A 56,517-nucleotide genomic window follows, 5' to 3' on the forward strand; every position below is an offset into this window, starting at 1 on the left:
GTGGCCGCCACGCTCGGCGCGGACCACGCCGCAGAGATCAGGCTGGTCCGCGGCGGCAAGTACGGGGTGCTGATCAAGGCCGCCGCCGGTGCCGACCTGCTGGTGGTCGACGCCCCGCGGCAGCTGCTCGCCGGGCCGATGTTCGCTCATCGGCTGGTCTACGCCGCGAGCTGTCCGGTGGTGGTGATGCCGCCCCGCGTCTCCGGCGAACCGCCTTCGGTCCTGAACCGGGTGGCCGGAGCGATCGGTCGCAGCGTGGTCACCGCCGCCGGTACGGCCGGTCGCCCGGGCTACCGGCCGCCGCTCGCCCGCTGACCGGCCCGACCTTGTCGGCATAGCCACAGCTGCGCGAACAGTCCTACACTGAGCCACCCTCCCGCCCCAGGGAGCGGCCCCCTTCACGGGCTCCTGGAGTGTCGATGACCCCGAGCTGGACCAGCGGCGTCTCGACATCGCCGACCGGTCGAGCCGCGGGGGGTGTTCGCGGAGGACCTGCGACGGACGTATCAGCGGGTGCCGGCCGCTCCTCTACCCCGTGATGGACATCCACGCCAGCGGGGAGGACCCGCCATGGACCCCGTGATCTTCCTCGAGAAGGTGCGGCGTCCCGACCTGCGCGGGCTGGTCCGCAGCCGGCTGGGCCACGGCGTGGCCGATGGGCCCACCACCGCCTCGCTGGGGCTGGTGCTGGCTCCCCCCGGATCGGGCAAGACCACCTTCCTCAGCCACCTCGCGGCCGCCTCGACCGAGCGGGTCGCCTGGTACCGGATGGGGGCCGAGGACGACGACGAGGTGGCCCTCACCCGTCACCTCGGCCACACCCTCGGGGCCGCGCTGGGCCTGCCCGGGGTGATCGAGTCCGCCGCCGCGGGTCGGGTGGCCGGGCTGCTCGCCGCCCTCGAGGACCCGGCCGTACGCCCGGTCCAGCTGATCCTGGACGACCTGCAGGAGATCGCCAACAGCGAGGCGGAGCGGGCCCTGGAACGGTTCCTGGCTCTGCGGCCGCGCAAGGTCCGGGTGCTGCTGGGCAGCCGGCGTCCGCCGCAGGTCAACATCCCCCGGCTGCTGGTCTCCGGCGAGCTGCAACAGCTGGACGGCAACGACCTGCGCTTTCGCTCGTGGGAGGTCGAGGAGCTGTTCCAGACCGTCTATGAGAAGCCCCTCTCGCCAGAGGCCGCGGCGGCGCTGACCCGGCGGACGGGCGGCTGGGCGGCGGGTCTGCAGCTGTTCCACCTGGCCACGTCGACGTTGAGCCGGGCCGACCGGGAGCGGTCGGTCGAGCAGCTGGGCGGGCGTTCCCGGCTGATCCGCTCCTACCTGGCCCGCAACGTGCTGGCCGGCCTGAGCGCTCGGCGCCGGGACTTCCTGCTCCGCACCTGCACCCTGGGCGTGCTCACCGGCGACCTGGCCGACGCGCTGCTCGGCACCTCCGGCTCGGCTGCGGAGCTGGCCGACCTCGAGGCGGAGCAGTTCTTCACCACCAGCGCGGACGGTGGCCTGACCTTCCGTTTCCACCAGGTGCTGCAGACCCACCTGGAGGTGGTGCTGGTCGACGAGCTCGGTGGCGAGGCGGCGCGCGCCCTCTACTCGCGCAGCGGGGAACTGCTCGAGCAGGCCGGTCGGCCGGCGGCCGCCGTCCGCGCACACGCCCGAGCCGAGGACTGGGGCGCCGTGGCCCGGTTGCTCCAGCCGGACGCCCTGCCCGTCCGCGGCGACGAGGCGCTCTGGGGAATGCTGGCTCTGCCCGGCGCGCCCACCGACGACCCCGGACTGGTGCTCGCCGGCGCCCGCCGACTGCTGCGGAACGGGTTGGTGACGGAGTCGGTGGCCGCGTTCCGCCAGGCCGAGCTGTTGCTGGACGACCGGGAGTTCAGCCGCCGGTGCGCCGCGGAACGGGCCGCGGCGGCCGTCTGGCTCCCGCAGCCGACGGGCGAGCCGCTGCCGGGCGCCGGTCGGGGGCTGCGGCTCTCGGCCGAGCTGCGCCAGATCACCCGCGAGGTCCGCGACCCCGGCGCCGCCGAGCACGACCTGACCCGCGGCCTGGCCACCATGCTGGCCGGTGACCTCCCAGGGGCCGTCGCGATCCTGCGTTCCGCCGAGCCCGGGGCCGGCGCCGCGGCCTGGGAGCCGTTGGCCCTGCGGCTGGCCGGCCACCTCGTCGAGATGCTGATCGCCCCGGACCTCACCGGCGCCGGCAGCTTCGAGGAGATCGTGCTCAGCGCCGACGTGGACGGCTGGCCGTGGCTCTCCCGCATCGCCCACGGGCTGCAGGCCGCGATGCTGCTCGGGCTGGACCCGGCCCCGTGGCGGGTCTCGGCCTGCACCGACCTGCTCGCCGACCTCGACCGCGGTGGCGATCCCTGGGCGGTCTGCCTGACCTCGCTGGCCGTCGGCTACGCGTACGCGGCGATCTACCGGGACCACCAGGCCGAGGCGCCGCTGCGGCGGGCCGAGGAGGTGGCGGCCGAGCTGGGCGCCAGCGTGCTCCAGGCCTGGGCGACCGCGCTCCGGAACGCCCTCGCCCAGCGGCGGGGCTCCGCCGGGGCCCACGAGGAGGCGGCCGCGATCCGGCCGTGGGCGGAGGGGTTGGGGCTCGGCGGCCTGCCCGACCTGCTGCGCCGTCGCCGCGGCGCTAGCTACGTCGACCCGACCCGCCGCCAGCTCGAGCCGGCCGCGCCGCGGACGGCGGCACCCGCGTCGGTGGAGCTGCGCGGCCTGGGCGGGTTCTCGCTCCGGGTGGGCGGCACCGAGGCGGGCTGGTCGGTGCTGCGGCCCCGGGTCCGGGCGCTGCTGCTGCGGCTGGCGCTGCAGCACGGTCGTCCGATCCACCGGGAGCAGCTGGTCGACGAGCTGTGGCCCGACGCCTCGCTGGCCTCCGGGATCCGCAGCCTGCAGGTGGCCGTGTCGGCGGTCCGCCAGTGCCTGGTCGCGGCCGGGCTCGGCGAGGACTGCCTGCCGCGGCACGGCGATGCGTACGCCCTCGAGCTGACCGGGGTCGACGACCAGGTGGCCACCTTCGAGCGGCTGGCCCGGCAGGCGGCGCGCGAGCAGGCGGCGGGCCGGGGGGTCCAGGCCCTGAGCACCGGGTTGGCGGCCGTCGACCGCTACACCGGCGACCTGCTGCCCGAGGTCGGACCGGCCGAGTGGGTGGTGGCCGAGCGCGACCGGCTCCGGCTGCTGGCCGCGACCACCGCGGCCGCGGCCGCGCAGGAGGCGCTGGAGCTCGGCGAGCTGGCGGCCGGCGTCGGGGCGGCGCAGCGCTCGGTGGCCCTCGACCCGTACCACGACTCGTCCTGGACCCTGCTGGTCGAGCTGTGCCAGCGCAGCGGCGACGACAGCGCCGCCGCGGTTGCGCGTCGGGCTCACGCCCGCGTCCGCGCTGACCTCGGGGTGGTGCTGCCGCGGTCCGCGGTGCTGCCAGGTGCCGGCGCCCGCCCCGCCGCGCTGATGCCGAGCCACCGGTCGTAGCCGGCCGGCCGGAGCCGTCAGCGGTAGGTTCGGCGCGTGTTCACCACAGCGGCCCGCGAGCGTCTGCTCGTCGATCTCGTGGCCCGAGCGCGCGCTGAGCCCTCGGTGACCGCAGCCGCGCTGGTCGGGTCTGCCGCCCGGGACGAGACCGACCGCTGGTCCGACATCGACCTGGCGCTGCGGCTGGAACCCGGTAGCGATCCGTCGGTGGCCGCGGACGCGTGGACGACGCAGCTCGGTGAGCTCGCCGAGGTAGCAGACCACCTCGACGTGTGGGCGGGTCCGGTCCTCTACCGCGTCTTCCTGCTGCGCGACTCACTGCAGGTCGACCTCTCCTTTGCCCCGGCGGGACGCTTCGCCTCCACCGGCGAGCCCTTCGCCCTGCTCTTCGGCTCGGCGGACCCGGCCCCACCGATCGTCGGTCCTGACCCCGGTCAACTCATCGGCTGGGCCTGGCTCTACGCGCTCCACACCCGCTCGGCACTGGCTCGTGGCCGGAGCTGGCAGGCGCTGCAGATGCTCGACGGCCTCCGGGCTCAGCTCGTCAGCCTGGCCTGCCTGCGTCACGGTCTGCCGAGCCATCGAGGTCGTGGGGTCGACCAGCTGCCCGCGTCCGTGCTGGCCGGGCTTGCGCCCACCCTGGCCGCCCGGCCCGACCACGCCGTGCTGGCCGAGGCGTTCGCCGCGGCGACCGCGCTGCTACTGGCCGAGGCCGCGCACCTCGACCGGCCGCTCGCCGCTCGGCTGGAGGCGCCCCTGGCCGCCCTGCACGAGTCCCCGGGGGTAGTGGCCTAGACCGGATCGTCGGTGAGCGGGGACCGGGTAGACAACGACCGCAACTACCAGGCTCAGGTCTACCCGATCGCTTCGCAGGACGCCTTCGCGGGCCGGGCCGTCGCCGGTTCAGGCGTCCGGCGGCCAGCGGAGAGCCTCGAGCTGGCGCCGCAGCCGAGCGCCGCGGACCGGGTTCACGGCTTCGACCCAGCCGACGCGGCCCTCGAGATGGGCGCGGAAGTCCTGGCGATGCTCGCGGTTGGCCGCTTCGGGGCCGGAACGGCGGGCGTCGTGCAGGACGGCCCGCAGCCGGTCCTCGTCCTCCCGCGGGACGCCGAGCTGCCGGTTGACCACGATCCCGGTGACCAGCTGCCGCTCGACCGAGCGCCGGACCCGGGTCTTGGCCGGATTCAGGGTGAACGCCTCCTCGCCGACGATGGCCGCGACGGCCGAGACCAGTCGGTCCGGACGCAGCGACCCCGGTCCGGAGAAGGTCAGGTCGTCGGCGTACCGGCTGTAGGTCGCGCCGGCCGCGGCGGCGTAGCCCGCGAGGCGGCGGTCGAGGGTGAAGCAGGCGAGGTTGGCCAGGCCGGGCGAGGTCGGGGCGCCCTGGGGCAGGTGCGGCGCCCGCAGCCGGGAGCGGAGCAGGGCGCGGGCGCTGACGTCGCCGCCGGCCGGCATCCCCGAGAGCACCCGGACCGGCGTCCGGTGGCTGACCAGCCCGGTGAGCGTGGGCACGACACCGTCCGGGTAGCCCATTCGGCGGAACAACCCGGCCACCCGGTCGGCCGTGACGGCCGCGAAGAAGTGCCGCAGGTCGAGGCAGACCACGACCTCGGCCCCCACGTGCAGGCGGGCGTGGTCGAGCGCGTTCCGGCCGCGGACGAAGCCGTAGGCGCACCGGTGCAGCGGCACCCAGACCAGGACGTCGGCCAGCAGCCGTCGGAGCACCGCCCGCAGCAGCGGCGTCGGCGCCTCCAGCAGCCGGGGCACGGCGCCGGGCCGGGAGACCCAGTGATAGCGGTACAGGTGCAGCGGGCCGTCCCGCACCCGGCGCTGCCGGCCCTGGACGTCGGCCAGCCAGGGCAGCTGCTCCGAAGGCACCTCCAGCAGCGATGCGAGCGCCGGCAGGTCCGGCACCGGGGGGACGGGCCACGGCCGGTGCGCGGCCATCGTCCCGGGCACGGTCGGGATCCGGTGCACCCGGACCGGTGCGCCCGCCGCCCGGGCGGTGCCCAGACCGTCCTGCAGCGCGGGGCGCGCAGCCACCAGTTCGGCCAGGGCGTCCGGCTGGTCCCGCGGAGCCCGGGGGTAGGCGGTCAGGACCGCCCGTACCACCGACGAGGTCCACGGGTAGTCGCGGCCGAGGGTCTCTCGTGCCGCCTCGACCAGCCCCGCCGAGGTCCAGTCCGGCGCCGCGAGGAACGCCCAGCCGAGCGCCCGCGCCACCGCGCGGACCGGATCCTGGCTCACGTGCGGAGGTGAGGTGGCGCCGCGCGACCTGTCGTGCTCCTGCGGGTGGGCTCCTGCGCGGAGCGCAGCGACCCACCTGCGTGCCTGCTGCAGGGATGACGAGCTGTCGCCGGAGGGAACCTCGGGCGCCGGTCCGCGCACGGACCGCGTTCTCGCTGTCGGCGCCACCTCACCGCGCCATTGTGGCAGGCGGCCGCCCGCCGACGAGCCCAGCCGACGGGCCCGCCCACCCCTAGCGATTGTTCCAGAACGGGGTGGTCACCAGCTCGGCCTTCAGGCCCATCGAGCGCAGCACCCGCCCGTCCTTGACCCGGGTCAGCCACATGTCCCAGGTCTTGCCGGCCTCACCCACGGCCGAGTCGCGGTTGGAGATCACCAGCAGCTGCTTGCCGTCGGGGGACCAGCTCGGCTTCACGTCCGACGCCGGCGTCTCGGCGACCGGCTCGGGGCTCGAGCCGTCGAAGTTCATCACGTAGACGTCGAGGTTGCCCTCGGACGTGCCGTTGGGCACCCGCCGGCGGAAGGCGATCTGGCTGCCGTCGGGCGACCAGACGGGGTCGGCGTCGGTACCCGCGTCCTCCTTGGTCAGCCGGGTCGGCTGCTCGCTGCCATCCACGGGGATGCTGTAGATCGAGCCTCCGTCGAGGTCGTGGTTGTTGCTGGCCCAGTAGAGGAGGTTGAGGCCGTCGCTGGAGATCGAGACGTCGTGGATCTCGTCCTTCGCGATGCTCAGCCGCTTCACCAGCGTCCCGTCGAGGCGGGTCTCCTGCAGCGAGGACACCTCCTTGTCGGACTGGCACTGCAGCACCAGCAGGCTGGTGTCCGTCGGGCTCCAGGCGAGGTGCTCGATGGTGTCGCAGCCCTTGGGCAGCGAGTCGGTCAGCAGCCGGTCGCCGGTGCCGTCCGCCGCCATCACCCGCAGCTGCCCTTCGTTGAGGTAGATGATCGTGTTCCGCTGCGGTGGCATCACCGGACTGCCGTCGCTCCCGTCGGGGGTGGGTAGCCGGACCGGCTTGACCCGCTTGGTGGTGTCCACGAGGTAGAGGTCGCGCTCGCCGTCGATCTTCATCGGCACCACCGCGGTGGTCAGGGGCAGCGCGGCCGAGGTCGGCAGCGAGGTGGGCGCCGCGGGGGTCTGGCCGGGCGTCGAGGGAGTGCCAGAGCTGGCCGGACCGCTCGGCGTGGCCGTGGCGGACGGACCACCTGGGGTCGGTGAGCCGCTGACGGGGACGGGCACCGGGACCGGGACGGGCTGGGGCGCGGGCGCGGCCGACTGCTCGGGCTGGCGGATCGCCCGCACCACGAGGACGCCGATGCCCGCGAGCAGGGCGAGCGCCACCACGACCGCTCCGATGATCACCAGCAGGCGGCGGCCCGAGCCGCCCCCGGGACCTGAGGGTGGCGGTCCGGCCGGGCGTCGGGGCCCGCCGGGGGTTCGCGGCGGCTGGCCGCCGGGTGCGGTGGCGGGTCCGGGCGACCCGGGGGGCGGTCCACCGCTGTACCCGGGCGGCGGGCCGCCGGTGTAGCCGGAGGCCGGCGGGGGCTGACCGCCCGGCGGGGTCGCCGACCAGGACGGCCCGCTCGCGGAGTCGGCCAGCACCGAGTTGAGCCAGGAGTCCGGCGCGGTCGGCGCGCTCGTGGCCGTCGGGATGCTGTGCTCGGGCACGAGAACCGGGACGGGCGGGTCCACCGCCACGGGTCGGGTGACCGCCGCCGACGAGACGACGGTCGGCACCTCCTCGGGCGGCCGCTCGGGCCGGGGCTCGGCCAGGGGTACCGGTGGGGGTGCGGACTGGGGCTCGGGATCGGGCGCGGGCGCGGGCGCGGGCACCGGATCGGGAGCGGCGGCGACCGTCGGCTTCGGCGGGGCGGCTACGGGCATGGGGGTTCCTTCCGGCGCGATCGGCTGGCCGGCGAGCAGCGAGCCGAGAACGAGGTCGTGCGTGGGGTGGACGTCGGGGGCGATCCCGAGCTCGCGCTCGAGCAGCGGGGCGACCAGCGGGATCTGCGCACTGCCGCCCACCAGCAGCACCGCGGCCAGGTCGGCGGCCCCGACCGACGCGGACGTCAGCACCCGGTCGAGCACGGCGGCGCCGTCCCGCAGGGCCGGCCGGATCAGCGGGACCAGCTCCGGGCGGGTCAGCCCTACGGTCGTGCTGAGGTCCGGCAGCTCGACGGGGATGCCGGTCGCGGTCTCGGTGGACAGCGCCTCCTTGGCCCGGACGCACGCGCGGCGGAGCCGGGCGAGGCCGGCCGCGGCCCCGGGATCGGTCGGATCGAGTCCCCGAGCGCGCTCACCCAGGCCGCCGAGGACGAAGCGGTAGACCGCCTCGTCGAAGGCCGCGCCGCCGATCCCGTCCGCGTGCTCGGGCACCCCCCGGACGGCGAAGCCGGCGTCGGTCCGCTCGACCAGGGTGACGTCCAGGGTGCCGCCGAGGTCGTACACCAGCAGCCGGGCACCCGGCGCCAGCGGGTGCCGGGCTGCGTACGCCGCCGCGATCCCCTCACTCTCCTGGCACAGCGTGACCGGGCCGACGCCGGACCCCGTGACGGCGTCGTCGACGAGCTGGCGGCGGTGGTCGTCCCAGCCGGCCGGGTGGGGCAGCAGGAGCTCGGCCGGCGGACCCCCGTAGCGGCTGCTGGCGAGGGTGAGGACGTGCTGCAGCAGGACCACCAGCAGCGACTCCGCGGAGAAGGGCTGACCGGCCACCACGACGGGGGTCCCCTCGCCGAGCCGCGGCCGGAACTCGCGGGCGACGCGGGCCGGGTCGGCGTCACCGAGCCGTTCGGCCTCCTCGCCGACCAGGAATCGGCCGTCCTCGCCCAGGTAGACGACCGACGGCATCGCGGGCGTGCCGACGCCGAGCTCGAGCAGCTGCGGAGCGCCGGAGTCCACGGCCACCGCCGCCGCCGTGCTGCTGGTCCCCAGGTCGACCGCGAGGCGGTAGGTCACGCCGGCTCCACCCGGACCACGTGCCGGACGTGGGCGGGCGTCACGGACCGGACCAGCGCGTCCAGCCGGTCGACGTCGACCGGCTGGTCGGCCGCCGGGTGCACGACGACGGTCAAGGACGGCTCCGGCTCGCCGGGCAGCTCACCGCCCGGGCTGGGCGACCAGCGGGAGCCGCCCGACTCGACGACCTCCACGGCCAGCCCGAGCGCCGCGCCGACCACCAGCTCGACGCTGCGCCGGGTGCCGCGCGCCGCGTTCACCTCACTCGAGGTCTGGAGCTCCTGCCGCTGCCGGGCCAGCTCGGTCCGCGGGTCGACGGCCAGCCCGAGCCACTGGGCCAGCCAGGGCACCATGTCCGAGGGCGTCGTGGCCGGGTCGAGGTAGGTCGCGTAGGTGTCCAGGGTCAGCAGCACCGGCGCCAGCACCTCGTCCACCCCGGAGCACAGGCCACGCGCGAACGCGTCCTCGCGCAGCATCGACGGCAGCAGCCCGGCCAGCGGGTGCGGGCTGACCAGGCCGTCGACGCCGCCCCTCACCCCGCCCCCCCGGGCAGCGTCACCCGGGTCATGGGGTCACCCGGACCTGGTGCTCGAAGGAGTAGACCAGCCCGGTCGCGGGCAGGTCCATCCGCTCTGCGGCCGCGCTGCGGCGGCCGGTGTCGGCCTCGGCCGGGTAGAGCGCGACCGTCACCTCCCGGGCCATGTCCACCCCGGCGATCCGGGCCAGCGCCGCGTGCACCTCGTGCGACTGTACCGAACGGCCGAACGGCCAGCCGGTGCCGTCGGGGCCGCCGACGATCGGGTCGTACAGCCGGTACAGCGCCTGCAGCACCTCGGTCCGCACCTCGGCCGGGTCGAAGCGGGGCCGCGAGCTGACGCTGACCACCGCGGTCAGCCAGAGGAAGTCCGGCGGCTGCACCAGCAACCGGGTGCCGACCAGGCGCCGGGCGTCCAGGTTGGTGCTGATCCGCTCCAGGGTCTGCCACGGCGGGTCGAGATCGGCACGGTCGATCCGGCCGACCTCGTCGGCGGCCACGTAGGGCACCACCAGCAGCCGGACGCCCGAGATCGTCCCCTCCTCGGGCACGCAATGGACCCGTGCGGCGTCGGGCGCGACGTCACGGGCGAGCTCCTCGAAGTCCTCGGCGGTCACCGCGCGGCCCCGCGACCGCAGCAGCAGCGGCCCGCGGGCCTTGGCGTCGTCGAGAGACTCCGCCTCGGCCCCGCCCACCGCCGGCGAGCGGTTCTCCACCCGGGAGACGTAAGGGATGCTCGTCTTCAGCACCCGGACCTGGCCGCGGGCGACGTTCCCGGCCTGGCCGCCGCCGGTCCGGTACGGGCCCATCAGCACCGTGGCCCCGGCCGCCGGGGTGGCGCCGTAGTGCTGCAGCCCGCCGCCGGGGTTGCGCACCGCGGGACCGCGCTGCACCTCACCGGCGTGGTGGTCGATGCGGAAGTGCTGGTCTTGGGGCCCCGACTGGGCGAAGTGCGGCACCTCCGTCCAGACCGTCTCGTCCTCCCCGCTGCGGAGGGTCAGCTCGGCGGGGGCGGGCGAGGCGACGACCGGTCGGCGCTGCAGCAGGAACCGCTGCCCGGGGGTGCCGTCGGAGCGGCCGAGCAGCTCCCCGTGCACGACCTCCGCGTGCACGGTCGGGGCCGTGCCCCCGATGGTGGACGCGGTCACGCCGAGCACGGTCGGGGGCTCGGTGTAGGTCGGCTGGTCGGGCTGGGCCTGGACCAGCCGGCAGCGCAGCCAGCCGGCCCGCTCGCGGGCGACGACCGAGGTGGTGTGCCCCTCCGGCACGTGCAGGATGACGTCGCCCGGCTTGTTCAGGCCGCCCGTCTCGTCCGCGCCGACCTCGCAGGCCGTCCAACCCGACCCGGTCCACGCCTCCCAGACCACCGGTGGCCGGCGGGGGTCGACGCCGCGGCCGGAGACCTGGCAGTCCATCCGCAGCAGCACCGCGCAGCAGGGGACGGCGTCCGACAGCCCGACCAGGAGGGCGTCGCCGACGGCCGGGTGGGCGCTGAAGACCTTGAAGCCGCCCCGGCCGAGGGTGGCGGTGGTGTCGACCGGGGCCGCACCGCTGGCCTGCGCCGCGGTCGAGCCGAGGACGCACGGGATGATGTCCAGCTCGCGCGTGGTGGTGAACACGACGGGGTCGTGGATGTCGGTCCGCGGTGTGGCGACCGCGCTCTCGGCGCGTACCCGGACCACCTGGGGCTGGGGCGCGGCGAGCCAGAACGTGACCTCACCGCGGGCGGCCGCCGGTGAACGCAGCTCGACGCCGATCAGCTCGAGGAACTTGACGTAGTGCAGGTCGGGCACCCGGTTGAGCCGGTAGATCAGCTGGTCGACCATCTGCGCCATCGCCTCGATCAGGGTGACGCCGGGATCGGAGACGTTGTGGTCGGTCCAGGTGGGACACCGCTGCTGGACGAGTCGCTTGGCGTCGTCGACGAGGTCCTGGAAGGTCCGGTCGTCGAGGTTGGGTGCGGGCAGCATGTCAGCGCCTTCCGAGAGGTCTGGCGGCAGGGCCGACCTCGACGGGCCGGTCCTCGTCGTGGGAGGGGATGACGTAGAAGGGGAAGACGAGGTTGCGCGGGTCGTTGCTGCCGCGGGCCAGGTAGGTGATGTCGACGTAGAGGCTGCCGGACTCGATGGCGTGGAAGCCGACGGTCACGTCGCGGACCTCGATCCGCGGCTCCCAGCGCTCCAGCGCCTGCCGGACGTCGTAGGCGATCTGGCCGGCCGTGGCCGAGTTGGCGGCGCCGAAGACGTGGTCGTGGATCCGGCAGCCGAACTCCGGCCGCATCGGACGCTCGCCGCAGGCCGTGCCGAGGATCAGCCGGATCGCCTGCTCGATCTCGCGCTCGCGGTTGACCAGCGCGACGCCGCCGGTCGCGTCGGTGCCCAGCGGGTAGGACCAGCCCGCCCCGATGAAGTCCCCGCCCGCCCCGTCCGCCGGGCCCAGCGCCGTGGCCACCTCAACCGCCGATCAGCACGGTCGGGGCGCCGAGCACGATCGGAGCACCGCAGGCGGCCAGGTCGCCCATCCGCGCGGCCGGCAGGCCGCCGATGAGCACCGTCGGGCAGCCCGGCGGCACGATCGCGGTCGGCGGGTGCACCGCCGGGGGCGGGAACGAGCAGATGTGGGGGGTCCCCACCGTCGCCACAGGCATCCCGCCGATCAGCACCGTCGGCACCCCGGGCGGCGCGATCACCCCCGGATGCCCCGTCGGGTCACCGACCCTCGCTGCTGGTGGCATCAGGTCTCCTTCCGGACGGACCGCTGATCTTGCTCGAGTTGATCTTGGGATAGCCGGTCCTGAGCTAGTTGATCTTGACGAGTGCGGCAGAGACCGAGCACAGAGCGCCTCCCTTGACCTCGGTGGTGCCGCTGCCCTCGAGCTTGGCGCTGACGCCGGTCAAGGTCAGCTGGCTGCCGGACTTCACGTCCACGGCCCCGCCCCCGCCGTCGACGCTGACGCCCTGGGTGGCGAGCAGCGAGATCTTCGACCCCTTGAGCTCCATCGCCGAGCCGGCCGAGTCGATGGTGACCCCCTGAGAGCCCTCGATCAGCACCTTGCCGTCGGCGTGCACGGTGATCGTGGTGCCTTTGGCGTCCATGACCAGCTTCAGCTGGTCGTCGCCGGTGACCACCTGGACGCCTTCGTGACCGCCGGAGTCCACCAGGTCGAGCCGGTGGCCCTCGCGCGAGACGAAGGAGCGCCGGTTGATCTGGCCGTTGCCGCCGTCCACCACCTCCACGGGTCCGACGGGCATCGTGTCGACCCCGTTGTAGAGCCCGCCCAGGACGGTCGGGAAGTTGACGTCGCCCTGCTCGAACGCGACCAGCACCTCATCGCCCACCTCGGGCAGGATCTGCAGGCCGCGGTCCTTACCCGCCCCGGCCTGCACCGTCCGGGCCCAGTCGCTGACGTAGTCCGGGGACAGCCAGGGAAAGGTGAGCCGGACCCGTCCCGCCTGCTCCGGGTCGGCGGCGTCGCTGACCTGCCCGACCACCACGCCCGCCTGCCCCGACAGCCGCGTACCCCCCGTGGCCGCCGGTCCGCCCGAGGTCAGCCCCAGCAGCGTCCGGTCCTGCCGACCGGTCACCGAGAACGCCGTCGTGTAGCCGGTGGTCGGGTCGAACCGGTGCCGGGAGGTGGTGATCGTGTACTTGCCGTCGAAGGGGATGCCCAGACCGTCGACGCTGACCGGGGCGCCGGCCCGCAGCTGCGGGTTCCCACGGGCCACCCCCTCGAACGCCGCAAAGGCGCTGGCCACCTCGTCGGCCAGGGCCTTCGCGGCCGTGTCCACCTCGGCCTGGGTCCGGTAGGGCACGTCGGTGGCCACGTGGACCGGGCTCCCGAAGGCCGACGCCAGGTCCTGCGGGGTGACGGTGGGAAGGCTGATCCGCTCGGTGGCGGCGGACTCGGTCGCGGTCAGCGCCTGTTTGGTCGCGACGTCCCAGCCGCGGACCTCCACCGAGCTGACCTGCTGCGCCGAGGTCACGACCGAGCGGAAGCGCAGCAGGTCCTGCCCGAGCCGCAGCACCAGCGGGTCCGACGTCGCGGGCCCACCCGGAGCCGGAGCCCCGGAGGCGGCGGCGGGCGGCGACAGCGAGAAGGAGCCCTCCCGGACGGTGACCTCGAGGTTGTTGTCGCGGGCCAGCCGGGAGAGGACCTCCCAGTCGGTCTGGCCGGCCTGGCCGAGGTGCGGGAAGACGGTGGTGGTCGCCGTGACCGCCCCGACCTTCAGGCCGGCCCGCTGCGCGATGGCGCTGGCGATGTCGGAGGCGGTCATCTGCTGGTAGCTGGCGGTCCGGCGGCCGCGGAAGAAGCGGTGCGTCTGGTCGTAGCCGCGGATCACGGTGAACGTGCCGGCAGTGTCGTACTCGGCCTCCAGCGCGGTCACCTCGCCCGAGATGAGCAGCTCGGGCGGGCCCGTCTCGGCGGTCTGCACGCTCAGCTTGACCAGCGAGCCGACCTTGGCCGAGGTCTTGCTCAGCACCAGCCGCGCCGGGTCGCGGAAGCGGAGAGCGAACATGTCCGGCAGCTGCTGGCTGTCGTCGACGAAGGCGGTGGTCAGCAGCGGGACGAGGTCCACCGGCAGCGCGGTGCCGTCGATCTCGACCAGGCAGGTCGCGGAGATGCTCACCGGTTCCCCTTCGACAGGCTCAGGGAGCGGGACGACAGGCTCAGGGAGCGGGACGACAGGCTCAGGGAGCGGGGCGACAGGCTCAGGGAGCGGGGCGACAGGCTCAGGGAGCGGGACGGTGGAGCGGAGCGGACCGGGACGGCGGCGGCCAGCTCCTCGGCCGTCGGCAGCAGCAGCACCCGGCCGGTGCCGACCCGCAGCGGGTCGTCGATGTCGTTGAACGCGGCGAGCGCGCGCCAGGCGTTCGGGTCGCCGTACTCGGCGTAGGCGACCGAGGCCAGGGTGTCGCCCGCGATGGTGCGGTGCACCCGCCGGACCTCCTGGCTGCCCGAGGTCGGGTTCTGCCGGGGCGCCTCGCCGGGCATCTCCTCCAGGCTGACGCTGCAGAGCGCCCGGATCGGGGTCCCGTCGGAGTTGAAGAGCGTGTACTTCGCGCTGACGGAGGTGACGAAGGCGGGAAAGCTCGAGACCGCACCCCAGTGCAGCACCACCAGCGGCGGCGAGGGCTTCTTCGAGCCGGCGCTCTCCTCGGTGGCGACGCAGCAGGCCAGCAGGGCCTCGACCGCCTGCACGACCGAGCCGTCCCGCGCGCTGGTGGCGTCGAAGAACATCTCCAGCGTCATCTTGCTGGGCTCGGGGCCGCTGAACTCGGGCGGACCCGCCTTCTTCGAGCCCTTGCTGGTCTGGCGGGCCCACTTCGCCGACTTGGTGATCGTCACCTCCTTCGGGTTGAACTGGAACGGCACCGAGCCCCGCTTGGCCCCGGGCGCGGCACTGCCGTTGGCCGACGGGGCGCAGTCGTAGAGCGTCAGCGCGGCCCTGTCCAGCTGCGGCCGGCCCTGGCCGCCACCCGACGCTCCACCGGGCGCACCCAGGTCGGCACCGGCGGCCGCCGTGTGCAGCGCGAGCGGGCCGCTCACGTGCCGGCCCGGCCGGGGAGAAAGCCGTGGTGAGCCAGCTCGACGGTCTCCATCGCCACCTTGGCCGTGTCCGGGTTCAGGCTCGGGCCGGACCACCGGACGGGGATGACGCCGTCCAGGTTCCAGGTGGCGACCACGTCCCGGTCGCCGGTCATCGCGCAGATCGTGGCGGTCTGCCGCGCCACCCCGTTGGCGAAGCTGCACAGCCAGGCCGTCAGCTTGGCGCTGTCCTTGCCCACCGGGCGGCTGAGCTTGACGTTGCCGTACTTGATCCGGGTCGGCAGCTGCCAGACGAAGCCGTTGTTACCGCCCTCCTCGCGAGACTCGAGGACGACCTCGAGGCCGAGGCCCTCACAGGTGTTGAACCACCCCAGGTCGTTGTCGTCGATCCGGACGGTGAAGCAGACGCTGACCGCCGGGTCCTGGTTCTCCGCCACGCTCACACACCTGCCCTTTCACGGTCGATCCAGAGCTCGGCCCGCAGCCGGGCGGAGAGCGGCTCGTACAGCCGGTGCGCGAGCTCCTCCAGGTCGGCGCCGGAGGCTCCCGCTCCCGCCCCGGCGCCGGTCGGGGCAGCCGACGCCGCCCCCGGGGACGGGTTGCTGTTCGTCGCGGCGACCGGGTCGCCGGGCGGATCGGCGGCTGCCGGCCCAGCCGGGTCGGGCTGGCCGACCACCTGCACCTCGTCCACGTCGACGCGCCGCTGCAACGGCACGCTCATGGGTCCGGTGCGACCCGCCTCGGCGGCCGGAGTACCGGCCGAGAACATCTGGGCGAAGGAGGCGGACGACCCGACCACGGGCCGCGGTGGCACCACCGCAGGCGCGACGCTCGACGCGAGCTCATTGAAGGCTGCGGTCCGCACCGCGGGCGGCGGTGTGCCCGGGCCGGGGGGAGACGACGCGAGCCCGGGATCCGGCCCGACCACCGTCGGTGCTGCCGCGACGCGTTGGACCACCGCTGTCGGACGGACGCTGCCGGCCGACGCCGGGGCGCCGACGGGTACGAACCGCAGCGGCTGCACGGCGGCGGCCTCGAGCCGACGCGCACCCCCGGGCGACCCGGTCACCGGCGGTGCGATGGCGAGGGGACGGCTGGTCGGGGTCCCGAGCGTGGGGGTGCTGGAGGCGGCGACGGCTCGGGCCACCGTCAGCGGTCGGGCCGCGCCCCGGTCGACCGACCGCGACACCACGGTCAGCTTCGGCTCGGCGGCTCCAGGAGCGAGCGGGTCGGGCACGGCGCTCGGCGCAGCAGCAAGGCTCGGGTCGGTCCGGGCGGCTCCGAGGAGAGGCTGGTCGTCCAACGCGCCAGCGAGGTCATCCGAGGCATGGTCCGGGGTTGCCGGAGTCGCATCGACGGACTCCCGGCTGGTCGGCCGAAGGCTCGGCGGCTCCACCCCCGTGTCGGTCCTGGTCGGGTCGGTTCTGGTCGGGCCGGTTCTGGTCGGGCCGGTTCTGGTCGGGGTGGGGTTCATCGATCCGGGGTCGATCGGGTCCGGGCCCACCCGTCGCATGACGACCGGCCCCGGCATCGCCAGCGCCGGCACGACCGACTCTGCACCACCCGGCGCAGCAAGGACAGGGCCGGAGGTCAACGACGCGCGTGAAGCCGGCACCGACGAGAACGGCGCGTCGTGCCCGGACTCCGTCGAGAGCGCGTGCGCCGTGGCGGCGGGCTGCTCCTCACCGCCGATCGCGGCGATGGCTGCGGCGAAACCGCTGAGCGGAGCACTCTCCGTCGCGGGCTCCCGGGACGCGGCCGGCGCGACCACCCCGGCCGATGGCGCAGGTCGGGACGGGAGCGGCTCGCTCGCCCGCCGGCCGACCACGGGCAGCTCGGCCAGCGGCAGCGCCGGCCGTTCGCGGGCCGGCGCCGGGGGCTCGGCCACCGCGGCCAGGACGCGTGTCGGTGCCGCGACGCGCTGAGGATCGGGCTCGGCTGCCGCCGCGGAGACCGCCTCGGGTGCAGGCTCTGAAGCCGTTCCAGCGGCGGTCATCGCCTTCGTCGGGGTCGCCCCAGCCGCGGTCGACCCACCGGCGATCCGACGCTGCACCCGGGCGGGCGGGACGGAGGGACGCGGCGGCACGGCCAGCTCCGGACCGACGGGACGGGTCCGGGGCGGGACAGCCCCGGCGATCCCCTCGGCCAGCCCGCCGGCCGACGGGTCGACCGCGTGGCCGAGCGGGGCGAGAAAGCTCGGGTCGCGGCTGGTCGCCAGGCCGGCGCGGAAGGCGTCGAGCGGGGCCACGGGGGCGACGGGCTGCTCGAGGACGCGCTGGACCGGGGCCAGCTCGGCCCAGTCGCACCCGTACGCCTCCGTGGCCGCCGCGGGTGCCACCTCGTGCGGCGCGCCGGCCGCGGGTGTCGGCTCGCCACCGAGGCCCCGCCACGGCCACCAGGCCATTCCGCCTACCTCTCGTTCGACGGCCGAGCCGGGCTCAGCCGGACTGGATCCGGGTGTTCAGGGCGCCGATCTGGGCGACGAACTGCTGCCGCTCGGCGTGTTCGAGGTCGAGGATCGCGTCCCGCGACCAGTGCAGGTAGTAGGCGACGTACGCCACCTCGGCGTAGAGGCGGTCGGCGGCGTACGTCTCTATTCCCCCAGGCGGCCTCCGGCGACGTCGACGGCGAAGCGGTGCTCGCACGCCGGGCAGGTGACCGCCGCCCGGGTGTGGCCCTCGGTGTTGACCCGGCGGTACAGGTCCTGCAGGAAAGCGAGGTCGGCGGCGAAGAGGTTCTCGACCAGCCCGGCGTGCACGTCCTCGATGCTGCCGATCCGCACCAGCACGCGGGCCAGCAGCACGACGGTGAGGTACGCCGGGTTCTCGCGCACCCGGTCGTCGCGCAACGGCACCAGCTCGTCGCGGGCCGTGGCCAGCCGCATCACCCCGTCGCGGTGCAGCGTGCCCGCGCCGTCGACGTAGCCGCGCGGCAGGACGAAGGAGAACTCCGTCTGCAGCTCGTTCCGGGGCGCCTCCGGCGGACGGTTCGACGTCGACTCCCCCGGCCAGCCCTCGAGCGGGTCGGCGAGCGTGTCCGACAGCGAGCCGCGTCGCATCACTCGACCTCGATGCTCTCGCAGGTGAGGACGAGCTTCTCGGTGAGGTAGGAGGTGTCGCCGGCCTTCAGGCTGCCGATCTCCAGGCTCTTCGGCCAGGCGTTGGTCAGCTTGTAGCGCTTGACCGCGTTGCCCTCGTAGTCGAAGACGATGATCGCCCCGCCCTTGCGGACGTCGGCCATCTTGCCGAAGCGGCTGTCCTTGACCCACTTCTCGAAGCTCTGGTCCTGGGTGAGGCCGCGGGTCAAGGTGATGTCGGGCGCCTTCGGACGGCCCGGCAGCCGGCGGATCTGGTACTTGCCGTCCGGTCCGTTCTCCTTGTACTCGACGACGTCCTGCTCCATCTTGAGCCCGGAGACCTCGGTGATCGCCTTGATGGTGATGCCGTCGAACTCGAGTCCGAACGAGTGGCCGACTGAGCTGTCGCCCTCGGGAAGTGCCATCGGTGGTGCCTTTCTGCTGGTGGTTCTCCCGACGTGTCAGAACGGGGTTGTCCCCCGGGGCAACTCAGTTCTGACAACTCGGGAAGAGGAGGGTGCGGGTCTACTCGCTGACGAGGCTGGCGCCGCCGGAGTACTGTGCCAGGCGGAAGATCACGAACTCGGCCGGCTTCACCGGCGCGACGCCGATCTCGCAGACGACCTGCCCGGCGTCGATGCCCTCGCTCGGGTTCGTCTCGGAGTCGCACTTGACGTAGAACGCCTCGTCCGGGGTGCTGCCGAAGAGCGCCCCCGCCCGCCACTGCCTGACCAGGAAGGCCGAGATGGTGCGGCGGATCTTGGCCCACAGCGCGTCGTCGTTGGGCTCGAAGACCACCCAGTTGGTGCCGTCGAGGATCGACTCCTCCAAGAAGTTGAACAGCCGGCGGACGTTCAGGTACTGCCAGGCCGAGTCCGAGGAGAGGGTGCGGGCACCCCAGACCCGGATGCCGCGACCGGGGAAGGCCCGGACGCAGTTGATGCCGACCGGGTTGAGCAGGTCGTGCTCGTTCTTGGTGATGTTGATCTCGAGGTCGACCGCGCCGCGGACCACCTCGTTCGCGGGCGCCTTGTGCACGCCGCGGGTGTCGTCGTTGCGGCCCCAGATGCCCGCCACATGACCGGACGGCGGCAGGTAGGAGAGCAGTCCGGTGGCCGGGTTCATGGTCTGGATCCAGGGCCAGTAGAGGGCGGCGTACATCGAGTCGTAGCGCGCCTTGTCCACCCGCCACTCCAGGATCTGCTGGGCGTTGAAGCCGGGCGGCGGGTCGAGGATCGCGATCCGGTCGCCCATCAGCTCGCAGTGCGCGATCATCGCCAGCTGCACCGCCTGGACCGTGTCCAGGTCGATGGCGCCCTGCTGGTAGGCGCTCATCAGGTCCGGGACGCAGAGCATCGTCACCTCGTCCACGGCCTCCAGGCCGGCGAACCCGGTGCGGTCGGCCACGTCGCCGACGTAGTCGTCCGCGCTCAGCCGGTCCGACGGCAGCGCGGCCGGTGCGGGCGGGGCCACCAGCGCGACCTCGCCGCTCGCCAGCCGCTCGACGCTTCCGCTGGTGGTCTCCTCGACGTTGATCAACTTCGAGGCGGTGTTGATCATGGTGACGACGTTCTGCTTGCCCTTGGCGAAGGTGACGCGGTCGAACTCCTCGACGGTCTCCCCACCTCGCTTCACGATGATCTTGAACAGGTCGGCCCCGGGAGCGTCCCCGCCCGGGTCGCTCACCTGCACGCTCACCTCGCCAGGCTGCGCTGCCGGCTCGATCACCGAGACCCGCAGCCGGCCGATCTGGGCCGTCGGGGCCGCGGCCAGCTCACGGGCCCGGGCGCTCCGCGGGGCCGGTCCGCTCGGCCCGGGGTCCTGGCCGATCCGGACGATGTAGCAGTTGCCGCCGCCGTTCATGAAGTAGCCGTACACCGCCTGAGCGAGGTAGCTGCCGGTGACGAAGCCGCCGAACGCGGTGCTGAACTGGGTCCAGTTGCTGACCAGCGTCGGACGGTTGAAGGGGCCGGTCTCGGCCAGCCCCACGAACGCGGCGACGGCGGTCCCCACGCCGGCGAGCGGACGGGCGCCCGCCGCGACTTCCTCGACGTACACCCCGGGCGACTGGTAGGTCGGCATGCTGGCTCCCTCGTGGGCCACGGACGTGGCGGTTCGGCGGTTGGACGGTGGCGCGGTGACCCGTCAGGGTCGATGAGCACCTGCCTGCAGCCTGCCGCCGGTGGGCCTGGCCCCTCTACGGCCGACCGGACTCACCGTCGGGCAGCAGTTCCTGCCCGTCCGGGCAGCGGACCGGGGAAGAACGGCAGCACGAAGCCCCCGCCGGGTCGGCGGGAGCATCCGTCAGCGCGTGCGTTCGGTCCGCAGCCAGCGGTCAGGAACCCGGGGCGGGCGGCGCCGTCCTTCCGGGCTCAGGCCGAGTGCTCGTCCTCGAGCTCCTCCGGGTCGGCCTCGCGCTGCACGAAGGAGCCCTGCAGTATCTCCTCCTCCTCGGGCAGCTCCTCGCGCTGGACGGCCGTCCCCGCCGAGCCGTCGCTCGCGACCGCCGGTCCTGCGGGACCGGGCGCCGGGCCTGACATCACGTGCTCGGCGTGGGCGGCGGCCTCCTGCTCGAACCGGTCGGACGGGTCGGAGACCCGGATGCCGCCCGCCGCGGGCGACCCGTCCACCTCACCCTGGCTCTGCTGGATGACGTGGGTCAGCTCGTGGGCCAGCGTCACCTTCCCCTCGGCCGAGGCGGGGTCGTAGCGGTCCCGCTGGAAGACGACGTCGGAGCCGACTGTGTAGGCGTGGGCGTTCACGGCCTGAGCCGACGCGCCGGCGGCCGCGTCGTCGTGCACCCGGACGTGGCCGAAGTCGTGCCCGAGCCGGCCCTCCATCTCGGTGCGCACGTCGGGTTCCAGCGGCCGGCCGCCGGAGCCGATCACGTCGTGCACCGGTGAGGGCTCCTCCTCCAACAGGGAGGCCACCCCGGCGTTGCCGGCCGTACGCTGCAGCTCCAGCAGTGAGTCGGCGTCCAGCGCGTCCGTCCGGCCGGCCCCGGCCGCCGCTCCCGCGTGCCGGTGCTGCTCGCCCTCGATCCGGGCGCCCTTCGGCCGTAGCCCGTCGCTCCGCTCCTCGACCAGCTTCTCCGTCACGGCTTCCTCCCGCTCAGACGTGGTCCTCCGGCTCCCCTCCCTCCAGCCTGCCACCGCGGCGGCCCTCAGGGCAGGGGTGGCCAGGCACGGCTGGGTGCCCCATCAGGCAGACCCCCGGCGGGCTGTTCCCGCCTGCGCCTCCCTGACGCAGGATGGCGTCATGGGACCGGACCGAGAGCCCCAGCTGGCTCAGCCACGGGCGCAGCCCGTTTTGGTGACGCCGGCGCAGCCCGTTTTGGTGACGCCGGCGCGGCCCGGTCCGCTGGGGCCGGCCGCGGTGCAGCGGCTGCAGGCCGGGGCGGGCAACCGGGCGGTGGCGTCCGTGCTGGCCGGGAAGCCCACGGTTCAACGGGCACCGAAGCCCCCGAGCCAGGCGGCCGCGCTGGCGCGGCTGGCCACCCTGCGGACCAACGCCGACCAGCGGGTCACCCTGGCCACCCAGTACGCCACCGCCACGCTCGGTCTCGGGGACACGACGCGGGAGAAGCTCGCGGCCATCTCGACGGTCTACACCGCCGCCTTCGGCACCTTTCGGGGCGTGCTGAACGCCGCCCAGCAGGAGGCGCAGAACCAGCAGCGCTGGACCGACATCGTGGTCGGGGTGATCTGCGGGACCGCCGCCGGGCTCGCGGCGGCCTTCGTGCTGCCGTCGACGGCCGCCGGCTGGTTCGCCCTGACCCTCGCCGAGGCCGGGACGGCGGCCGCGTCGTCGGCGGTGCAGGGCGTCGCCTCGGCGGGTGTCGCCTCGGTTGCGTCCGGGCTCACCCAGGTCGCCGGCCAGTCGATCAGCAGCGCCGGCTTGGAGCCCTCGATCCAGCAGGTGGCGATGTGGCAGAAGGTCGCGGCGATCTACCGTTCGGGCCTGGAGGTCGCGCCCCTGTCGCAGGCGTCGCACCAGGCCGCGATGGCGCTGGCCGACCTGGTCGCCGACGTCCGTGTGTGGGAGGCCGGCGGCACGAGCACCCTGACCCCCGAGACGCTGGCCACCCGGCTGGCCCAGCTCGAGCAGCAGGACGCGCAGCTCACCGCCGCCACGACGCAGCTGACCACCAAGCTGACGGAGCTGGCCGCCCTGCGCGCGGCCGCCGACGCGATCAATCCCCAGGCCAAGAGCCAGACCCAGGTCGAGCGCGACATCTGGGTGCAGTGGATGGCGACGCTGGCGCCGGACTCCAACATCCTGGACATCGACGCCATCGAGGACCACATCGGTCCGAAGGGGCTGCGGATCGTCGACTTCGGGATCTACACCTCCGACGCCGACGAGAACGAGGCCATCGAGCAGGCCCGGAACGACGCCATGTTCCTGCAGGCCGAGGCCAGTGGCGGTGAGGTCGCGCGCGGCCAGATCATCGGCGGCCCCCACCACTGACGGCGTGCCACCCTCCTCGCTGAGGGCGTGGACCCTCAGCGGGAGAGCGGGAAGTAGCGCCCGAACTCGCGCTCGAGCACCAGCCGTCCGAGCTTGCGGTACTCCTGCTCGACGGCGGCGATCACCTGAGCCATCGTCACCGCCGTGCCGGCGGCGGCGGCCAGGTAGGCGGCGGTCGTCGACGCCGACCGGATGTTGCCGCCGGCCAGCTCGAAAGCGCCGCTGAGGAAGTCCAGGTCGAGGTCGTCGGCCACCGGCAGCGGCGGGGCCAGGCACCGCTGCCACAGCGAGCGGCGGAGCTCCGGGGTCGGCGCGGGGAAGTCGATGATCGCGTCCAACCGGCGGGTGAACGCGTCGTCGATGTTGGCGCGCAGGTTGGTGGCGAGGACGGCCAGGCCGTCGAAGGTCTCCAGCCGTTGCAGCAGGTAGGCGCTCTCGATGTTGGCGTAGCGGTCGTGCGCGTCCTTGACGTCGCTGCGCTTGCCGAAGATCGCGTCCGCCTCGTCGAAGAAGAGGACCGCGTTCACCCCGCCGGCCTCGACGAAGATCCGCTCCAGGTTCTTCTCGGTCTCCCCGATGTACTTGTCGACGACCGTGGCGAGGTTGACCGTGTAGAGGTCGAGCTGCAGGTCGGCGGCGATCACCTCCGCCGACATGGTCTTACCCGTCCCGGAGTCCCCCGCGAACAGCGCGGTGACCCCCCGCCCGCGGCCGCCGCCGCGGCGCATCCGCCAGCCGCTCAGCACGGTGTCGCGGTGCCGGGCGCGGGCCGTCAGATCCTCCAGGCCCCGGCGCACCGGGGGGGCCAGCACCAGGTCGTCCCAGCCGACCTCGGGCTCGATCCGCCTCGCCAGCCGTTCCAGACCTGCCGCGTTCTGCGCCCGGACGCCTCGGCGCAGGTCGTCGGCGACCAGCACGCCGCCGCGTAGCCGGGCCGACAGCCGACCGGCGGCAACGGCGCGTCGGACCTGCTCCGGACCGAGCGCCAGGTGCCCGGCGAGCTCCGCGGCGTCCACCGAGGTCGGGTCGTCCTGCGCCAGCTCGCGAGACCAGAGGCTGACCCGGTCAGCCACGCTCAGCACCGGCGCCTCGACGGCCAGTGGGCTGCGGCTGGACCAGCGGGGGTCCCAGGTGGCCGTGCCCACCAGCAGCACCGGCACGTCGGCCGCGGCCAGCCGGCGAACCACCTCCAGGTGCCCCTCGGCCAGCGCTTCGACCGGCTCCGCCACGAGGCCGGCGCCGGCCAGCAGGGCCTCACGGACCGCGAGCCGGGCCGCGGCGGCCACGTCACCGGCCCCCACCAGCCGGACCAGGTCCAGCACCACCGCCGGCCGGCCAGACGCCGCGAGCGCAGCCACCGCCGTCGCGGCCCCGCTGCCGGCCGTACGCTCCCGCAGGTGCACGAGCCCGACGCCTGCGGCCAGGGCGGAGGCGATCTCCGCCGACCGGGGCGACGCGTACGGGGACACCTCGCCCAGCACCCCGGAGAGCGCCGCGTCCGGAGCGTCGTCGCCGAGCAGGTGCGCGGTCACCCGGTCCGGGACCCGGATCGCCCGGCTGAGCAACGGCCGGTCCGTGTCGTCGAGCACGACCAGCCCGTGCCGCACGAGGGGACGGCTGGGCTCGAACCGGGCCCGTGCGGCCGCATCCAGGGCCGAGGCACCGGCCAGCCGCAGCGCCAGACCGACCGAGGCGCGCCGCCGGGTCACGTCGTCGTTCAGGTAGCCGTAGAGCCGTTCGAAGCGGGCGTCGAGGTCAGGCAGCAGCGCGGTCACCAGCAGCTCGACGTCCAGGGGGATGAGCGCGGCGTCCCGGGCCAGCCGGCCCAGCCGGAGAGCCTGCCCGTCCGCGTCGGCCCGGCCGCCGCGGTCGGTGAGCTCGGCCCGAAGCCGACCGTCGTCGGCGAGGTCGGGTGCCGCGTCGTCCCGGAGCAGCCGGTCGACCGCCTCCTCGCTGAGGTACAGCCCGCGGAAGGGATCGTCGGGGTTGGGGTCACCGGTCCGCGCCGCGGCCACCAGGGACCGGACGCGGGCCTCGACCAGGGCCGCCCAGCCCAGCAGCTGCTCCAACGAGGCCGAGTCCACCGCCGTCACGGACGGGGACCGAGCGTCAGACCAGCGCGTCGCCGCATCGACACGCGGCGGCCTGCCTCGTCCTCGTCCCAGACCTGCCCGACCTGCTCGGCCGGGGGTGAGCCGTCGATCCCGCCGACGGTGAGCAGCGGCGGCACGGTCACCGGCGGTCCGACCTCGAACTGCTGGCCGGTGTCGACGGGCGCGCTGACCACCACGTCGATCGAGGGCTTGAGCTCCCCGCCGAGTGCGGACCAGACGTCGGCGAATGCCCGGTCCTCCGGCGGGGGCAGGGCGACGGTGACCGGGACGGGCAGGGCGAGCTCGGCCAGCGGTCCGCCGAGCAGCTCCGGAGGCAGGGCGTCGAAGCGGAGGAAGCAGAGCAGCAGGGCCGAGAGCAGCCGGTGCTCGTCCTCGGGCCGCGACGTCCAGGCCGTGATCAGGTAGGAGAGCTTGAAGTGCCGCGGCGGCAGGTGCCGGCCGGTAACCCTGGCGCCCTCGGAGTCGTAGGAGTTGTGCACGCCCCGTTCGCGCCGGCGCAGGTCCTCGCGGATGTCGTAGAGGTAGACGTCGATGGTCGGGGAATTGCGACGGCCGGCCCAGTCGCGGGTGGGCGCGTCGAAGACGACCTCGACATCGCGGGTGCCGACCTCCCGTTCGATCAGCGCGCGCAGCGCGAAGTCGACCTCGTGGATCACCCGACCAGTCTGGGTCGCCGCCCCGCCCGGCGGCAGCGGCCGGGGAGCCGTCGATCGGGCACCCGGACCTGCCCTTCCGGGCACTCCTGTCCGGCGGCGGGGACGAGCCGCCCGCGCCGGGTCCGGGGGAGCCGTCGTTCCTGGTTGGCTGGCTGCCATGGCGGACCCCCTGGTCAGGCTGGACACCCAGCGCGCGTCCGTGCAGCCGGGCGGCCAGACCCAGGTCGTGGTCACCGTCACCAACCTGGGCACGGTGGTCGAGGGCTACCAGGTGCTGGCTCTGGGCGCGGCTGCGCCCTGGGCCCGGGTCGTGCCGGGCGAGCTCTCGGTCTACCCGCAGCAGGAGGCGACGGCGACCGTCGTCTTCTCCCCACCGGGCGGGGCCGGGGCTCCGGGCGGCACCATCGCGTTCGGGGTGCTCGCCCGCTCCACGCTCGACCCGCGAGTGAGTGCGGTCGCCGAGGGTGAGATCGAGGTGGGCGAGGTGCACGGCCTGGCCGCCAAGCTGGTGCCCGTCACCTCGGCCGGCCGCTGGCGGGGCCGGCACGTGCTGCAGGTCAGCAACTCGGGTAACACCGCAGCCACGCTCCGGTTCCGGGCTTCCGACCCCGACGCCGCGCTCGGCTTCTACCTGCAGCCCGAGATCGTCGAGCTCGCCGCCGGGGGCCGGGCCAGCGTGCGGATGTCGGTCCGTACCCTGCACCCGTTCCTGCGTGGGACGCCGGTGCGGCTGCCGTTCCAGGTGGTCGGCGAACCGGTCGACACCCCCGCCGACGCGGCGCCCGCGGCCACCCCGTACGGCGACCCCAGCCGGCCGGTCGCCGACGGGGCGCTCAACCAGAAGCCCATCCTGTCCAGGACCTTCGTCAGCCTGGCCACGCTGCTGGTGCTGGGGGTGGCGGGGCTGGTGGCCTACCTGCTGCTGCACCACACGCCCGAGGACGCGCTCGCCGACCGCGGCTCGCCCGACAAGCCGGTGCTCGTGGCCACCGCGGCCGGGCCCGACACCATCGCCTTGACCTGGAAGCCGATCGACCTGGTCGAGAGCTACAGCCTGCTCAGTGTCGACCCGCCGACCGGCAACATCAACGGTCAGCAGGCGGTTCCGGGCTCGCAGAACGCGTTCACCGTGGGGAAGCTGAACCCGGCGACGCCCTACTGCTTCCAGCTCAGCGCGGTCCGGGGCGGCCTGACGGGGGCGCCGTCGGACAAGGTCTGCGCGACCACCGGCGCCGCACCGCCGTCCCCCTCGCCCTCACCCTCGCCCTCCCCGACCGCCGCGACCTCCTCGGCTCCGACCTCGGCCACGCCGACGCCTTCGGTCAGCGCGTCCCCCAGCCCGAGCATCACCCCGGGGGACCCCGCGACGGACCCGATCATGAAGCAGCACTGGATCCTGGTGCTGGACGAGCTGCCGGGCGCCGACGTCACCGAGGAGATGGCCCAGCAGCGACGTGACGAGTTCCGCCCCTTCGTCCCGGACGTCCAGGAGGTGGACCGCTCGGTCTACCCCCGGCTCCTGTTCGACCCGGCGGTCAGCACCTCGCCCGCGCCGACGCCGGGAGCGACGCCCGCGCCCTCCTGGTTGGTCTACCTCGGGACCTTCAACAGCCCGACGGAGGCGACCGCGCTCTGCGCCTCGATCCAGACCGCCACCGGCACCACCACCTGCATCGCCGCCCAGCCCGACCCGCCGCAGTAGTCCTGTCCGGCCTCGTGACCTGCTCGTCTTGGCGAGGAGAATACGGGGTGCAGGACGACGAACCAGAGGAGTCAGATGCTGACGGGCGGTTCGATCCATCGCTGGCGCCGCGGGCACAGGCGGCGAACGGCGAACGGCGTCGGAGTCTTCGGTGGACCGGGATCCGCCGACGACCCACAAGCCCTCGCCGACCTTCTGGACCGCCACGAGGCAATCACCCGATGGGCAGAGGCGGCCGGTGCTGATCTGCCGGTGTCGACCGCCGGCGTCCGGACCGTCGAGGCTCTGATCGACACCTGGCGGGACTCACCGTCTCCCCAGCTCACCAACAGGGTGGGACTGTTCCTCGGCACCGTGATGACCCGGGAGATCACCGGCGCACGGTGGCACCTCTGGCCCAACGGCCATCCTGTGGTCCGTCTGGTCACCGGTGAGGACGTCGACGTCACCGCGTTGGCCGCGGCCAGGGTCCGTTCCGGTCGCCCCTCACTGACCGCCGTTCTCGAGCGGGCCGCAGCCGCGGACGGCCCAGGACCGCGGTAGACCGTCGCGTCGCGGAGTTGAGCCAGGAGCGCGCCCGGCCCCGCACCGTCAGCCACACTGGGGAGGTGGGACTGAAGAACCGAGGTCCGCGCCCCCGACCGGACCCGGACGCCCAGCTGCTCGTCGATCTCCGCGCAGCGTTTCGATGGCTGGCCGACCGGTCCGACCAGCGATACGCCGCCGAGCCGACCGGCTGGTGGGCCGACGGGAGCATTCTCCGCAGGCTCGGCCCGGCCTTGGCCAGGCCGGCGGTGGAGTCTCGACCCACGCACGTGGTCGGGCCGGAATCACGAGGCGGCCTCCTGGGAGCACTCGTCGCCGTCGAGCTAGGCGTCGGCCTCGTCGAGCTCCGCAAGGATCCGGAGCCCTCCACCGACAGCGACCGATGGATCACCGCGAGGACGCCGCCTGACTACCAAGACCGCAACCTCGAGCTCGGACTGCGACGAGACCTCCTACCACCCGGATCTCGCGCCCTGTTCGTGGACGACTGGATCGACACCGGTGGACAAGCCGTCGCAGCTCGTCAGATCGTCGAGGCAGCCGAGGCGATGTGGTGCGGTGTCTCCGTCATCGTGGATGCCCTGACCGATGCTCGCCTACGACGAGACCTCCGGGTCAGCTCGATCTTCCGCGATCGAGACCTTCCGGTCGGCGCCGGCTGAGGTTCCTTCGCCGGCCCTGCCGGCGCGAGCCCCTGCCGTACGGGGCTGCCGGTGACTCAGCGGGGGTAGGAGAGCAGCACGACCTCGGTCAGGCTGACCAGCTGCGCGGTGTCGGGAGCGCCGGGGTAGACCGAGCCGATGCCGATCCGGACGCTGGTCACCCGCACCCCGCTGTCGAGGCGGATCGGCTGCTGCCGGTCGCCGCGGTCGAGCAGCACCCGCTGGCAGCGGCCGCCCGGGTAGGTGATGCCGATCTCCTGGGGCAGCAGCTGCTGGCTGCGTCGCGGGTTGCTCTTGTCCAGGCCGGGGACGATCTGCAGCCGCCGGATCCGCGTCGGGGCGAAGGTGAGGACGATCTCCCCCGTGCCGGGAGCCGCTCCGCAGGCGGTCGCGCTGGTGGGCTGCCAGGTCTCGGTCCACTCCCGGACGGTGCGGTCGACCAGAGCGGCCGGGTCCGACCCCGGCACGGTCGACGTCGGGGGCACGACGAAGGCCACCACCGGGCTGACCAGTGTGTACTGCTTGCTGACCCGGTACCAGGTGTCGCGGGCCGCCCGCACCGGGTGCCGGACCCAGAGCAGCCCGCCGAGCACCAGCACGGCCACCACCACGCTGACCAGCACCCGTCGCCAGCGGTAGAGCGGCGGCAAGGACCGGCGGTACGCGCGGCGGGCGGCCCGGTCGGCGGCGGCGGCACTCTGGTCGGCGTACGGGTCCGGCGCCCCGGGCTGCTCGGGCACGCTCGAGGCGAACCCGTAGCCGCAGTGGGCGCAGAAGCGCAGCCCGGGCGCATTCACCAGCCCACAGCTGGGACAGGTCTCACCGACGGGCCCGACCTCGGTCTGCGGCATGGTGGCCGTCACCGAGGACGGCGTCACGGGCGTCCAGGCGGTACCCGTCGCCACCGTGGAGTTCACGACGGTCGGGTTCAGGACCGTCGGGGCGTCGGTCGCGGCGGTCGGGCTCGTCGCCGGAGGGACCTGCCGCACCGTGGTAGGCGGCGCGGCACCGCCCGAGCCGTCCCAGGCCAGGAAGGCGTTGCAGTGCACGCAGAACTCCGCGCCGGCACGGTTCGTCCCGCCGCAGGCGTCGCAGATCACGTCCATCGCGACTCCCGGGGTCGCGCGGACCGGGGCCCCGGCCTCAGATCAGGCCCTCGCGGACGGCGTAGGCGACCGCATGGGTGCGGTTGCGCAGCTGGAGCCGAGTGGTCAGGTCGTGCAGCACGTTCTTGACGGTGCGCTCGCTGTAGCACATGGCCAGGGCGATCTCGGCGGTGTCGTGACCGTCGGCGACCAGCCGCAGCACCTCGGTCTCCCGCGGGGTGAGACCGGTGAACGTGAGCCCGCGCGGCGCGAGGACCTGACGCTGCAGCCGCCCGACCTGCTCGAGCAGCCGCCCGAGCAGGTCCGGGGGCACTTCGCCCTCCCCTGAGGCGACCTTGACGATGGTGCGGACCAAGGTCTCGGCGCTGGCGTCGCAACGCCGCAGCAGACCCGCCACCCCGGCCTCGGCGGCGGCGACCAGCGCTGCGTCGTCGACCGTCGTGGCCACCAGCATTAGCCGCGGACGGTTGTCCTTGCGCAGCCCGCGCAGCTCGCGGGTGGTGGCGTCGTCGACGTGGTCGGCGATGAGCAGCGCGACAAGGGCCTGGTCGACGGAGTCGACGACCCGGATCTCCGGACGCATCCGGAGCTGGGCGACGACACCGGCCTGGGAGATCGGGTCGCGGGCGTGGACGTAGGTGGGGACGGGTGCGGACATGGGACTCGCTCTCGGGTGCTCGGACGGCTGCGGGACCAGCCAGACCGGTGACCTCACGTCGGTCACTCCTGCATCATCCCGAGCCGGCTCACAGCGAACTCAAAGCCCGCTCAACGTCGGCTCATCGTCGGCGGCACGCGCCAGGCCTGCGAGCTGCTCCTCCCAGCACCCGGGCGGGCCGCCCTCCGTCGTCTTCGGAGGGCGGCCCAGCTCCGCGGGCTGGCGGCGACGGCTCGGCTACGTCGTGACCGTCGGCCACCCGCCGACCCAGTGGATCCTCTTCAGACCCAGCGTAGGCGCGTAGTCGTGGTCGGCGTCGTAGTAGTGGTACGCGAGGACGTTGCCGGCGACGGACTGGCCACCGGCCCCGACCTGGCTGCCGTTGGTCGCCAGCAGGACGTCGCCGCCACCGGTCAGCGCCAGCGCGCCCGACCGGTCGCGATACGGGCCGGTCACCTCCCGGGCCCGGCTGACCGCGATCTTGTAGGTGCTGTTCGCCCCCTGGCAGCAGAAGTCGATCGAGGTGAACAGGTAGAACCAGCCTCCGTGACGGACCACGTACGCGCCCTCGACCGGGTCGTACTGGACGGCCGGCCGCTCGGCCAGCTGGACCGCGTGCCGCTGCCAGTTCTTCGCCGGCTTTCCGCTGGGCCAGGAGATCGGGACGGTGTAGACACCGTTCCAGAACGAACCGAAGGTGAGCCACGAGCGGCCCGACCGGTCGGTGACCACACCCGGGTCGATCGCGTTGACCTCGAGGTCAGTCGTCCCCGAGAGCCGGGTCGCGGGCGCGCTGGTGATCACCCGTCCACGGTCCACCCAGCGGTAGTCGGGGTCCTTCGGGTCCAGCGTGGTGTTGGTGGCGAGCGCGGTGATCGAGTCGTTGCTGCCGAAGGTCGAGGCGGAGTAGTAGAGGTACCAGCGGCCGCCGTGGTGGGTCACCTGCGGCGCCCACAGGTTGTCCGGCAGGGTGCGGCCGGCGTAATGCCGGTCGATCCAGGCCGGGATGTGGCTCCACACCGTTCCCGCGGCGTGCCACGTCCGGCCCTGGTCGTGGGAGACGGTGATCCGGATCGTGCCACCCTGCTCCCGGTTGATCAGGCCGGTCGAGAAGACGTACCAGGTGTGGCCGTCCTTCACCAGGTCCGGATCGTGGATCGGGTTGGTGTCCCCGGTGGGGACGGCGATCGCGGCCGGGGTCGGAGCCTTCGCCGGCGCGAGGGCCGGAGCGGGTGAGGCGGAGGCGGTCACGCCACCCGTGGCGTCGCTGACCGCCAGGGCCAGCACCGCGGCTGCCGTCGCCGCAGAACGGCGGATCGTGAGCATCAGGTCTCCTCCTCGAGACTCGTTCATCGATGAACGAAACCTTGCCCCAGCACCTGTCGAGAGGTCAAGACCCCCGGTGTCACCGAGTTGTCAGACGTCAGTTATCCCAGAGGGCAACTGGCGTCTGACAAGTCGGCTCAGGAGCGGCCCATGGTGGACTCGCGGACCACCAGCGTCACCGGGGGTGCGATCTCGACCGGCTCGGCCAGCGAGTCGTCCCCGGCGATCCGCCGCAGCAACAGCGAGACGGCCGTGCGAGCGATGTGGCGCCGGTCGGGGTCGATGGTCGAGAGCGACGGGGTGCTGAAGGCACCGTCGTCGACGTTGTCGAAGCCGATCACGGCTACGTCGCCGGGGACGGCGAAACCCCGGCGCTGCAGCACGTACATCGCCCCCAGGGCGAGCGCGTCGTTCAGGGCGAACACGGCGTCGAACCCGACCCCGGAGTCGATCAGCCGGTGCATCGCCTGCGCGCCCGTCTCGCGGTGCCACTCGCCCGCCTCGACCAGGAGCTCTGGATCCACCGTCAGCCCGGCCCGGCCCAGGGCGGCGGCGTAGCCCCGCAGCCGCAACGGACCCGACCCCATCGCCTCGCCCGAGTGCACGCCGATGACGGCGATCCGCCGCCGGCCGGCGGCGAGCAGGTGCCGGGTGGCCTGCTCGGCGCCCGACTCGTTGGCCATCGTCACGTGGTCGACGGGTCCGGCGAAGATCCGCTCGCCCAGCAGCACCACCGGGAAGTCGACGGCCAGCACGCCGGCGTCCTCGGGACCGAGAGCGAGCGGGGAGAAGATGAGCCCGTCCACCATCCGCAGCCGGCCGCCTCCGAGCACCGCGAGCTCGCCCTCCCGCGTGGCGCCGGTCCGCTCCACCAGCACGGTGTAGCCCTCACCGCGAGCGGCGTCGATGACCGCGTCGGCCAGCTCGGCGAAGTACGGCAGGCTCAGCTCGGGCAGGGCCAGCATGATCAGCCCGGTGCGGCCGGACTTGAGGTTCCGGGCGGCGAAGTTCATCTGGTAGCCGAGGTCGGAGACGGCGGCCATCACCCGCGCCCGCGTCTCCTCGCGCACGTAGGGATAGTCCCCCAGCACGTTCGACACGGTCTTGGCCGAGACGCCCGCCGCTCGCGCGACGTCCTGCATCGTCACCGGCACCTTGACCTCCAGCGGCCAGCGTAACGGGGAACGGGGCTCGCGACGCGTAGCGGCCGCCGCCACTAGGCTCGGCGCGTGACCGAGCAGCCCCGCCCGACCCGATCGCCCGTCGACTGGGCCGAGCCGATGCCCGACAGCGAGGTGGAGCGGGCCCTGGTGGTGGCGGCCCACCCCGACGACGCCGACTTCGGCGCGGCCGGCACCTTGGCCCGCTGGGCGGACGCGGGCATCGCGGTGACCCTGCTGCTCTGCACCCGCGGCGAGCAGGGTGGCTTCGACGACACCCCCCGGGACCAGATGCCGGCCCTCCGCGAACGGGAGCAGCGGGCCGCCTCGGCCGAGCTCGGCGTCACCGACGTGCGCTTCCTCGACGGCTGGAGCGACGGCTGGCTCGAGCCCAGCTGGGAGCTGCAACGCGCCATCGTCCGCGTCATCCGGCAGGTACGGCCGCAGCGGGTGGCCTGCCAGTCCCCGCAGCGGATGCTGCAGCGACTGCAGGCCTCCCATCCCGACCACCTGGCCGCGGGCGAGGCCACCGTACGGGCGGTGTACCCGGCCGCGGAGAACCGGTTCGCCTGGCCCGAGCTGATCACCGAGGAGGGTCTGCAGCCCTGGAAGGTGACCGAGCTCTGGCTGAGCGCCCACCAGGACTCCCCGCACGCCGTGGACATCACCGACACCTTCGACCGCAAGGTACGGGCGCTGCAGGCGCACGTCTCCCAGACCGGGCACCAGGGCGACGGGCTGGAGCAGATGCTGCGAGGCTGGAACACCCACAACGCCGTCCTGGCCGGTCTGCCCGAGGGCCGGCTGGCCGAGCTGTTCGCGGTGAGCCGGATCAACTGAGCCCGCTCGACGGAACCGGCCACGCCATCGACCTCACGAACGACCGGCGCCAGACGTCTACCTGACGTGAGCACCCTGCCGCCGTTCGAGACCGTCGTCGAGACCCACGGGCCCACGGTGCTCCGGGTCTGCCGGGCGGTGCTCGGCCCGGACGAGGCCGACGACGCCTGGTCGGAGACCTTTCTCTCCGCCCTGCGGGCCTACCCCGAGCTGTCGGCGGACGCGAACGTCGAAGCCTGGCTGGTCACCATCGCCCACCGCAAGGCGGTCGACGTGACCCGCGCCGCGGCCCGCCGACCGCCACCGACCGATCGACCACCCCCCGACCGGCCCGACCGCGGGACGAGCACGGAGCGGGTCGACACGCTGCTCGATGACGTCGCCCGGCTGCCGCGGCGGCAACGGCAGGCGGTGGCCCTGCACCACCTCGGCGGGCTGCCCTACGTCGAGGTCGCCGGCCTCGTCGGGGTGAGCCCGGACGCCGCTCGGCGCGCGGCCGCCGACGGCATCGCCGCCCTGCGCCGCAGCTACCTCCCCGCCCCCTCTCCCGAACGGAACTCCTGATGACGGACCATCTGACGACAGACCATCTGACCACCGAGGACTCCCTCGTTCCCGATCTGGCCCGCGCGCTGGACCCGTCCCCCGCCCGGCTGCGGGCCCTGCGCGTCCGGCTGGCCGGCGAGGCCGAGCAGCAACGCCTGGTGGACGTGGCCTACCGCACGGTGGACAGCCCGGTGGGGCTGCTACTGGTGGCCGCGACCGACCGGGGCGTGGTCCGGCTGGCGTACGCCGCCGAAGACCACGATGCCGTGCTGCAACGGCTGGCGGACCGGATCAGCCCGCGGGTCCTGGCGGCGCCGGCGCGCCTGGACCGGGTGGCCCGCGAGCTGGACGAGTACTTCACGGGCCAGCGGCAGACCTTCGACGTGGCCCTGGACTGGCGACTCTCCGCCGGCTTCCGCAGCGTCGTCCTGCACGGGCTGACCGACATCGGGTACGGCCGGACGGCCAGCTACGCGGCCGTCGCGGCCCAGGCCGGCAGCCCCCGGGCCGTACGGGCGGTCGGCAGTGCCTGCGCCACCAACCCGCTACCGGTGCTCGTCCCCTGCCACCGGGTGCTCCGCTCCGACGGCGGCCTCGGCGGCTACCTCGGCGGCCTCGGGGCCAAGCGGACACTGCTGGCCCTGGAAGCCGGGCTCGGCGGATAGCCGTTGACCCTTCCGTGGCGTCGTCGCCACGGGAATCGTCGACAGCGCGCCGGGAGTTCCTATGCTGGGGGCTGTGCTGAACGCCCCGGTCCGCGGCGCCACGCGGCTGGTCCGCGTTGGTGCGCTCGGCGGCGGGTCGCTGCTGCTGGCCACCTCGGCCCACGTGCTCGGCGGCGGCCGGCTACCCGCCGGCTGGCTGCTGGCGGTGACCGGGCTGCTGCTCGGCGTGGTGGCGGTGACCCTGACGGCCCGCCGCTGCCGCTTCCCCGTGCTGCTGGTGGCCCTCACGGCGGAGCAACTGCTGCTGCACCTGTTCTTCGAGGCTGCGTCCCAGGTCGTTCCCGGCTGCAGCACGCTGGTGATGACGGCCGACCATGCGACCCACGCCGCCCTACCGACCTGCGCGATGGCCACCGCCATGCACCCCGCCGTGCCGGGGTGGGCCATGTGGGTCGCTCACCTGCTGGCGACAGCCCTGACCGCGGCCCTGCTCGCCCGGGGCGAAGCCTGGTGCTGGCGAGCGGCGGAGCGGGTGGTCGCGCTGGCCACCGCCGCGCCGAGCTCGCGGGTACGGGTCCGGACGGCCCGGCCGACCGTGGTGCGGCCCTTCACCCGACCCACGCTGCGCCTCGGTGTGACGGCCAGCCCGCGCGGTCCGCCGCTCGGCCGCGCCTGCTGCTGAACCTGCCGCCCACCGCCTGATCGCGCCCCTGCGGCGACGCGGGCAGGCGGCTGCTCCCTCTCGGTACGCCCATTCTCAGTACGCCCTTCTCGGTACGCCCCCTCCCGGTACGCCCCCTGCCGGTACGCCCCCGCGCGGCCGGCCCTCACGTCGATCGGAACCACGATGTTCATCCCTACTGCCTCACGCTTCCGGCTGCCTCTCCGTCTGACCGCCACCGCCGCGGCCGCCGGTCTGCTCGTGCTGACCGGCCCCGCCCTCGCCGACGCCCACGTCCGCGTGGCGGCCGACAGCACCACCGCGGGCGCCTTCAGCGCCCTCACCTTCCGGGTACCCAACGAGTCCGACACCGCCGGCACGGTCAAGCTGACGGTCCAGCTGCCCCAGGACAAGCCGTTTCTCTACGTCAGCAGCAAACCCGTGCCCGGCTGGACGGTGACCACCACGGAGCAGAAGCTGCCGGAGCCGATGAAGATGGAAGGCACCACCATCACCAAGGCCCCCCGCACCGTGACCTGGACGGCGGCCAAGGACAGCGCCATCGAGCCGGGTCAGTACCAGGAGTTCTCGCTCTCGGTGGGACCGCTACCTGCCGCGGGGTCGGACCTGCTGCTGCCCGCCACCCAGACCTACTCCGACGGCACGGTGGTCATGTGGGACGAGCCCACGCCGGCCTCGGGTGAGGAGCCGGAGCACCCCGCACCAGAGCTGATGGTCACCGCACCGGCGCCCGCGAGCCCGGCGCCGTCGGGCACGGGCACGGTCACCCTCACCAGGGCCGGCGGCTCTGACGGCGTGGCCCGCGGCCTGGGCGTGGCGGCGCTGGTGGTCGCGGTGGCCGGGCTCGCGGTCGCCCTGCTGCGGGGTCGTCGGCGGACGGCGTGAGCAGACCCGCCGCCCGTCCCCTCGGACGGCTGCTGCTGGTGGTACTCGGAGCGGCGATCACCCTGGTGGTGGCCGCCGGCCCGGCGTCGGCCCACGACGTGCTCGCGAGCACGACCCCGGCCAACGGCAGCACCGAGGCCCGGGTGCCCGCGTCGGTCGTGCTCACCTTCGACCAGCCGGCGATCGCCATGGGCACCAAGCTCGTGGTCACCGGACCGTCGGGTGAGGTTCAGCAGGGGGACCCCGTGCTCGTGGACAACACCGTCACCCAGCCCCTCCAGGGCGGGGCCGCCGCGGGGGCCTACACCGTGGAGTGGCGGGTGACCTCGGCCGACGGTCACCCCGTCTCGGGCACGTTCACCTTCACCGCACGGGCGGCCGGCAAGGGCCAGCCCGCGACCACCCCAGCCACCCCTGGCCCGGGCGCCGCGACGGGTCTGGAGCCGGCGTCGAGGGTGTGGCCCTGGGTCATCGCCCTCGCGGTGCTGTCGTTCGTGGTGGTCGGGGCGGTCGCGTTGGGTCGGCGAGCCGCGCGGGACCCGGAGTAGGCAGCGGCTTCCGGGCTCGACAGGCTCAGGGAACGGCGACAGACGCAGGGCCGGGCTCAGTCGACGCCGATGTCCTCGTTCCACAGCCCGGGCTCCGCGGCGATGAAGCCGGTCATCATGGCCACGCACTCCGGGTCGTCGAGCACGACGACCTCGACGCCGTGCTCGGCCAGCCACTCGTGGCCGCCGACGAAGGTCTGCGCCTCGCCGACCACCAGCCGGCTGATCCCGAACTGGCGCACCAGCCCGCTGCAGAACCAGCAGGGCGACAAGGTGGTCACCATCGTGGTGCCGCGGTAGCTCGGCTGCCGGCCGGCGTGGGTGAAGGCGTTCGTCTCGCCGTGCATCGCCGGGTTGCCGTCCTGGACGCGACGGTTGCGGCCACGGCCCAGCAGCGTCCCGTCGGCGGCGAAGAGGGCGCCGCCGATCGGGATCCCGCCCTCGGCCAGGCCCGCCCGCGCCTCCGCGTAGGCGACCGCGAGCAGCTCGAGGTCCTCGGGTCTGGGGTCAGCGGGCCTCACGCCACCACCGCGCGCCTGGCCGAGCGGAACATCAGGGCGTAGACGGCGGCCGCGAGCACGAACCCGACGGCGGCGGTGAGGTCGCCGGCGTTCGCGACGTGCCGGGGCACCAGGCCCACGAAGGCGGTCTGGTTGCTGAACAGCGGGATCGAGACCACCAGCCCGACGACCATCGCGACCGGCCCGGCGAGGTTGACGTGCGCCTTGTTCTGGGCGATCGCGCCGAAGTCGGCCCCTCGGCGCAGGTAGCGGTCGGTCAGCACGACGCCGAGCCACGGGGCGATCCAGTAGGCCATCACCAGCAGGAACGCCTCGTACTCCTCGCCGGCGTTGGCCAGGCCGAAGGACGCGAGCACCAGCCCGATGAGGCCGAAGCCGACGGCCACGATGGCCCGGGCCCGGGCCATCGGCACCCTGAGGCCCAGGGCCATGAAGGACATCGCGCCGGAGTAGACGTTCAGCACGTTGGCGGCGACCGCGCCCAGGCAGATGGCGAGCAGTGTCGCCTTGCCGACCACCACCGGCAGCAGGTCGGTGAAGGAGGACGGCGCCACCTCGGTGCCGCCGGCGGTCACGATGGCCGCGCCGGCGATCTCGAGCAGGCAGCAGGAGAGGGAGCAGCCGAGGCCGGCGAAGAGGGCCACCGGCAGCCGCCGGGTGTCGCGCGGCAGGTAGCGGGTGTAGTCCGACGAGTACGGGTTCCAGCCCGCGGCGTAGCCGAACGCGGCACCGGCGGTGATCAGGAAGCCGCCGAGGGTGGGCGGCTCGCCCTCGGTGAAGGCGGGCATGGCCGGGTTCGCCTTGGACAGCACGATCACCGCGGCCACGACGAAGATCACCGCCAGCACGGGAAAGGCGTAGCGCTCGAAGGCGTGCACCAGGTTGTGGCCGAAGAAGGCGACGACCAGCTGCACCGCCACCACGATGATCAAGGCCAGCTCGCCCGGCAGGCCGGTCAGAGCCTTGAGGGCGAGCGCGCCGCTGATGCTGTTGACCGCGAACCAACCGATACCGGCGGTGACGCTGTTCAGCCCCGCCGGGAGGACGTTGCCCAGGAACCCGAACGCCGTCCGGCTGAGCACCATCTGGGCCAGGCCGTCGCGCGGGCCCCAGGTGGACAGGATGCCCAGGGTGATGGAGCCGAGCGCGGTCCCGAGGACCAGTGCGGCCACGGCCTGCCCGAAGGTCAGCCCGAAGGCGAGCACCCCGAGGATCCCGACCGCGACAGTCGCGAACTCGAAGTTGGGTGACGCCCACGTCCACAGCAGCTGGACCGGGCGGCCGTGCCGCTCCTGTGGTGGGATCACCTCGACCCCGCCCGGCTCGACGGCCACCACCTTCGTGCCGTACGCCAGCTGTGCCTCGGTGATGTCGGTGACCGTCGCCATGTCCAGCATTCTGCTGGGGACCGACCGACGGCGAAACCACCGCCGCGTTACAACTCACTCGTTCGGCGGCGTCGGTGTGCTCCGAGGCTCAGGCGTGCGTGTTCGAGAAGGGCGGGTCCAGCTCGTTCGGCCCCGTGTCGGCCGAGACGGCCTCCTCGGCGTCGGCCTCGCTGATGGTCACGCCGGCGACCGGGTTGCCCTCGGCCGTCCCGCCCGCGACGGCCTCGGGCAGCTCGCCGCTCTCGGGGGCGTCCCGCGGAGGCGCGCCGCCGTCGCTGGCCCGGGACACGAGCGAGGAGCGGTCACTCTCGGCCGCCCGGGACTCGGGGTTGTTGCGGACGTCGATCGGGTCTGGGGCCTCGGTGGTCATCTGCCGACCTTACGTGGTCGAAACTGGGGCTCCTCGTCCGACGCAGGGGTGAACCACACCGACAAGAGAGAAGGTTCGCGATGCGCTACATGGTCCTGGTGAAGATGCGGGAGGACGTCGGGGGCGCCCCGGCCGAGCTGCAGGAGGTGATGGGCCGGGAGATGGCTGAGTCCTTCGCGTCCGGTTCGATGATCGACGCCGGGGGCCTGTGGCCCACCGCGCAGAGCACGGAGTACCGGGTCACCGCCGGTCGGCTGCTGACCAGCGACGGCCCGTACGCCGAGGCCAAGGAGGTGGTCGGCGGCTACGCGATCATCGAGGCCCGTACGCACGAGGAAGCTCTTGCCGGGGCGCACCGGGTGGCCGAGATCCACGTGCAGCACTGGCCCGGCTGGGAGGGCTCGGTCGAGGTACGCCGGATCACCGGCCCCGACGAGGGACCGTCCCACCCGGCGTGACGCTTCCCTAGGATCGCACCTGTGAGCGAGGAGGTCGCCGCCACGATCACGGCGGTCTGGCGGTTGGAGTCGACCCGGCTGGTCGCGGGCCTGGTGCGGATGACCCGCGACGTCGGGCTCGCCGAGGACCTGGCCCAGGACGCGCTGGTGGCGGCGCTCGAGCAGTGGCCGGCGTCGGGGACGCCGGCCAGCCCCGGCGCCTGGCTGATGGCGGTGGCCAAGCGCCGGGCCGTCGACCACTTCCGGCGGGCGGAGACGCTGCGCCGCCGGACCGCCGAGCTGGCCCACGGCCTGGAGGAGGTGACGGTGCCCGACCTCGACACGTGCGTCGACCACATCGAGGACGACGTGCTGCGGCTGGTCTTCCTCAGCTGCCACCCGGCGCTGCCGCCGGAGTCGCGGGCCGCCCTGACGCTGCGGCTGGTCGCTGGCCTGACGACGACCGAGATCGCCCACGGCTTCGGGGTGCGCGACGCCACGATCGGTCAGCGGATCTCGCGGGCCAAGAAGACCCTGGTGGGAGTGGACCTCGCGATGCCGCAGGGCCGCGAACGGGAGGGGCGGCTGGCCGACGTGCTGGCCGTGGTCTACCTGATCTTCAACGAGGGCTACGCCGCCACCGCCGGGCAAGACTGGACGCGTCCCGAGCTGACCCTCGAGGCGCTGCGGCTGAGCCGGCTACTGGCGGGCCTGGTGCCGCGCGAGCCCGAGGTGCACGGCCTGCAGGCCCTGCTGGAGCTCCAGGAGTCGCGGACCCGCGCACGGACCGGCCCGGCCGGCGAGCCGGTGCTGCTCGAGGTGCAGGACCGTTGCCGCTGGGACCAGCTGCTGATCCGCCGTGGGCTGGCGGCGATCGACCGCGCCAAGTCCCTGGGCACGCCCGGTGGTCCGTACCTGCTGCAGGCCGAGATCGCCGCCTGCCACGCTCGCGCCCGGACCGCCGGGGCCACCGACTGGGACCGGATCGCCGGCCTCTACGACATCCTGGGCCGGCTGACGCCGAGCCCCTTCGTGGAGGTGAACCGGGCCGTCGCCCACGGTCGCGCTCACGGGCCCGACGACGGCCTGGCCGTCCTGGACGCCCTGGGCGAGGAGGCGCTGGCCGGATCGCACCTACGACCGGCCGTCCGCGGTGACCTGCTGGCCCGGGCCGGACGGTCCGAGGAGGCGTCAGCCTGCTTCCGGGCCGCCGCGGCGCTGACCCGCAACGAGGGCGAGCGGGCCGTGCTCCTGCACCGAGCGGCCGAGCTCGCTCAGGAGACCCTGTCGAAAGAGCCCGTCCCCGTCCGACGCCTGGGTGACGAGCCGAACGAACCACCATGAGGAGCACCCTGTGAGCACCAGCACCCGCTTCACCACGTCCGCCGACGGGACCCGGATCGCCTACGAGGTCCGCGGGCAGGGGCCGGCGCTGGTCAACGTCGACGGCGCCCTCTGCTCGCGGCAGATGGGACCGTCGAAGGGCTTGGCCGAACAGCTCGCGGGTGAGTTCTCCGTCTACACCTACGACCGCCGCGGTCGCGGCGAGAGCGGTCTGGGCACCGGCCCGTACGCCGTCCAGCGGGAGGTGGAGGACCTGCTCGCGGTGATCGCGGCCGCGGGCGGACGGGCCGCGGTGCTGGGGTCGTCGTCGGGCGCGGCGCTGGCTCTCGATGCCGCGCGGCAGGACGCACCGATCGAGCGGCTCGCCGTCTACGAGGCGCCCTTCATCGTGGACGACACGCACGCTCCCCACGACGCCGGACTCGGCGAGCGCACCCAGGAGCTGGTCGACGCCGGTAGGACCGGGGACGCCGTCCGGCTGTTCCTGCGGACGGTCGGCATGCCGGCCCCGATGGTCGGCCTGATGCGCTTTCTGCCGCCGTGGAAGCAGATGGTGAGCATCGCGCCCACGCTGCCGCACGACTACGCCGTCGTCCTCTCCCACCAGCAGGGCCGGCCGCTGCCTGAGGGCTACTACGACGCCGTCGTGCCCGAGACGCTGGTGATGGCCGGCGGCAAGAGCCCGGCGTACATGCAGAACAGCCAGGCGGCCATCGCCGCCGCCCTGCCGCACGCCCGGCTCGAGACGCTGCCCGGACAGACGCACCTGATCAAGCCGAAGGTCGTCGCCGCCGCCGTCGCGCCGTTCCTGCGAGGCTGAGCTCCCGCGGCCCTGAATTACTCATGCCAGTTCGCCGGTGCTGGCCTGGTTCACGCTCAGCGGCTACCGTCCCGTCTCAACTGGTCTGAGTAAATCAGGGCGGACTGCCCCCAACTCCGCCACAAGGGCGTCCGGCCTTGTCCGAGAGCTAGTCGGCGACGTAGAAGATCCGCTTGTTGACGAACTCGTCCATGCCCAGAGGACCCAGCTCACGGCCGAAGCCGCTGCGCTTGACGCCGCCGAACGGCATCTCCGCTCCCTCACCGGCGGGCGTGTTCACGTTGGACATGCCGACCTCGAGGCGCCGGGCGACCCTGGTCGCGCGCTCGGGATCGGTGCTGAACACCGCACCCCCGAGTCCGTACGCCGTGTCGTTGGCCAGCGCGAGCGCCTCGTCGTCGTCGGAGACCTTGTAGACCACGGCGACGGGCCCGAAGAGCTCCTCGCGGTAGGCGCGCATCTCCGTGGTAATGCCGGTGAGCACCGCCGGGGAGTAGTACGCGGCCGGGGCCTCGCCGAGGACGCCGCCGGCGTGCAGGGTGGCGCCCTTGGCGACCGCGTCCTGCACCTGCTCCGCCAGGTTCTCCGCGGCCGCACGGGAGGAGAGCGGCGCGAAGGTGCCCTCCTCCTCGGTCGTCGGGTCGCCGGGACGCAGGTCCTGCGCGTGCTCGGTCAGGCGGGCCACGAAGCCGTCGAAGACGTCGTCCATCACGATCATCCGCTTGTTGGAGTTGCAGGCCTGGCCGGTGTTCCCGATCCGGGTCGCCCAGGCGGTGTCGGCCGAAGCCCGTACGTCGTCGGTGTCGAGGACGACGTAGGGGTCGGAGCCGCCCAGCTCGAGCACGCACTTCTTGAGGTTCCGGCCGGCGATCGCGGCGACGACGGCGCCGGCTCGTTCCGACCCGGTCAGCGAGACCCCGGCGATCCGGGGGTCGGCGATCACCCTCTCGATCTGGTCGTGGGAGGCGAAGAGGTTGACGTAGGCGCCCTCGGGCACCCCCGCGTCGCTCATCAGCTGCGCGACGGCGAGAGCACAACCGGGGACGGACTCGGCGTGCTTGAGGATGACGACGTTGCCCAGCATCAGGTTCGGCGCAGCGAAGCGGGCGATCTGGTAGAAGGGGTAGTTCCACGGCATGATGCCCAGCAGCGGCCCGATGGGAAGCTTCTGCACCACGGCCTGGCCGCCGGAGAACGTCTTGATCGGCACGTCCGCCGTGAGCGTCTGGGCCTCGGTCGCGAAGTAGTCGAAGATCTCACCGCAGAACTCCGCCTCACCGACGGCCTCGCCCAGCGGCTTGCCCATCTCCCGCGTGGCGAGGGCGCCCAGCTCGTCCTTCCGCTCGACGAACAGCTCGGCGATCCGGTGGACCACCGCGGCCCGACCCTCGAGGAGCACGTCCTTCCACCCGGCGTAGGCCGCGTACGCCGAGGTCAGGGCGGCCTCGACCTCGTCGTCGGTCGACCAGTCGAAGGTCTGCTCGACCGCACCGGTCGCCGGGTTCACCGTCCGGTAGCTGGGGCCGGTCTGGGTCTGGCTCATCGCGCGCTCCTTCGTGGGGGCGCGTCGGCCCGGAACCGCCGTCGGTTCCGGGCCGCCCTCGAGAGGACGCCGCCCTCACCCGGGCACCCTAGTCCTGACCCCCCGTAGCGTCGAGCGACAGATCGCCTCGAATCCCGGCCAGGTAGGCGTGGAAGGAGGCGACCTGCGCCAGACTCTCGGCCATGACCGTCCGGTGGTACCAGCACGCCGTCGTCTACTGCGTCGAGGTGGCGTCGTTCCAGGACTCCGACGACAGCGGCCGGGGTGACCTGCGCGGCCTCGCCAGCCGGCTCGACCACCTCGCCCGGCTCGGCGTCACCTGCCTGTGGCTGAACCCGATCCACCCGAGCCCCGGGCGCGACAACGGCTACGACATCACCGACTACTACGCCGTCCATCCCGCTCTCGGCAGCCTGGGCGACATGGCCGCGTTGGTCCGCGCGGCTCGTGAGCGCGGCATCCGGATCGTCCTCGACCTGGTGGTCAACCACACCTCCGACGAGCACCCCTGGTTCACCTCGGCCCGGTCCAGCCCCGACTCGCCGTACCGCGACTGGTACGTGTGGAGTGCCGACGAGCCGCCGAACCGCACCCAGGGCACGGTCTTCCCGGGCGAGCAGGAGGAGACCTGGAGCTGGGACGAGCAGGCCGGAGCCTGGTACTTCCACCGCTTCTACGGCTTCCAGCCCGACCTCAACTGGTCCAACCCGGACGTCCGCGCCGAGATCGACCGGGTGATGGCCTTCTGGCTGCAGCTCGGGGTGTCGGGTTTCCGGGTGGACGCGGCACCGTTCGTGCTGGAGCAGGTCAGCCCGGGTGTCGACCCGGGGCCGCAGGACTTCTCGATCCTGGACTCCTGGCGGCAGGAGACGCAATGGCAGGTCGGGGACTCGGTGCTGCTGTGCGAGGCCAACGTCGCACCGGCTGCGGTCCCGACCTTCGTCGGCAGCCGCCCGGACGGTCCCTGCGACCGGGCCCAGCTGATGTTCGACTTCCTGCTCAACCCGAAGATCTGGCTGGCCCTGGCCCGGCGGGACGCCGAACCGCTGGTCGAGGCCCTGATGAGCGCGGTCGTGCTGCCGCAGGGCGGGCAGTGGGTGACCTTCCTGCGCAACCACGACGAGCTCGACCTCAGCCGGCTCACCGCCGAGCAGCGCGGCGACGTCTTCGCCGCCTTCGCGCCCGAGGAGGACATGCAGCTCTACGGGCGGGGCATCCGGCGGCGGCTCGCGCCGATGCTGGGCGGCGACCGGCGGCACATCGAGCTGGCGTACGCGCTGCAGTTCTCCCTGCCCGGCACGCCGGTGGTCCGCTACGGCGACGAGATCGGGATGGGCGAGGACCTGGCTCTGGACGGCCGCGAGGCCTTCCGCACCCCGATGCAGTGGGACGACGGGCCCAACGGCGGCTTCTCGAGCGCCGACCCGGAGACGCTGGCCCGGCCCCTGGTCAGCGACCACGACTTCGCGACGGCACGGGTGAACGTGCGGGCCCAGCAGCGCGACCCGAGCTCCCTGCTGCGCTGGTTCGAGAACCTGGTGCACACGCTGCGGCTGGCCCCGGAGATCGGTTCCGGGACCTGCCAGGTGGTCGCCGTGCCGCTACCGCGTCCGGTGCTGGCGCACCGCTTCGACGCCCCGTCCGGCTCGATCCTGCTGCTGCACAACCTCGCCGACAAGGCCGTCACCGTCGACCTCGGCCGGCTCAGCGACGCGGCCGAGCGGCCCTACGACCTGCTGGTCGACGGACCCTACGACGCCCCGACCGCCGAGCTCACCGGCCTAGAGCTGCACGGCTGGGGCTACCGCTGGATCCGGCTCGGCCGCAGCGACGGCGGCTACTGACGTTCGCAGGCGATGCCGTCGTCGTCGCGGTCGAGGTCGTGCTCGCCCGGACCGCCGTCGTTGACGGAATAGAGGGCGTTGCTGCGGTCACAGGCGGCGACGTCCTCGGGCGAGGCCGCGGGCGCCTGCACCGCCACCGCCGGCTGGTAGAGGTCGGTGTAGGCCGCGGTCACGGCCGCCCGGTCCGTGGTATCGATGGTCGCCCCGGCTGCGGCGACGTGCGGCGCCGGCCGGTGGTCGGACCGGACGGGCACGACAGCCGACCCGAGCGGGCTTCGCCGGAACAGGCTGGGCCGACGCCGGCAGTGGGGCGAGCAGCAGCAGCGAAGCCGCCAGCGCCGGGAGGAGGGAACCGAACGCGCGACGCACCGGGGGACGAGTGGGGTTCGGCACGGGCACATCGTGCCTTCTCTCAGGCAGGCCGCGGCGGCCTCACAGGAAGAGGCTGCCGACAGCGGCCCGCGCTACCTCCGCACCGCGTAGGCCAGGGCCACGGTGCCGTTGCCGAAGCGGCGTTCCTTGAGCAGCTCGAGGTTGATCGAGAGCCCCGACGGCAGGAAGGGCGTGCCCCCGCCGACCACCACCGGAACCACGATCGGGGCGATCTCGTCGACCAGGTCCGCCCGCACTGCGGCCGCCGCCAGTCCTGGCCCCCCGACCAGCAGGTCGCGCTCGGAGGACTCCTTGAGCTGACGGACCGACTCCGGATCGAACCGGCGCTCCAGCCGGGTCCGGCGGCTCGAGACCTCCGGCAGGGTGGTGGAGTAGACGACCTTGTCTGCCGACCGCCAGCTGGTGGCGAAGTCCCGCATCACGTCCGGCTCGCCCTCGATGGACATCGTCTCCCAGGCGACCATCACCTCGTACAGCCGGCGCCCGTACAGATGGGTGCCGATGGAGCGCTGGGCGTCGTTGACGTAGGCGTGCACCTCCTCATCGGGCATCGCCCAGGCGAAGGAGCCGTTCGCGTCGGCGACGTAGCCGTCGAGGGAGGTGATACCGGAGTAGATGAGTCGCGCCATGACGGTGCTGACCCGCGCCGAGCCGATAACTCACCGGGGGGATCATGTCGGGGTGCCCGGACCGACGTTCACCCCGCCCGCTGACCACCTGACCCGGCCGGACCTGCGCGGCACCGTCGGCATGTGCGCCACGACGCACTGGTGTGCGAGTGCCGTGGCCCAGGCGGTGCTCGAACGGGGCGGCAACGCCTTCGACGCGGCGGTGGCGGCCGCGTTCGTGCTGCACCTGGTCGAGCCGCACCTGAACGGGCCGGGCGGCGACCTGACCGCCGTCATCGCGACCGCGGACGACCCGTCCCCCCGGGTGCTGGTGGGCCAGGGCCCCGCCCCGGCCGGGGCGACGCTGGAGCACTTCGCGGCCGAGGGCCTGGACCTGGTGCCCGGCGCCGGTGGGCTGGCTGCGGCCGTCCCGGGAGCGGTGGACGCCTGGCTGCTACTGCTGCGCGACCACGGCACGCTCGAGCTGGCCGAGGTCTGGTCCTACGTCCTCGACTACGCCGAGCACGGGTACCCGCTGGTCCCCCGGGTTGCGGCGACCGTGGCCTCGGTCCGCGAGCTGTTCACCCGGCACTGGACGACGTCGGCAGACTTCTGGCTGCGGGCCGGCCGGCCGCGCCCGTCAGACGAGCTCGCCACCAACCCCGCCTACGCGGCGGTGCTGCGCGGGATGCTGGCTGCCGGCGGTTCCGCGACCACCCGGGAGGACCGGGTCGACGCGGCCCGGTACGAGTGGCGGACGGGTCAGGTGGCCAGGGCGGCGTCCGCCTTCCTGGCCGGGCCGCACCGGCACTCCTCGGGCCGGGACCACGCCGGGGTGATCACCGAGACCGACTTCGCCGCGTTCGCCGCCACCTGGGAGCCCGCGACCACCGCCCCGTTCCGGGGCTGGACGGTCGCCAAGACCGGCGCCTGGGGGCAGGGTCCGGTGCTGCTGCAGGCGCTGGCGATCCTCGAGGGCTACCCCGACGACGAGCTGGACCCCTCGACCGAGCTCGGCGCGCACCACGTCCTGGAGGCGCTGAAGCTGGCCCTGGCCGACCGCGACGCCTACTACGGCGACCCTGACGTCGCGGCCGGCGAGCCGCCGGTGCCGCTGGACGTCCTGCTGTCTGCGGCCTACGCCGCCGGTCGCCGCGCGCTGGTCACCGACCGCGCCTCGGCCGAGGTCCGTCCCGGGGAGGTGCCCGGGTACGTGGCGTACCGCGCGCCGCTGCTGACCGAGGCGCCGGAGGGGGGCGTCGAGGGCGTGGGCGAACCGACCGTGTCGCGTGGCGGGGAGACCCGGGGTGACACCTGCCACCTCGACGTGGTCGACCGTTGGGGCAACATCGTCTCCGCCACCCCTTCCGGCGGCTGGCTGCAGTCCTCGCCGCACATCCCCGAGCTCGGCTTCTGTCTCGGATCGCGGCTGCAGATGGCCTGGCTCGACCCGGCCTCGCCCTCGGCGCTCCGCCCGGGTCGGCGGCCGCGGACCACCTTGAGCCCCACTCTGCTGCTGCGCGACGGCGTCCCCGTCTCGGCGCTGGGCACCCCGGGCGGGGACCAGCAGGACCAGTGGCAGCTGGTCTACCTGCTGCGCGTGCTGGTCGGCGGCTACACCCCGCAGCAGGCGATCGACGCGCCGTCGCTGCACACCACCGCGATGGCCGGCTCGTTCTGGCCGCGGACCTGGACCCCGGCCGGCGCCGTCGTCGAGGACCGGCTGGGCGAAGCGGCACTGGACGGGCTGAGGGCCCGCGGGCACGCGGTGGTCCGCGCGGGCGACTGGTCGCTCGGCCGGCTGTCGGCCGTCACCCGCAACCCGGCGACCGGCGAGCTGGGAGCCGCCGCGAACTCCCGCGGCGGACAGGGGTACGCCGTCGGTCGCTGACCCGCGCGTCGTCGAGGCGGGGACGGCGGTCCGCCGTAGCCTGCTGCTGCCGGGCCCACCCGGCGTCCCCCCGCCGAACGCTCCTCGGGAAGTGCCTTGACGCTGCTGACGCCGGTCCGGCCGCGGACCGCCGAGATCGTCTGGCCGAGACGGACCGGCGACCGGATCCGGCTGGCCGTGGCCGTGCTGGTCACCCTGGCCGCTCTCGTCGTCCTGAGCGTGACCCGACCTTCGGCACCGGAGGCCTCCGCACCCCCACCGCAGGCACCCCCGGCCGCGCCGGGCCTCGAGGCGCAGCTGCGTACGTACCTGCAGGGACGCCCGACCACCGGGGCCGTCGAGGTGCGGGACCTGGTCACGGGCCGGCAGTTCGGCTACCGCGCGGACAAGGCGTACGACAGCGCCAGCGTGATCAAGGTCGCGATCATGGCCGCGACCCTGCGCCGGCAGGAGCAGGCCGGTCGCGCCCTGACCACGAGCGAGAAGTCGCTGCTCGGCCGGATGATCCGCGACAGCGACAACGGTGCCGCGTCGACCCTGTGGAACCGGCTGGGTCGCGGTACCGCGCTCGACCAGTTCTTCACCGACGCCCAGATGACCCACACCACGGCAGGGCCGAAGGGCTACTGGGGCCTGACCCGGGTCACCGCCGCCGACCAGGTCGTGCTGATGGCGCACCTGGCCCGGCCCTCGAACCTGCTGACCGAGGCGGGCCGGGCCTACGCCCGCACGCTGATGGCGTCGGTCGACCACACCCAGGACTGGGGCATCTCCGCCGGCCCGGGCCACGGCGTCACGGTTGAGCTGAAGAACGGCTGGCTGCCCCGTGGCCGCCACGGCTGGGCGGTGCACAGCGTCGGGCACGTCCAGGGCGCCGGCCGGGACTATCTCATCGCTGTCCTCACCCTGGACAACACCACCGAGAGCAAGGGCATCGCCACCGTGGAGGGCGTCTCGAAGATCGTCTGGCGCGGCCTCGCCCCGGCCTGAGCCTCACCTTTTGGCCGACTTGTCAGAATCCAGTTGTCCTGGGGGGCAACTGAGTTCTGACAACTCGGCGTGGGGGCCGCGGAGCTCAGGGCTGCAGCAGGACCTTGATGGCGCGCCGCTCGTCCATGGCGGTGTAGCCCTCAGCCACCTCGGCCAGCGGCAGGGTCAGGTCGAAGACGAGGCCGGGGTTGATGGCGCCCGACAGCACGTCGGGCAGCAGCTCGGGAATGTACGCGCGGGCCGGGGCGACGCCGCCGGCCACGTTGACGTTGCCACCGAACATCAGCCGGATCGGCAGCTCGGCGCCGCCGCTGGGCACCCCGACGTAGCCGACGTGGCCGCCCGGACGGACCGAGCGCAGGGCCTGGTCCATGGACTCCTTGGTGCCGACGCACTCGAGTACGCAGTCCGGCCCGACGCCGTCGAACAGGGCGTGCACGGCCTCAACGCCGTCGTCCCCGCGCTCGGCGACGATCGTGTCGGCGCCGAACTCCCGTCCCACCGCCTGCCGCGACTCGTGCCGGGAGAACAGCACGATCTGCTTCGCGCCCAGCCGCTTGGCCGCGAGGACACCGCAGAGGCCGACGGCCCCGTCCCCGACCACCGCGACGGTCTTGCCCGGCCCGACGTGGGCTGAGACCGCCGCATGGTGGCCGGTGCTCATCACGTCGGACAGGGTCAGCAGCGAGGGCACCAGCTCGTCCGGCGGAACCTCATCGGTGGCCACCAGGGTGCCGTCGGCCCACGGCACCCGCACCCGGGCGCTCTGGCCGCCGCTGACGGGCAGGCCCTCCTTGTCGTCGGCGCCCCAACCGGCGCCGTGCAGGCACGAGGTCTGGACGCCGTTACGGCAGTTGACGCAGGTGCCGTCGCTGACCACGAAGGGCGCGATGACGAACTGGCCGGGCCTGAGCGTGGTCACCTCGTCGCCCACCTCCTCGACGATGCCCACGAACTCGTGGCCGATCGGGTGCGTCTGCTTGGTCGGCTGGACGCCGCGGTAGGGCCACAGGTCCGAGCCGCAGATGCACGAGGCCGTCACGCGGACGATGGCGTCGGTGGGACGCAGGAGGGTGGGGTCGTCGACCTCGGCGGCACGGATGTCGCGGGGAGCGTGGATCAGGGTGGCAAGCATGACGCCATCCTCTCAAGGGCCTCACGTGCGCTAGCGGGACCCCGAACCCCAGGTATTCACGCATGCATGACGGTGGCTCGTCCCGGGGTAGCCGTCCGGGCTCAGCCTCGGGCCGGGACGACCCGGGCGAGGCCGCCGGCGGCCAGAGCGTGGGTGCGGGCGGCGAGGTCGCTGATCGAGGAGTTGTCGAAACCGAAGAGGGCCGAACGGGTGCGGTCGTGCAGCGGCTCGACGAGCCGGGTGGGCAGCCCGGCCGGGTCACCGGCGAGGATGCCGGCGACCGAGCCGACGGTCGCGCCGTTGCAGTCGGTGTCCCAGCCGCTCATCACCGCCGCGCCGACCGCGGCGGCGAACTGGTCCTCGTGCCAGAGCAGCCCGGCCACCACGGCCGCCGCGTTGTTGATGGTGTGCACCCAGGAGTGGTGCCCGTACGCCCGCTGGATCTCCGTCAGGGCCTGCTCCCAGGTGACGCCGTCGGCGTGCAGCTCCAGCACGTGCCGCAGGGCTGCAGCGAGCCGGGACCGGGGCGGGACCACGCCCAACGAGACGGTCACGGCCTCGAGCGCCGACGACGCGTCGAAGGCGGCCGCGACCAGCGCCGCCGCCCACATCTCCCCGTACACCCCGTTCGTGGTGTGGGAGAGCGACGCGTCGGCGTAGGAGAGCTCGGCGGCGGCCCAGGGGTCGCCCGGGTGGACGTAGCCGAACATGTCGCCCCGGATCTGCGCGCCGATCCACTCCCGGTACGGGTTGCGGAAGGTCGCCGTCCGGGGCGGCTCGAGACCCAGCGTCAGGTTGACGTAGGCCGCGCGTTCGGCGGTGTAGACCTGCCGCAGCGGGAACAGCGTCGTCCAGGCCTCACCGACGTGCTCGGGACGCAGGCTCCTGCCGTAGGTCTCCAGCAGGTGCAGCGCCAGGATCGGGTAGTCGATGTCGTCGTCCCGCGCCGAGCCGTTCACGTTGCCGCGCGTGGTCTCCGGCCAGTTCTCGCGCAGCACGAACGCCGCCGGCATCGGGTCGAGGACGGGGACGTAGTCGTCCAAGGGGTACGCGCCGGCCCGCTCGAGGTAGTCCCGGATGTGCGCCGCCGTCCAGTGCCAGCCCCACTCCAGGGGCTTGCCCACGTTGCAGCCGACGACCCGACCCAGCCAGGCGGCGTGCAGCTGGTCCGCCAGCCCGGCCCGGGACCCCGAAGTCGGGGTGGGGACGGCAGGCAGGCTCGCCCGTATGTCCGCGAGGGTCTCGGGCTCCTCGAAGGCCCAGTCGTCCCGGCGTTCGAGGTCGGCCATCCGGTCGACCAGCTCCAGCAGGGCCGGCCCGTCGTCGGCGTCGGTGGCGTTGGCCTCCGCCACCACCGCGGTGACGTCGTACCCGCTCTCCCACCGCTGCGACACCTCGTCGGCCAGCAGGTCACGCGGCCGGAGCGGGTCGATCGTCGAGTGCCGGTACGCGTCGACCAGCGCGGGCATTGGACCGACGTCGGGGCTCATGGCCCCAGCGTGCCGCCCGTTCCCGCCCCGTGCGACTTACGACGTTGTAAAGCCTGGCACGATGTCACCATGACCTCTCCCGACGTCCCGTTCGACGGCGCCTACCCGCGGCCCCAGCTGGTCCGCCCGCACTGGTGCGACCTGAACGGCCCCTGGTCGTTCGCCTACGACGACGACCGGGTGGGGACTGATGAGAACTGGCCGCAGGACGGCGCGTTCGACCGCACCATCACCGTCCCCTTCCCACCCGAGTCGAAGGCCTCCGGGATCGCCGACCCCGGCTTCCACCCGGTGGTCTGGTACCGGCGGGAGGTGGGAGAGGCGGAGCTGCAGAGCGCCGGGCTGACCGACGCCGGGCTGACTGATGCCGGACGGGGGCACCAGGGCGACCGGGTGCTGCTGCACTTCGGCGCGGTGGACTACCGCGCCGACGCCTGGCTGGACGGTCAGCACCTGGGCCACCACGTCGGCGGCCAGACCCCCTTCGCCTTCGACGTCACCGCGCAGGTCCGCGCCGCGACCGGCCCGATGACGCTCGTGGTCCGGGCCGAGGACGACCCGTTCGACGTCAGCCAGCCGCGGGGCAAGCAGGACTGGCAGCTCGAGCCGCACGGCATCTGGTACCACCGCACCACCGGCATCTGGCAGCCCGTCTGGCTCGAGGCCGTGCCCGAGGAGCGGGTCGAACGGCTGGCCTGGTCGTGCGACCTGGTGCAGGGCACGGTGCAGGTCGACCTCGAGCTGGGCCGGCGACCCGCGGTGCCGGTGACCGTACGGGTCGAGCTGCGCCACGAGGGCGAGCTGCTCGCCGAGGTGGCGTTCCGGCAGGACACCCCCCGCAGCCGCACCGTCATCACGCTGCCCCGGCAGACCAACGGCCAGGCGTACGAGTCGCTTCTCTGGTCGCCCGAGCACCCGCGGCTGATCGACGCGGTCGTCACCCTGGCGGCGACCGACGGCACGACGCTGGACCGGGTCGGGTCCTACCTCGGCCTGCGCAGCGTCGGCTGGGCCGACGGGCACTTCCTGCTCAACGACCGGCCGCGCTACCTGCGGTCGGTGCTCGCCCAGAACTACTGGCCCGAGTCGCAGCTGGCCGCGCCGAGCGCGGATGCCCTGCGGGCGGAGGTGCAGCTGATCCTCGACCTGGGGTTCAACGCAGCCCGGGTGCACCAGAAGGTCGAGGACCCCCGCTTCCTGGCCTGGGCGGACCGGCTGGGCCTGCTGGTCTGGGGCGAGTTCCCCGCGGCCTTCGAGTTCTCCGCAACCGCGGTCCAACAGACCGTGCCGGAGTGGACGGAGGTGGTGCGCCGGGACAGCTCACACCCCAGCATCGTCACCTGGGTGCCCCTGAACGAGAGCTGGGGCGTCCAGCACATCGCGCACGACCCCCAGCAGCAGGCCTTCGCCCGGTCCCTGCACCAGCTGACGCGCGCCCTCGACCCGACCCGGCCGGTGGTCACGAACGACGGCTGGGAGCAGGTCGACCCCGACCTGTGGACCATCCACGACTACGCCGTCGAGCCCGAGGTCCTTGCCGCCAGCTACGTCGACCGGCAGACCATCCGCGGGCTGGCCGCGGGCGTCGGACCCATCGGCCGCCGGCTGCAGCTGGGCGACGCGACCGACCGGGGCCAGCCGGTGATGGTCACCGAGTTCGGCGGGGTCCGCTACGCCTCGAGCGAGCCGGGCAGCTGGGGCTACGTCAGCGTGGGCGACGCGGAGGCGTACGAGCAGCTGCTGCGCGGGCTGTTCGCGGCGCTGCAGTCCTCTCCGGCGCTGGCCGGCTTTTGCTACACCCAGCTGACCGACACCCTGCAGGAGGCCAACGGGCTCACCGACGCCGAGCGTCGTCCCAAGCTCGACGTGGCGCGGATCCGGGCGATCGTGCTGGGCGAACCCGCGCCGACGGGTAGTTGATCAACCGCGAAGCTGATCACTCGCGACGTTGATCAACCGCACAGATCGTCATCCAGCGCACGATCACCACCAGCCCTGGCGTTTCGCCCAGCGCAGCAGGATCAACGAGAGCGTCAGCATGATCACCAGCAGGATCGTCAACGCGACCCAGTGCGTGCTCTCGTTGACGATCACGTTCATGCCCAGGACCGAGGAGAGGGCGGTCACCGGCAGGGTGACGGCCGCGATCACCGCCAGCCGCTCGGCCGCGATGGTCATCTTGGTGTCGGTCCGCGCGCGGTAGAACTCCGTCACCCCCATCAGGAAGTCCAGCTGGCTCTGGCTGATCTTGGCCACCCGCTCGTACTGGTCCAGCAGGTCCTTGAGCAGCGCCCGGCTCTCCTTGGGCACGAAGGTGGCCACGGTGATCGCCCGCTTGCAGATCTCCCCGCTCTGCGCGGCCATCGTGCGGATGGTGGTGAGCTCGTGCCGGGCGGTGAACAGTGCGGTGAGGAACGCCTGCGGCTCCTCGTCGGCGGCACCCATCACCCGCTGCTCGAGCAGCCCGACCTGCCGGGCGAGGTCACCGGTCAGGGTCTCCTCGTGCCGGATCACCGCCGACACGACGGCGTAGGCGACGTGGAACGGCGACTCGGGCCGGAACCGGCCCGACTGCATCCGGCTCAGCACCCTGCCCGTCTCGCGTAGCGCGACCTCCGGCGGCACCACCGGGTTCAGCGGGCCGTGGACGGTCACCAGGTAGTGGGTGGCGATGAACTGGTCGAGCTCGAGGTAGTGGACGTGCCCGGCGGTCCCGATCTCGGGCGCGTGCAGGATCAGGTACAGGTGGTCGGAGTACACGTGGACCCGAGGCGTGTGGTTTCGCTCCCGGGCCTCCGCGAGCGCCATCGGGTGGAAGCCGAACTCGGCCGCGAGAATGCCCTCGGCCTCCTCGCTCCACTCGGGCACGTCGAGCCAGAGGAAGCCGTCCTCGCGCTGCCGGAGGTCGTGCAGGTCCGCGAGGTCGCGTTCGCTGACCCCGTCGGCGTCGATCCACCACAGCTCCATCGCTGCCATCCTGCGCCCGGCCGAGCGTTCCGCGCCAGCGATCGAGCCGGGTTGTCTCAGGGCACGGCTGAGCGCGTCAGAGCAGGTGGCGCAGCAGCCCGGGCAGCCTGGCCCAGCTCGGGTCGGCCTCGAGCCCGACGAGGTCGGCGCCGGCCCGACCGGCGCTCGGGTGGTCGGCGAACCAGGGCGGCGTGGGCCGGACGCGGATCCCCCCGCGCAGTACCGCCTTGTCGAGGCCGCCCAGCATGCCGGAGTTGTGCACCCAGCCGAGCCCGCTCTGCACGTCCTGAAGGGTCGAGCTCGGGTGGCCGCCCCAGGGCAGCGAGACGAGGGCGTAGTTGAGGGCCGGCCAGTGGTTGATGGCCACGTTGCCGTAGCGCAGGTCGGTGACCGAGCGGTCGAGGGCCTGGGCGACAGTCGGGTCGCGCTCCAGCTCGGGCGGGACGATGATCGCGGCGCTCAGGGTGCCCCACAGGGTGTCGTTGGCGAAGGTGGTGGCGGCCGCGAGGAAGTCGACCGGGTCGGGGCCGGCGACCGAGGTCTCCGAGAGCAGGGAGCAGAACGGCTCGGTCACGAAGAGCGGGTCGTCGGTGGCCGTGGCGTCGAGTCCGCGGATGACGCCCCAGGGCAGCTCCCCGGCCGCCGGCGCCCCGAGCGGGCGCACCTCCCGCCCCTCGGTCAGGGTGGCGTAGCGCTCGGCGGCCCCCGGGTAGTAGGCCCGCCGGGTGGGGACTCCCGCGAGGTAGCCGCTGACCAGGTCGAGGAACTCCTCCCGCTGCGGCCAGCCGCTGGCCGTGACGAGCATCTTGGCCGAGATGCAGTTGAAGGAGGCGTTGTTGGCCACCATCGTCGCCAGGTAGCGGGCCTGGAAGGCGAGGTCGGCCGGCCGGTAGCGGTGCGGGACGACGGCTACCGGGGTGACGTTACCCAGCTCGGAGGTGATCGGCACCGCCAGTACCGGGTCGTTCGCGGCGCGGCGACGGTCCTGCTCCGGGCCGGGCGGTCCCCAGACCAGGGCGTCGTGGGTCTGCGCGGACCCGGTGAGATGGACGGCGTCGATACCGGGGTGCCCGACGAGGTGCCGGCCGACCTCCGCACCGCCGTAGACCACCCGCAGGAAGCCGGCCTCGACCAGCGGCGCCAGCGCGCGCTCGACGAAGGGGCCCACCCACTCGTTCACCGGGTTGATCTTGAGCAGGCAGACCTGGCCCTCGTTGAAGAGCTTCGTGAGCACGTCCATCGCCGGGATGCTCGAGGCGTTACCCGCCCCGAGGACGAGGCAGACGCCGCCCTCGGGGTCGGCTTCGGCGTAGAACGGGGCCTGGCGGGCGCGGGCCGCGTCGGCGTCGAGCCCCTCCTGCAACAGCGCGTACGCCGATGTGCCGCGGTACAGCGCCCGGTCGAGGCCGGTGACCGGGAACAGGTCGACCTCCAGCCGGCCGTCGGCGCGCGACCGGGTGCCGGTGCCGAGCGGGGGACGGCCGGACGAGGCGATGGCGTCCAGGCTCGCGGCCAGCAGCCGCAGGTGCCGGACGGTCGGCAGCGGACCGGCCAGCCACTCCTCAGCGGAGGTGGCCGGCAGGCCCTTGGCCTTCAAGCCGCGGGCTGACCACGCAGGCGCGACCTCCACCACCCGGGGGATGCACGACCGGACGAGCCCGGCCTTCGCCGCCGGGCCGAGCCGGGCGAACCTGCGCGCGCGCTCGTGCAGCTCACCCACCGCGCGGTCGAGGTCGGCGGTGGCGGTGGACCTGGCGCTCGTCGCGGGCGCACTCATGCTCAGCTGGGCCATCCTCGAGGGTACGAGCGGGCAGCGCCTGGCCACAAGAACCGACCGGCGGTTCGGCCCGTCGTCGGCACCCCGAGCTGCGACCGCCAGACTGGCTCTGTGGCGGAGCGGCTCCAGCAGGTGCGGTCCCGGCTGCGGTCGAGCCTGCGTCAGGCGCTGTGGTGGGTGTGGCCGGCCTACCCGCAGTCCTGGTCGGCCGTCCCGGCCCGCTTGCGACCGGCGACGGCCCAGATCGGGCGGCTGACGGCCGCCGCGGTGGTCGCCTACCTGGTGGCCGACGCGGTCACCCCCGGCATCCTCGACCTGACGGCCCCGCTCACCGCCCTGCTGGTGGTGCAGGCCTCGACCGTCGGCACGCTGCAGATGGGACTGGTCCGGGTGGGTGCGGTGCTCACCGGCGTCCTGGTCGCGGTCGGGATCGCCAGCACGATCGGGCTGACCTGGTACAGCCTCGCCCTGGTCATTGCGGCCTCCCTCGCGCTGGCACGGCTGCTGCGGCTGGGCGACCAGTCCCTGGAGACGCCGATCAGCGCCATGCTCATCCTGGCCGTGTCCGCGCCCGAGATGGCGGCCGAGGGCCGGGTCGTCAACACC

Annotated in this window: 51 protein-coding genes (2 of these 51 only partly in view); 20 read left to right on the forward strand and 31 right to left on the reverse strand. The window is 73.6% G+C overall.

Annotated elements, in window-relative coordinates:
* The 3 genes from ACFE7W_RS15490 to ACFE7W_RS15500 form a co-directional block, all read left to right on the forward strand.
* Positions 1-315, forward strand: the 3' portion of a protein-coding gene (locus ACFE7W_RS15490) for a universal stress protein (protein ID WP_375425711.1). It extends 234 nt beyond the left edge of the window; the window shows 315 of its 549 coding nt (coding positions 235-549); its start codon lies beyond the left edge, outside the window; the stop codon is at positions 313-315.
* A gap of 255 nt (positions 316-570) precedes the next feature.
* Positions 571-3,468, forward strand: coding sequence for a BTAD domain-containing putative transcriptional regulator (locus tag ACFE7W_RS15495; protein ID WP_375425712.1), 2,898 nt, complete (start codon positions 571-573; stop codon positions 3,466-3,468).
* 36 nt (positions 3,469-3,504) lie between these two features.
* On the forward strand, positions 3,505-4,263 hold the full coding sequence (locus ACFE7W_RS15500; protein WP_375425713.1) for a nucleotidyltransferase domain-containing protein: 759 nt from the start codon (positions 3,505-3,507) through the stop codon (positions 4,261-4,263).
* A 108-nt stretch (positions 4,264-4,371) separates the two neighbouring features.
* Here the strand turns inward: ACFE7W_RS15500 and ACFE7W_RS15505 are convergent, their stop codons facing one another.
* From ACFE7W_RS15505 to ACFE7W_RS15575, 15 genes are all read right to left on the reverse strand, one after another.
* Positions 4,372-5,715, reverse strand: a complete 1,344-nt coding sequence (locus ACFE7W_RS15505) for a reverse transcriptase family protein (protein ID WP_375425714.1) — start codon at positions 5,713-5,715, stop codon at positions 4,372-4,374.
* A gap of 232 nt (positions 5,716-5,947) precedes the next feature.
* Positions 5,948-8,668 carry an Hsp70 family protein gene (locus ACFE7W_RS15510; RefSeq protein ID WP_375425715.1) on the reverse strand — a complete coding sequence of 907 codons (2,721 nt, stop codon included), beginning with the start codon at positions 8,666-8,668 and terminating at the stop codon, positions 5,948-5,950.
* Positions 8,665-9,204 carry a phage tail protein gene (locus ACFE7W_RS15515; RefSeq protein ID WP_375425716.1) on the reverse strand — a complete coding sequence of 180 codons (540 nt, stop codon included), beginning with the start codon at positions 9,202-9,204 and terminating at the stop codon, positions 8,665-8,667. Before ACFE7W_RS15515 ends, ACFE7W_RS15510 begins: the two co-directional genes overlap by 4 nt.
* Before the next feature lie 28 nt (positions 9,205-9,232).
* A complete protein-coding gene (locus tag ACFE7W_RS15520) occupies positions 9,233-11,173 on the reverse strand; it encodes a putative baseplate assembly protein (protein ID WP_375425717.1) in 1,941 nt (646 codons plus the stop codon).
* 1 nt (position 11,174) lies between these two features.
* Positions 11,175-11,654, reverse strand: a complete 480-nt coding sequence (locus tag ACFE7W_RS15525) for a GPW/gp25 family protein (RefSeq protein ID WP_375425718.1) — start codon at positions 11,652-11,654, stop codon at positions 11,175-11,177.
* 1 nt (position 11,655) lies between these two features.
* Positions 11,656-11,937, reverse strand: coding sequence for a PAAR domain-containing protein (locus ACFE7W_RS15530; protein ID WP_375425719.1), 282 nt, complete (start codon positions 11,935-11,937; stop codon positions 11,656-11,658).
* A gap of 64 nt (positions 11,938-12,001) precedes the next feature.
* Positions 12,002-13,831 (reverse strand): VgrG-related protein, encoded by a 1,830-nt coding sequence (locus ACFE7W_RS15535; protein WP_375425720.1) that lies wholly within the window; start codon positions 13,829-13,831, stop codon positions 12,002-12,004.
* Complete coding sequence (locus ACFE7W_RS15540) at positions 13,828-14,751, reverse strand: peptidase M23 (RefSeq protein ID WP_375425721.1); 924 nt, start codon at positions 14,749-14,751, stop codon at positions 13,828-13,830. The genes ACFE7W_RS15535 and ACFE7W_RS15540 overlap by 4 nt, the downstream gene beginning before the upstream one ends.
* Positions 14,748-15,188: a phage tail protein gene (locus ACFE7W_RS15545; protein ID WP_375425722.1), complete on the reverse strand. Its 441-nt coding sequence runs from the start codon at positions 15,186-15,188 to the stop codon at positions 14,748-14,750. Before ACFE7W_RS15545 ends, ACFE7W_RS15540 begins: the two co-directional genes overlap by 4 nt.
* 2 nt (positions 15,189-15,190) lie before the next feature.
* Positions 15,191-17,155 carry a hypothetical protein gene (locus ACFE7W_RS15550; RefSeq protein WP_375425723.1) on the reverse strand — a complete coding sequence of 655 codons (1,965 nt, stop codon included), beginning with the start codon at positions 17,153-17,155 and terminating at the stop codon, positions 15,191-15,193.
* A gap of 34 nt (positions 17,156-17,189) precedes the next feature.
* On the reverse strand, positions 17,190-17,396 hold the full coding sequence (locus tag ACFE7W_RS15555; protein WP_375425724.1) for a DUF6760 family protein: 207 nt from the start codon (positions 17,394-17,396) through the stop codon (positions 17,190-17,192).
* Positions 17,345-17,809 carry a hypothetical protein gene (locus ACFE7W_RS15560; RefSeq protein ID WP_375425725.1) on the reverse strand — a complete coding sequence of 155 codons (465 nt, stop codon included), beginning with the start codon at positions 17,807-17,809 and terminating at the stop codon, positions 17,345-17,347. Before ACFE7W_RS15560 ends, ACFE7W_RS15555 begins: the two co-directional genes overlap by 52 nt.
* The gene (locus tag ACFE7W_RS15565) at positions 17,809-18,252 is read right to left on the reverse strand and encodes a phage tail protein (RefSeq protein ID WP_375425726.1); all 444 of its coding nucleotides are present in this window, start codon (positions 18,250-18,252) and stop codon (positions 17,809-17,811) included. The genes ACFE7W_RS15560 and ACFE7W_RS15565 overlap by 1 nt, the downstream gene beginning before the upstream one ends.
* Positions 18,253-18,352: 100 nt before the next feature.
* Positions 18,353-19,909: a phage tail sheath family protein gene (locus tag ACFE7W_RS15570; RefSeq protein ID WP_375425727.1), complete on the reverse strand. Its 1,557-nt coding sequence runs from the start codon at positions 19,907-19,909 to the stop codon at positions 18,353-18,355.
* Positions 19,910-20,199: 290 nt separating this feature from the next.
* A complete protein-coding gene (locus ACFE7W_RS15575; protein WP_375425728.1) occupies positions 20,200-20,925 on the reverse strand; it encodes a DUF4157 domain-containing protein in 726 nt (241 codons plus the stop codon).
* A gap of 160 nt (positions 20,926-21,085) precedes the next feature.
* On the opposite strand from ACFE7W_RS15575, the gene ACFE7W_RS15580 reads away from it, so the two are divergent.
* Positions 21,086-22,297, forward strand: coding sequence for a hypothetical protein (locus tag ACFE7W_RS15580; protein WP_375425729.1), 1,212 nt, complete (start codon positions 21,086-21,088; stop codon positions 22,295-22,297).
* 35 nt (positions 22,298-22,332) lie between these two features.
* Here ACFE7W_RS15580 and ACFE7W_RS15585 read toward each other — a convergent pair whose 3' ends face one another.
* Together ACFE7W_RS15585 and ACFE7W_RS15590 are read right to left on the reverse strand one after the other, a co-directional pair.
* On the reverse strand, positions 22,333-24,390 hold the full coding sequence (locus tag ACFE7W_RS15585) for an ATP-binding protein (RefSeq protein ID WP_375425730.1): 2,058 nt from the start codon (positions 24,388-24,390) through the stop codon (positions 22,333-22,335).
* Entirely contained in the window at positions 24,387-25,067 is a 681-nt protein-coding gene (locus ACFE7W_RS15590; RefSeq protein WP_375425731.1) for a DUF4255 domain-containing protein, read from the reverse strand. The genes ACFE7W_RS15585 and ACFE7W_RS15590 overlap by 4 nt, the downstream gene beginning before the upstream one ends.
* A gap of 157 nt (positions 25,068-25,224) precedes the next feature.
* Here ACFE7W_RS15590 and ACFE7W_RS15595 point away from each other — a divergent pair, with 157 nt between their 5' ends.
* Together ACFE7W_RS15595 and ACFE7W_RS15600 are read left to right on the forward strand one after the other, a co-directional pair.
* Positions 25,225-26,769: a fibronectin type III domain-containing protein gene (locus ACFE7W_RS15595; protein WP_375425732.1), complete on the forward strand. Its 1,545-nt coding sequence runs from the start codon at positions 25,225-25,227 to the stop codon at positions 26,767-26,769.
* A gap of 75 nt (positions 26,770-26,844) precedes the next feature.
* Positions 26,845-27,312: a DUF6278 family protein gene (locus ACFE7W_RS15600; protein WP_375425733.1), complete on the forward strand. Its 468-nt coding sequence runs from the start codon at positions 26,845-26,847 to the stop codon at positions 27,310-27,312.
* A gap of 721 nt (positions 27,313-28,033) precedes the next feature.
* On the opposite strand, the gene ACFE7W_RS15605 is transcribed toward ACFE7W_RS15600, so the two are convergent.
* The 4 genes from ACFE7W_RS15605 to ACFE7W_RS15620 form a co-directional block, all read right to left on the reverse strand.
* Positions 28,034-29,083, reverse strand: coding sequence for a zinc ribbon domain-containing protein (locus ACFE7W_RS15605; RefSeq protein WP_375425734.1), 1,050 nt, complete (start codon positions 29,081-29,083; stop codon positions 28,034-28,036).
* A 37-nt stretch (positions 29,084-29,120) separates the two neighbouring features.
* Positions 29,121-29,741: a LuxR C-terminal-related transcriptional regulator gene (locus tag ACFE7W_RS15610; RefSeq protein ID WP_375425735.1), complete on the reverse strand. Its 621-nt coding sequence runs from the start codon at positions 29,739-29,741 to the stop codon at positions 29,121-29,123.
* A 237-nt stretch (positions 29,742-29,978) separates the two neighbouring features.
* Positions 29,979-31,067 (reverse strand): arabinan endo-1,5-alpha-L-arabinosidase, encoded by a 1,089-nt coding sequence (locus ACFE7W_RS15615; protein ID WP_375425736.1) that lies wholly within the window; start codon positions 31,065-31,067, stop codon positions 29,979-29,981.
* A 137-nt stretch (positions 31,068-31,204) separates the two neighbouring features.
* Complete coding sequence (locus ACFE7W_RS15620) at positions 31,205-32,209, reverse strand: LacI family DNA-binding transcriptional regulator (RefSeq protein ID WP_375425787.1); 1,005 nt, start codon at positions 32,207-32,209, stop codon at positions 31,205-31,207.
* An 87-nt stretch (positions 32,210-32,296) separates the two neighbouring features.
* On the opposite strand from ACFE7W_RS15620, the gene ACFE7W_RS15625 reads away from it, so the two are divergent.
* The 6 genes from ACFE7W_RS15625 to ACFE7W_RS15650 all read left to right on the forward strand — a co-directional run bounded on the left by ACFE7W_RS15625 (position 32,297) and on the right by ACFE7W_RS15650 (position 36,393).
* Entirely contained in the window at positions 32,297-33,067 is a 771-nt protein-coding gene (locus ACFE7W_RS15625; protein ID WP_375425737.1) for a PIG-L deacetylase family protein, read from the forward strand.
* A 66-nt stretch (positions 33,068-33,133) separates the two neighbouring features.
* Entirely contained in the window at positions 33,134-33,631 is a 498-nt protein-coding gene (locus tag ACFE7W_RS15630; protein ID WP_375425738.1) for an RNA polymerase sigma factor, read from the forward strand.
* Positions 33,631-34,278: a methylated-DNA--[protein]-cysteine S-methyltransferase gene (locus tag ACFE7W_RS15635; protein ID WP_375425739.1), complete on the forward strand. Its 648-nt coding sequence runs from the start codon at positions 33,631-33,633 to the stop codon at positions 34,276-34,278. The genes ACFE7W_RS15630 and ACFE7W_RS15635 overlap by 1 nt, the downstream gene beginning before the upstream one ends.
* 73 nt (positions 34,279-34,351) lie before the next feature.
* Complete coding sequence (locus tag ACFE7W_RS15640; RefSeq protein ID WP_375425740.1) at positions 34,352-34,960, forward strand: hypothetical protein; 609 nt, start codon at positions 34,352-34,354, stop codon at positions 34,958-34,960.
* Positions 34,961-35,125: 165 nt separating this feature from the next.
* On the forward strand, positions 35,126-35,845 hold the full coding sequence (locus tag ACFE7W_RS15645; protein ID WP_375425741.1) for a YcnI family protein: 720 nt from the start codon (positions 35,126-35,128) through the stop codon (positions 35,843-35,845).
* The gene (locus tag ACFE7W_RS15650; RefSeq protein ID WP_375425742.1) at positions 35,842-36,393 is read left to right on the forward strand and encodes a copper resistance protein CopC; all 552 of its coding nucleotides are present in this window, start codon (positions 35,842-35,844) and stop codon (positions 36,391-36,393) included. Before ACFE7W_RS15645 ends, ACFE7W_RS15650 begins: the two co-directional genes overlap by 4 nt.
* A 56-nt stretch (positions 36,394-36,449) precedes the next feature.
* On the opposite strand, the gene ACFE7W_RS15655 is transcribed toward ACFE7W_RS15650, so the two are convergent.
* The 3 genes from ACFE7W_RS15655 to ACFE7W_RS15665 all read right to left on the reverse strand — a co-directional run bounded on the left by ACFE7W_RS15655 (position 36,450) and on the right by ACFE7W_RS15665 (position 38,672).
* Positions 36,450-36,914, reverse strand: a complete 465-nt coding sequence (locus tag ACFE7W_RS15655; protein WP_375425743.1) for a nucleoside deaminase — start codon at positions 36,912-36,914, stop codon at positions 36,450-36,452.
* The gene (locus tag ACFE7W_RS15660) at positions 36,911-38,302 is read right to left on the reverse strand and encodes a purine-cytosine permease family protein (RefSeq protein WP_375425744.1); all 1,392 of its coding nucleotides are present in this window, start codon (positions 38,300-38,302) and stop codon (positions 36,911-36,913) included. Before ACFE7W_RS15660 ends, ACFE7W_RS15655 begins: the two co-directional genes overlap by 4 nt.
* A gap of 88 nt (positions 38,303-38,390) precedes the next feature.
* Positions 38,391-38,672 carry a hypothetical protein gene (locus ACFE7W_RS15665; RefSeq protein ID WP_375425745.1) on the reverse strand — a complete coding sequence of 94 codons (282 nt, stop codon included), beginning with the start codon at positions 38,670-38,672 and terminating at the stop codon, positions 38,391-38,393.
* Positions 38,673-38,752: 80 nt separating this feature from the next.
* Here ACFE7W_RS15665 and ACFE7W_RS15670 point away from each other — a divergent pair, with 80 nt between their 5' ends.
* The 3 genes from ACFE7W_RS15670 to ACFE7W_RS15680 are packed head-to-tail and all read left to right on the forward strand — an operon-like array spanning position 38,753 to position 41,273.
* A complete protein-coding gene (locus tag ACFE7W_RS15670) occupies positions 38,753-39,130 on the forward strand; it encodes a YciI family protein (protein WP_375425746.1) in 378 nt (125 codons plus the stop codon).
* Between the two features lie 21 nt (positions 39,131-39,151).
* Positions 39,152-40,453 carry an RNA polymerase sigma factor gene (locus ACFE7W_RS15675; RefSeq protein WP_375425747.1) on the forward strand — a complete coding sequence of 434 codons (1,302 nt, stop codon included), beginning with the start codon at positions 39,152-39,154 and terminating at the stop codon, positions 40,451-40,453.
* A 10-nt stretch (positions 40,454-40,463) separates the two neighbouring features.
* A complete protein-coding gene (locus ACFE7W_RS15680; protein WP_375425748.1) occupies positions 40,464-41,273 on the forward strand; it encodes an alpha/beta fold hydrolase in 810 nt (269 codons plus the stop codon).
* A gap of 148 nt (positions 41,274-41,421) precedes the next feature.
* Here the strand turns inward: ACFE7W_RS15680 and ACFE7W_RS15685 are convergent, their stop codons facing one another.
* Entirely contained in the window at positions 41,422-42,816 is a 1,395-nt protein-coding gene (locus ACFE7W_RS15685) for an NAD-dependent succinate-semialdehyde dehydrogenase (protein WP_375425749.1), read from the reverse strand.
* 182 nt (positions 42,817-42,998) lie between these two features.
* Between ACFE7W_RS15685 and ACFE7W_RS15690 the strand changes: the two genes are divergently transcribed.
* Positions 42,999-44,660: an alpha-amylase family protein gene (locus ACFE7W_RS15690; protein ID WP_375425750.1), complete on the forward strand. Its 1,662-nt coding sequence runs from the start codon at positions 42,999-43,001 to the stop codon at positions 44,658-44,660.
* Here the strand turns inward: ACFE7W_RS15690 and ACFE7W_RS15695 are convergent.
* Both ACFE7W_RS15695 and ACFE7W_RS15700 read right to left on the reverse strand, forming a co-directional pair.
* Positions 44,654-44,914, reverse strand: a complete 261-nt coding sequence (locus ACFE7W_RS15695; RefSeq protein WP_375425751.1) for a hypothetical protein — start codon at positions 44,912-44,914, stop codon at positions 44,654-44,656. The genes ACFE7W_RS15690 and ACFE7W_RS15695 overlap by 7 nt on opposite strands.
* A gap of 210 nt (positions 44,915-45,124) precedes the next feature.
* Positions 45,125-45,682: a dihydrofolate reductase family protein gene (locus tag ACFE7W_RS15700; RefSeq protein WP_375425752.1), complete on the reverse strand. Its 558-nt coding sequence runs from the start codon at positions 45,680-45,682 to the stop codon at positions 45,125-45,127.
* On the opposite strand from ACFE7W_RS15700, the gene ACFE7W_RS15705 reads away from it, so the two are divergent.
* On the forward strand, positions 45,681-47,552 hold the full coding sequence (locus ACFE7W_RS15705) for a gamma-glutamyltransferase family protein (RefSeq protein WP_375425753.1): 1,872 nt from the start codon (positions 45,681-45,683) through the stop codon (positions 47,550-47,552). The genes ACFE7W_RS15700 and ACFE7W_RS15705 overlap by 2 nt on opposite strands.
* A 96-nt stretch (positions 47,553-47,648) precedes the next feature.
* Positions 47,649-48,542, forward strand: coding sequence for a serine hydrolase (locus tag ACFE7W_RS15710; RefSeq protein ID WP_375425754.1), 894 nt, complete (start codon positions 47,649-47,651; stop codon positions 48,540-48,542).
* 85 nt (positions 48,543-48,627) lie between these two features.
* On the opposite strand, the gene ACFE7W_RS15715 is transcribed toward ACFE7W_RS15710, so the two are convergent.
* Positions 48,628-49,677 carry a zinc-dependent alcohol dehydrogenase family protein gene (locus tag ACFE7W_RS15715; protein ID WP_375425755.1) on the reverse strand — a complete coding sequence of 350 codons (1,050 nt, stop codon included), beginning with the start codon at positions 49,675-49,677 and terminating at the stop codon, positions 48,628-48,630.
* A 101-nt stretch (positions 49,678-49,778) separates the two neighbouring features.
* Positions 49,779-51,167, reverse strand: a complete 1,389-nt coding sequence (locus ACFE7W_RS15720) for an ADP-ribosylglycohydrolase family protein (protein WP_375425756.1) — start codon at positions 51,165-51,167, stop codon at positions 49,779-49,781.
* Between the two features lie 69 nt (positions 51,168-51,236).
* Between ACFE7W_RS15720 and ACFE7W_RS15725 the strand changes: the two genes are divergently transcribed.
* The gene (locus tag ACFE7W_RS15725; protein ID WP_375425757.1) at positions 51,237-53,087 is read left to right on the forward strand and encodes a glycoside hydrolase family 2 protein; all 1,851 of its coding nucleotides are present in this window, start codon (positions 51,237-51,239) and stop codon (positions 53,085-53,087) included.
* Between the two features lie 63 nt (positions 53,088-53,150).
* Here the strand turns inward: ACFE7W_RS15725 and ACFE7W_RS15730 are convergent, their stop codons facing one another.
* Positions 53,151-54,134, reverse strand: coding sequence for a magnesium transporter CorA family protein (locus tag ACFE7W_RS15730; RefSeq protein WP_375425758.1), 984 nt, complete (start codon positions 54,132-54,134; stop codon positions 53,151-53,153).
* A 76-nt stretch (positions 54,135-54,210) separates the two neighbouring features.
* The gene (locus ACFE7W_RS15735; protein ID WP_375425759.1) at positions 54,211-55,911 is read right to left on the reverse strand and encodes an aldehyde dehydrogenase family protein; all 1,701 of its coding nucleotides are present in this window, start codon (positions 55,909-55,911) and stop codon (positions 54,211-54,213) included.
* 111 nt (positions 55,912-56,022) lie between these two features.
* Between ACFE7W_RS15735 and ACFE7W_RS15740 the strand changes: the two genes are divergently transcribed.
* Positions 56,023-56,517, forward strand: the beginning of a protein-coding gene (locus tag ACFE7W_RS15740) for an aromatic acid exporter family protein (protein ID WP_375425760.1). Its footprint extends 762 nt past the window's final position; only the first 495 of its 1,257 coding nucleotides appear in the window; it begins with the start codon at positions 56,023-56,025; its stop codon lies off the right edge, out of view.

The organism is uncultured Friedmanniella sp., assembly GCF_964244285.1.
Lineage (GTDB): Bacteria > Actinomycetota > Actinomycetes > Propionibacteriales > Propionibacteriaceae > Microlunatus.

What these genes read in the sequence shown, in the direction of transcription:
- ACFE7W_RS15495 (WP_375425712.1), top strand. Translation starts at nt 571, where the DNA reads ATGGACCCCGTGATCTTCCTCGAGAAGGTGCGGCGTCCCGACCTGCGC.
- ACFE7W_RS15520 (WP_375425717.1), bottom strand. Translation starts at nt 11,173, where the DNA reads ATGCTGCCCGCACCCAACCTCGACGACCGGACCTTCCAGGACCTCGTC.
- ACFE7W_RS15530 (WP_375425719.1), bottom strand. Translation starts at nt 11,937, where the DNA reads ATGCCACCAGCAGCGAGGGTCGGTGACCCGACGGGGCATCCGGGGGTG.
- ACFE7W_RS15550 (WP_375425723.1), bottom strand. Translation starts at nt 17,155, where the DNA reads ATGGCCTGGTGGCCGTGGCGGGGCCTCGGTGGCGAGCCGACACCCGCG.
- ACFE7W_RS15560 (WP_375425725.1), bottom strand. Translation starts at nt 17,809, where the DNA reads ATGCGACGCGGCTCGCTGTCGGACACGCTCGCCGACCCGCTCGAGGGC.
- ACFE7W_RS15565 (WP_375425726.1), bottom strand. Translation starts at nt 18,252, where the DNA reads ATGGCACTTCCCGAGGGCGACAGCTCAGTCGGCCACTCGTTCGGACTC.
- ACFE7W_RS15570 (WP_375425727.1), bottom strand. Translation starts at nt 19,909, where the DNA reads ATGCCGACCTACCAGTCGCCCGGGGTGTACGTCGAGGAAGTCGCGGCG.
- ACFE7W_RS15580 (WP_375425729.1), top strand. Translation starts at nt 21,086, where the DNA reads ATGGGACCGGACCGAGAGCCCCAGCTGGCTCAGCCACGGGCGCAGCCC.
- ACFE7W_RS15595 (WP_375425732.1), top strand. Translation starts at nt 25,225, where the DNA reads ATGGCGGACCCCCTGGTCAGGCTGGACACCCAGCGCGCGTCCGTGCAG.
- ACFE7W_RS15600 (WP_375425733.1), top strand. Translation starts at nt 26,845, where the DNA reads ATGCTGACGGGCGGTTCGATCCATCGCTGGCGCCGCGGGCACAGGCGG.
- ACFE7W_RS15605 (WP_375425734.1), bottom strand. Translation starts at nt 29,083, where the DNA reads ATGGACGTGATCTGCGACGCCTGCGGCGGGACGAACCGTGCCGGCGCG.
- ACFE7W_RS15610 (WP_375425735.1), bottom strand. Translation starts at nt 29,741, where the DNA reads ATGTCCGCACCCGTCCCCACCTACGTCCACGCCCGCGACCCGATCTCC.
- ACFE7W_RS15615 (WP_375425736.1), bottom strand. Translation starts at nt 31,067, where the DNA reads ATGCTCACGATCCGCCGTTCTGCGGCGACGGCAGCCGCGGTGCTGGCC.
- ACFE7W_RS15620 (WP_375425787.1), bottom strand. Translation starts at nt 32,209, where the DNA reads ATGCAGGACGTCGCGCGAGCGGCGGGCGTCTCGGCCAAGACCGTGTCG.
- ACFE7W_RS15635 (WP_375425739.1), top strand. Translation starts at nt 33,631, where the DNA reads ATGACGGACCATCTGACGACAGACCATCTGACCACCGAGGACTCCCTC.
- ACFE7W_RS15645 (WP_375425741.1), top strand. Translation starts at nt 35,126, where the DNA reads ATGTTCATCCCTACTGCCTCACGCTTCCGGCTGCCTCTCCGTCTGACC.
- ACFE7W_RS15660 (WP_375425744.1), bottom strand. Translation starts at nt 38,302, where the DNA reads ATGGCGACGGTCACCGACATCACCGAGGCACAGCTGGCGTACGGCACG.
- ACFE7W_RS15665 (WP_375425745.1), bottom strand. Translation starts at nt 38,672, where the DNA reads ATGACCACCGAGGCCCCAGACCCGATCGACGTCCGCAACAACCCCGAG.
- ACFE7W_RS15670 (WP_375425746.1), top strand. Translation starts at nt 38,753, where the DNA reads ATGCGCTACATGGTCCTGGTGAAGATGCGGGAGGACGTCGGGGGCGCC.
- ACFE7W_RS15685 (WP_375425749.1), bottom strand. Translation starts at nt 42,816, where the DNA reads ATGAGCCAGACCCAGACCGGCCCCAGCTACCGGACGGTGAACCCGGCG.
- ACFE7W_RS15690 (WP_375425750.1), top strand. Translation starts at nt 42,999, where the DNA reads ATGACCGTCCGGTGGTACCAGCACGCCGTCGTCTACTGCGTCGAGGTG.
- ACFE7W_RS15705 (WP_375425753.1), top strand. Translation starts at nt 45,681, where the DNA reads ATGACGGTGCTGACCCGCGCCGAGCCGATAACTCACCGGGGGGATCAT.
- ACFE7W_RS15700 (WP_375425752.1), bottom strand. Translation starts at nt 45,682, where the DNA reads ATGGCGCGACTCATCTACTCCGGTATCACCTCCCTCGACGGCTACGTC.
- ACFE7W_RS15715 (WP_375425755.1), bottom strand. Translation starts at nt 49,677, where the DNA reads ATGCTTGCCACCCTGATCCACGCTCCCCGCGACATCCGTGCCGCCGAG.
- ACFE7W_RS15720 (WP_375425756.1), bottom strand. Translation starts at nt 51,167, where the DNA reads ATGAGCCCCGACGTCGGTCCAATGCCCGCGCTGGTCGACGCGTACCGG.
- ACFE7W_RS15725 (WP_375425757.1), top strand. Translation starts at nt 51,237, where the DNA reads ATGACCTCTCCCGACGTCCCGTTCGACGGCGCCTACCCGCGGCCCCAG.
- ACFE7W_RS15730 (WP_375425758.1), bottom strand. Translation starts at nt 54,134, where the DNA reads ATGGAGCTGTGGTGGATCGACGCCGACGGGGTCAGCGAACGCGACCTC.
- ACFE7W_RS15735 (WP_375425759.1), bottom strand. Translation starts at nt 55,911, where the DNA reads ATGAGTGCGCCCGCGACGAGCGCCAGGTCCACCGCCACCGCCGACCTC.